The 41,441-nt window shown below is 60.3% G+C and carries 36 protein-coding genes and 1 pseudogene; 15 read left to right on the top strand and 22 right to left on the bottom strand.

The window, feature by feature from the left end; genetic code table 11:
* Together ACGHJ7_RS13295 and ACGHJ7_RS13290 are read left to right on the top strand one after the other, a co-directional pair.
* On the top strand, positions 1-1,764 hold a 1,764-nt coding region (locus tag ACGHJ7_RS13295; RefSeq protein WP_390478581.1), incomplete at its 5' end, for a TonB-dependent receptor domain-containing protein.
* Positions 1,764-2,879 carry a PepSY-associated TM helix domain-containing protein gene (locus ACGHJ7_RS13290; protein WP_390478578.1) on the top strand — a complete coding sequence of 372 codons (1,116 nt, stop codon included), beginning with the start codon at positions 1,764-1,766 and terminating at the stop codon, positions 2,877-2,879. The genes ACGHJ7_RS13295 and ACGHJ7_RS13290, both read left to right, overlap by 1 nt.
* A gap of 137 nt (positions 2,880-3,016) precedes the next feature.
* Here ACGHJ7_RS13290 and ACGHJ7_RS13285 read toward each other — a convergent pair whose 3' ends face one another.
* The gene (locus ACGHJ7_RS13285; protein WP_390478576.1) at positions 3,017-4,264 is read right to left on the bottom strand and encodes a class I SAM-dependent methyltransferase; all 1,248 of its coding nucleotides are present in this window, start codon (positions 4,262-4,264) and stop codon (positions 3,017-3,019) included.
* Here ACGHJ7_RS13285 and ACGHJ7_RS13280 point away from each other — a divergent pair.
* Entirely contained in the window at positions 4,245-5,162 is a 918-nt protein-coding gene (locus ACGHJ7_RS13280; protein WP_390478572.1) for a vitamin K epoxide reductase family protein, read from the top strand. The two genes, ACGHJ7_RS13285 and ACGHJ7_RS13280, sit on opposite strands and share 20 nt — an antisense overlap.
* A 62-nt stretch (positions 5,163-5,224) precedes the next feature.
* Entirely contained in the window at positions 5,225-5,683 is a 459-nt protein-coding gene (locus tag ACGHJ7_RS13275) for a hypothetical protein (RefSeq protein WP_390478569.1), read from the top strand.
* Between the two features lie 282 nt (positions 5,684-5,965).
* Here the strand turns inward: ACGHJ7_RS13275 and ACGHJ7_RS13270 are convergent, their stop codons facing one another.
* Complete coding sequence (locus ACGHJ7_RS13270; protein ID WP_390478587.1) at positions 5,966-6,559, bottom strand: cation transporter; 594 nt, start codon at positions 6,557-6,559, stop codon at positions 5,966-5,968.
* 100 nt (positions 6,560-6,659) lie between these two features.
* Between ACGHJ7_RS13270 and ACGHJ7_RS13265 the strand changes: the two genes are divergently transcribed.
* A complete protein-coding gene (locus tag ACGHJ7_RS13265; RefSeq protein ID WP_390478567.1) occupies positions 6,660-7,058 on the top strand; it encodes a helix-turn-helix domain-containing protein in 399 nt (132 codons plus the stop codon).
* Positions 7,055-7,380, top strand: a pseudogene (locus tag ACGHJ7_RS13260) (YnfA family protein). Before ACGHJ7_RS13265 ends, ACGHJ7_RS13260 begins: the two are co-directional and overlap by 4 nt.
* Before the next feature lie 259 nt (positions 7,381-7,639).
* Here the strand turns inward: ACGHJ7_RS13260 and ACGHJ7_RS13255 are convergent.
* The 11 genes from ACGHJ7_RS13255 to ACGHJ7_RS13205 all read right to left on the bottom strand — a co-directional run bounded on the left by ACGHJ7_RS13255 (position 7,640) and on the right by ACGHJ7_RS13205 (position 21,702).
* The gene (locus ACGHJ7_RS13255) at positions 7,640-9,892 is read right to left on the bottom strand and encodes a TonB-dependent receptor domain-containing protein (RefSeq protein ID WP_063512548.1); all 2,253 of its coding nucleotides are present in this window, start codon (positions 9,890-9,892) and stop codon (positions 7,640-7,642) included.
* Between the two features lie 442 nt (positions 9,893-10,334).
* A complete protein-coding gene (locus ACGHJ7_RS13250; RefSeq protein WP_063512547.1) occupies positions 10,335-11,294 on the bottom strand; it encodes a cation diffusion facilitator family transporter in 960 nt (319 codons plus the stop codon).
* A gap of 24 nt (positions 11,295-11,318) precedes the next feature.
* Positions 11,319-12,182 carry a hypothetical protein gene (locus tag ACGHJ7_RS13245; RefSeq protein WP_390478564.1) on the bottom strand — a complete coding sequence of 288 codons (864 nt, stop codon included), beginning with the start codon at positions 12,180-12,182 and terminating at the stop codon, positions 11,319-11,321.
* 175 nt (positions 12,183-12,357) lie between these two features.
* Positions 12,358-13,380 (bottom strand): sodium:calcium antiporter, encoded by a 1,023-nt coding sequence (locus ACGHJ7_RS13240; RefSeq protein ID WP_063512545.1) that lies wholly within the window; start codon positions 13,378-13,380, stop codon positions 12,358-12,360.
* The gene (locus ACGHJ7_RS13235) at positions 13,377-14,006 is read right to left on the bottom strand and encodes a cation diffusion facilitator family transporter (protein ID WP_050600440.1); all 630 of its coding nucleotides are present in this window, start codon (positions 14,004-14,006) and stop codon (positions 13,377-13,379) included. Before ACGHJ7_RS13235 ends, ACGHJ7_RS13240 begins: the two co-directional genes overlap by 4 nt.
* The gene (locus ACGHJ7_RS13230; protein WP_390478560.1) at positions 14,003-14,374 is read right to left on the bottom strand and encodes an STAS/SEC14 domain-containing protein; all 372 of its coding nucleotides are present in this window, start codon (positions 14,372-14,374) and stop codon (positions 14,003-14,005) included. The genes ACGHJ7_RS13235 and ACGHJ7_RS13230 overlap by 4 nt, the downstream gene beginning before the upstream one ends.
* 441 nt (positions 14,375-14,815) lie before the next feature.
* Positions 14,816-18,112, bottom strand: coding sequence for an efflux RND transporter permease subunit (locus tag ACGHJ7_RS13225; RefSeq protein WP_390478584.1), 3,297 nt, complete (start codon positions 18,110-18,112; stop codon positions 14,816-14,818).
* 22 nt (positions 18,113-18,134) lie between these two features.
* Positions 18,135-19,283 carry an efflux RND transporter periplasmic adaptor subunit gene (locus tag ACGHJ7_RS13220; protein WP_390478557.1) on the bottom strand — a complete coding sequence of 383 codons (1,149 nt, stop codon included), beginning with the start codon at positions 19,281-19,283 and terminating at the stop codon, positions 18,135-18,137.
* An 11-nt stretch (positions 19,284-19,294) separates the two neighbouring features.
* Positions 19,295-20,548, bottom strand: a complete 1,254-nt coding sequence (locus ACGHJ7_RS13215; RefSeq protein ID WP_390478554.1) for a TolC family protein — start codon at positions 20,546-20,548, stop codon at positions 19,295-19,297.
* Between the two features lie 63 nt (positions 20,549-20,611).
* Positions 20,612-20,959: a hypothetical protein gene (locus ACGHJ7_RS13210; protein ID WP_390478552.1), complete on the bottom strand. Its 348-nt coding sequence runs from the start codon at positions 20,957-20,959 to the stop codon at positions 20,612-20,614.
* A gap of 329 nt (positions 20,960-21,288) precedes the next feature.
* Positions 21,289-21,702, bottom strand: a complete 414-nt coding sequence (locus tag ACGHJ7_RS13205) for a helix-turn-helix domain-containing protein (RefSeq protein WP_390478549.1) — start codon at positions 21,700-21,702, stop codon at positions 21,289-21,291.
* Between the two features lie 86 nt (positions 21,703-21,788).
* On the opposite strand from ACGHJ7_RS13205, the gene ACGHJ7_RS13200 reads away from it, so the two are divergent.
* The 9 genes from ACGHJ7_RS13200 (at position 21,789) to ACGHJ7_RS13160 (ending at position 32,463) form a co-directional block, all read left to right on the top strand.
* A complete protein-coding gene (locus ACGHJ7_RS13200) occupies positions 21,789-22,451 on the top strand; it encodes a cation transporter (RefSeq protein ID WP_390478546.1) in 663 nt (220 codons plus the stop codon).
* Positions 22,448-24,388, top strand: a complete 1,941-nt coding sequence (locus tag ACGHJ7_RS13195; RefSeq protein ID WP_390478543.1) for an FTR1 family protein — start codon at positions 22,448-22,450, stop codon at positions 24,386-24,388. The genes ACGHJ7_RS13200 and ACGHJ7_RS13195 overlap by 4 nt, the downstream gene beginning before the upstream one ends.
* Positions 24,389-25,004: 616 nt before the next feature.
* Entirely contained in the window at positions 25,005-26,645 is a 1,641-nt protein-coding gene (locus ACGHJ7_RS13190; RefSeq protein WP_390478540.1) for an acetolactate synthase large subunit, read from the top strand.
* On the top strand, positions 26,642-28,036 hold the full coding sequence (locus ACGHJ7_RS13185) for an aldehyde dehydrogenase family protein (RefSeq protein ID WP_390478538.1): 1,395 nt from the start codon (positions 26,642-26,644) through the stop codon (positions 28,034-28,036). The genes ACGHJ7_RS13190 and ACGHJ7_RS13185 overlap by 4 nt, the downstream gene beginning before the upstream one ends.
* 32 nt (positions 28,037-28,068) lie before the next feature.
* Positions 28,069-28,512 (top strand): signal peptidase II, encoded by a 444-nt coding sequence (gene lspA / locus ACGHJ7_RS13180; protein WP_390478535.1) that lies wholly within the window; start codon positions 28,069-28,071, stop codon positions 28,510-28,512.
* Between the two features lie 194 nt (positions 28,513-28,706).
* Positions 28,707-29,342 carry a peroxiredoxin gene (locus ACGHJ7_RS13175; protein ID WP_390478533.1) on the top strand — a complete coding sequence of 212 codons (636 nt, stop codon included), beginning with the start codon at positions 28,707-28,709 and terminating at the stop codon, positions 29,340-29,342.
* A 242-nt stretch (positions 29,343-29,584) separates the two neighbouring features.
* Positions 29,585-30,748: a cytochrome P450 gene (locus ACGHJ7_RS13170; protein ID WP_390478530.1), complete on the top strand. Its 1,164-nt coding sequence runs from the start codon at positions 29,585-29,587 to the stop codon at positions 30,746-30,748.
* A gap of 74 nt (positions 30,749-30,822) precedes the next feature.
* Positions 30,823-31,548 (top strand): AraC family transcriptional regulator, encoded by a 726-nt coding sequence (locus ACGHJ7_RS13165; protein WP_390478527.1) that lies wholly within the window; start codon positions 30,823-30,825, stop codon positions 31,546-31,548.
* A 72-nt stretch (positions 31,549-31,620) separates the two neighbouring features.
* Positions 31,621-32,463, top strand: coding sequence for a sterol desaturase family protein (locus tag ACGHJ7_RS13160; protein WP_390478524.1), 843 nt, complete (start codon positions 31,621-31,623; stop codon positions 32,461-32,463).
* Positions 32,464-32,906: 443 nt separating this feature from the next.
* On the opposite strand, the gene ACGHJ7_RS13155 is transcribed toward ACGHJ7_RS13160, so the two are convergent.
* The 9 genes from ACGHJ7_RS13155 to ACGHJ7_RS13115 form a co-directional block, all read right to left on the bottom strand.
* Positions 32,907-33,404: a hypothetical protein gene (locus ACGHJ7_RS13155; protein ID WP_390478520.1), complete on the bottom strand. Its 498-nt coding sequence runs from the start codon at positions 33,402-33,404 to the stop codon at positions 32,907-32,909.
* Positions 33,371-33,733, bottom strand: a complete 363-nt coding sequence (locus tag ACGHJ7_RS13150; RefSeq protein ID WP_390478519.1) for a hypothetical protein — start codon at positions 33,731-33,733, stop codon at positions 33,371-33,373. Before ACGHJ7_RS13150 ends, ACGHJ7_RS13155 begins: the two co-directional genes overlap by 34 nt.
* A gap of 132 nt (positions 33,734-33,865) precedes the next feature.
* Entirely contained in the window at positions 33,866-34,075 is a 210-nt protein-coding gene (locus ACGHJ7_RS13145) for a hypothetical protein (RefSeq protein ID WP_390478517.1), read from the bottom strand.
* Between the two features lie 5 nt (positions 34,076-34,080).
* The gene (locus ACGHJ7_RS13140; RefSeq protein ID WP_390478514.1) at positions 34,081-34,242 is read right to left on the bottom strand and encodes a hypothetical protein; all 162 of its coding nucleotides are present in this window, start codon (positions 34,240-34,242) and stop codon (positions 34,081-34,083) included.
* Positions 34,239-34,634 (bottom strand): hypothetical protein, encoded by a 396-nt coding sequence (locus ACGHJ7_RS13135; RefSeq protein ID WP_390478512.1) that lies wholly within the window; start codon positions 34,632-34,634, stop codon positions 34,239-34,241. Before ACGHJ7_RS13135 ends, ACGHJ7_RS13140 begins: the two co-directional genes overlap by 4 nt.
* Before the next feature lie 10 nt (positions 34,635-34,644).
* Positions 34,645-37,671 carry a MobF family relaxase gene (mobF, locus tag ACGHJ7_RS13130; protein ID WP_390478509.1) on the bottom strand — a complete coding sequence of 1,009 codons (3,027 nt, stop codon included), beginning with the start codon at positions 37,669-37,671 and terminating at the stop codon, positions 34,645-34,647.
* A 211-nt stretch (positions 37,672-37,882) separates the two neighbouring features.
* Positions 37,883-40,213 (bottom strand): type IV secretion system DNA-binding domain-containing protein, encoded by a 2,331-nt coding sequence (locus ACGHJ7_RS13125; protein WP_390478506.1) that lies wholly within the window; start codon positions 40,211-40,213, stop codon positions 37,883-37,885.
* A gap of 58 nt (positions 40,214-40,271) precedes the next feature.
* Entirely contained in the window at positions 40,272-40,562 is a 291-nt protein-coding gene (locus ACGHJ7_RS13120) for a hypothetical protein (protein WP_390478504.1), read from the bottom strand.
* A 588-nt stretch (positions 40,563-41,150) separates the two neighbouring features.
* On the bottom strand, positions 41,151-41,441 hold a 291-nt coding region (locus tag ACGHJ7_RS13115), incomplete at its 5' end, for a single-stranded DNA-binding protein (protein WP_390478501.1).

The raw sequence follows: 41,441 nt of genomic DNA, 5'->3' as shown, positions 1-41,441 counted from the left end.
GGCTACACCATCGATCCTTTCTTCATCGACCGTGTCGAGGTCATCTACGGCTCCAACGCCCTGCAGGGCATCGGCGCGACCGGCGGTGTGGTGAACCAGGTGACCGTGGGCGCTCCGCGCGAAGACGGCATCGCCGTGCGAGCTCTCGCGCAAATGACCCTGCCGGACGGTTTCGACGGCGACGGGATCGGCGCCAAGACCGGTGCCCTCATCGGCTACCGCGCAGGTGCCATCGATGCGAGTTTCGGAGCAACATTGGAGCGACGCGGAGCCTTCTTCGACGGGGCAGGCAACCGGATCGGAGTCGATGGGACACAAGGCGAAATCCAGGACAGCGACAGCTGGTCGGTGTTCGGGCGATTGGGTTACGAACTGGCGAGCGGTGCCCGGTTCGAACTGGTCGCCAATCGCTATGAGCTCGAAGGCAATGCCAATTTCGTGCTCGTCCCGGGCGATCGTGCCGCCGGTATTCCGGCGACCAGCGAGCGAGGAGTGACGCCCGGTGGTCCGCCATCGAATACCGCCGAACTGCTATCCGCATCGCTCATTGATCCCGATCTCGGCGGAGGCACATTCGTTCTGCAGGGTTTCTACAGCCGGACCGACGATGTGTTCGGTGGCGGCGTGTTTGGCGTGTTCCAGGATCTCGCCATTGCTCCGCCCGGTACTCTGTTCGACCAGTCGGCCAACCAGTCGCGCAAGCTGGGCGGCAAGGTCAGCTACGAACGCGCCATGGCCGGCTTCGAGGATCTTGTTCTGACCGCCGGTTTCGATGCCCTGTTCGACCGGACCGAGCAGTCGCTGGTCCAGACCGATCGGGTGTGGGTGCCGCGCAGCGATTTCCGCAGCCTCGCGCCGTTCGTCCAAAGCAATCTCGCGCTGGCCGACGGACTCGTCCGTCTGGCTGGCGGCCTGCGCTACGAAAACGTTCAACTGTCGGTCGACGACTTCGAGACTCTGGCAAGCTATGGGCCGGTCCAGGTGGAAGGTGGCTCTCCCTCTTTCGACGACCTGCTCTGGAATGCCGGGGTCATCGTCGAACCGATCGACGGGCTTCGGGCTTACGGAAGCTACGCCGAAGGCTTCACCATCGCCGATGTCGGCCGGATCCTTCGCGGCATCACCCAGCCGGGCGTGGACGTGGACGATTTCCTGTCGCTCGAACCGGTCGTTTCGAACAATCGCGAACTGGGCATCGAATGGAATCGTGGCCCATTGAACGCTTCGGCGAGCTACTTCTGGTCATCGAGCGATTTCGGGTCGCTGCTCGTGCTTCGCGGCGGTGTGTTCGAAGTGGAACGCCAGCCGATCGAGATCGAGGGTTTCGAAGCCAGCCTCGATTGGCAGACACCCCTGCCCGGGTTTTCGCTTAGCGGCGGCTATGCCAATCTGTCCGGACAGACCGACGGCGATGCCGACGGCCAGGTCGATGATGATCTCGACGGGGCCAACATTTCGCCTGATCGCGTCAATCTGGCCGCCGATTACACGGCAGGCCCGTTCAGCGCTCGCGCACAGGCCCGCGTCTATCTCTCGCGTCAATTCAACGATACTGCGACGGAGACGGATTTCGAAGGCTACACGCTGCTCGACGCCTTCATTGCATACCGCACCGAAATCGGCGAATTCTCGCTCGCCGCGCAGAACCTCACCGATGAATTCTATATCACTTATGACAGCGACACCGTCCGGGTGACGGACAATAATCGTTTCTTTGCGGGACGCGGACGCACCTTCACGCTGGCATGGCGCGGTGAATTCTGATGGCGCTGCTCTCATGGCTGCATCGCTGGACGGGCGGGCTTGTCGGGCTGCTGCTCGCCATTCTCGGCCTGTCCGGCACGGTGCTGCTGTGGGAAGATAGCTGGATCCTGCTGACCGGAGCGGACGATCCCGTAGTCAACGATCCAGCCATGCTTGGCCGTTCGGTCGCCGCGGCGCTGGACGCGGGGCCCGAGCTATCCCGTATCACGTTCGCAAGCGAGGAGATTGGATTGCACCAGGCTGTCTATGCCGACGGCAGCGGCGCCTATTTCGCGCAGGACGGGGCTCTGGTCGAGCGCTGGGCCAGCTTCTGGGAACGGCCCGAACTGTGGCTGTTCGATCTCCATCACTATCTGCTGATGGGCGAAACCGGGAAGACCGTCACCGGCATTCTCGGCCTCTTGCTCCTGGTATTCTGCATCAGCGGTCTGGCCCTGTGGTGGCGCACCCGAAAGACATTCCGCTTCCGCCTCTGGCCCGCCCGCTTCACTGCGAGTGCCGTGGTCCGCCATCATCGCGACCTGGGAGCCGTCGCATCCCCGCTGCTGATCCTGGTAGCATTCACCGGGGCGATGATGGTCTTCCCTGCCATTTCGGGTTGGCTTCTTTCGCCGCTGGCACATGAGATGCAAGATGTCGTCCTGCCCGACGACCTGACCGACCATTCGGCGCAGACCGACTGGACGCTGGTCATGACGCGGGCGCAAGCCGCCTTCCCGGATGCGGAGCCGCGGAGGCTCATGTTGCCCGCCGAAGCAGGAGCGCCGATAGCTATTCGGTTCCGGCAGAATTTCGAATGGACGCCCAACGGCCGCACCTATGTCTGGCTCGACCCTGGCGGTGCCAGGATCGTGGGCACGAGCGACCCCGCCACGCAGGATATGGCTTCCGCGGTGACCGAAAAGTTTTACCCGGTCCATGCCGGAAAGGTCGGCGGTCTGGTCTGGCGGCTGCTCTTGACCGCAAGCGGATTGGCTCTGGTGCTCCTGGGCGCGCTGGCTACCTGGAGCTTCTGGACAAGACAAGCTACCGATATATCCAGCAAAAGAGCAGGAAGGTGGAGCAGCGAGATTTCAGCACGCACCGCTGATTCCTCAGGGTCGCCGGGTTCCTAAGCGCCGCTAATCCTCCAAGGGTCGCGAACCTTTCGAAGAAGGTCTTCGCGACTCATTGCAAGGAATAGACTGGTTTAATGTCCGCGCGGTTTGGAGTTCGATCGGATCAGGTTTCGCAAGAACCTTGTCGGCTTCTATTACCTGTCTCGCAACGCCCCCTCTGCCTCGTCGATGTATCCGCCTGTCAGGGGCAGGGCCCTGCGATCGCGGCAATACTGAATCTGGTAATTGCACATGCCGCCATGTTCGAAAGCCGCCGTGGCTCCGGCGAGATAGAAGGTCCACATGCGATAGAAGCGCGCATCGAACATTGCCTCGATCCGTTCGCGATTGGCTTCGCAATTGGCATACCAGGCGCGCAGCGTTCTGGCGTAATGCAGCCGCAGCATCTCGACGTCGCTGGCGATGAGACGGTATTTCTCACTCGCCGCGACGGTTTCCGAAAGCGCCGGGATATAGCCGCCGGGGAAGATATATTTGCGCGTGAAAGCATCGGTTGTCCCCGGAGTGCCGATCCGGCCGATCGTGTGGAGCAGCATCACCCCGTCATCCGCGAGCATATTGGCGCAGCAGCGAAAAAATGCTTCGAATTGCGGGCGTCCGACATGTTCGAACATGCCCACCGAGACGATCCGATCAAAGCGCTGGCCACGTGCGGCGAGGTCGCGATAATCGACCAGCTCGAACTTCACGCGGTCGGAGACACCCGCTTGCTCGGCGCGGGTCCGAGCGAGGCTTAGCTGCTCCTCGCTGAGCGTAATGCCCGTGACGCGCAGGTCTATTTTTCGGGCGAGATAGATTGCCATTCCGCCCCAGCCGCAGCCGAGATCAAGGATCTCCTGGCCAGGCGCGATAGCCAGCTTGGCAGCTATATGGGCGAGCTTGGCCTCCTGCGCCTCGGCCAGTGTCTCAACGCCGTCATCCCAGTAAGCGCAGCTATATTGCATGTGCTCGTCATCGAGCATCAGTTGGTAGAACGCGTTCCCGAGATCGTAGTGATGCGCAACATTGCGCTGCGAACCGATTCGGGAATTCACCGACTCCAAAGCGAAAGCTGCACGGTTACGCCATCGCCGCAAGCGGCTCGGCCCGCCGATCGAGCCTCCACGATCCCAAGGCGTGTTGGTTCGCAAAAGTTCGACCAGTTCCATGATCCCGCCGCGCTCGACAAGCAGCCGCTCGTCCATGAACGCCTCCGCCGCGCCCAGCCGCGGGTCGAGGAGTATGTCCCGCGAGACCTTCCGGTCGACAAATCGGATGACAACATCCGGAAAGCCTTCCGCGGGCTTGCCGAAATTCTCGTTCGATCCATCGGCAAAATGCACCATCAAGGTTCCGCGCTCGACGATGCCGGAAAGATAGCGAGTGATCAGACGCTTGCTCATTCGGTCACCCTACGCTGCGCGCATCCTAACCGCATATCAGCTCGGCCATATCGACGGCGTATGGGAGCCCTTCTTCGCTTCTCCAAGCGCGCTCAACGGGACCGAATACATCATTACTTCCGATGTCTCCAAGGCCTGGCCGGTGGCCGACGGCGGCATCGGTGCGATGAGCTACATGTTCGAGATCCTGATGGGCGTCATGGGCGGCCGGGCCCGCTGGCGGACCATGCCCTGGATGGTGACGCTGTTCGGAATCGTCGTGGTGCCGCTCGGCGTGATCAGCATTTACTTCATCATCATCCAGCCGATCATGATCGGCACCTATTGTACGATCTGCCTCATGGCGGCGGCCGCAATGCTGATCATGATACCCTACTCGCTCGACGAGCTGGTCGCGATGGGACAGTTCCTCGTTCTAAACACGCGGCGCGGGCGACCGTTCTGGCGCTCGTTCTTCCGCGGCGATGCGCTGCCGGGCGGTAGCAAGGACTCGCATCCCGGTTTCGACGCATCGCTCGCCGCAATCGGCAAATCTGCGGCGCGCGGCGTGACCATCCCGTGGAATTTGGCCATCAGTGTGCTGATCGGTGCTTTCCTCATGTTCTCGAGGCTCGTTCTTGGGAATGTACCGCCTCTTGCCGACAGCGACCATCTGGTCGGCGCGCTGGTCATCACGGTTTCGGTAATTGCCATGGGGGAGGTTGCAAGGCCATTGCGCTTTCTCAATGTCGCGTTCGGTGCTTGGCTAATTGTGGCTCCATGGCTGATGGATGGAGGCGCCAGTACTGTGGGCAACATAGTCGGTACGATCCTCGGGGCGCTCCTGATTGCTCTGAGCCTGCCAAGAGGGCATCGGAGCGATGAACATTACGGAAGCTGGGACCGGTTCGTTGTTTAGCGGATCGGCATGGCGATGGCGGAGCCAATGGAATAGGATGGAGACCTTTGGAGCCTATAAGTATGAGTAGGCCTGAAGCAGTGTGGCAGGGCGCGCATCCCGCCCTGTGGATCGCCATTTTCGGCGGACTGATTGCCTTCGCCTGGGAAATGTTCCAGCTCCCGCTCTACAGCACTGACGGGCTTGGTCCTGTTGAAGCCGCATACCGATGCGGTCTGGCATCGTTCGGTGACGCGGGTATCATGGTGGCGGCCTATCTGGGCGCCTCGTTGGGAAACCGTCGAACACCTTGGATTGTCGACTGGCCAATATCCCGCTTCCTTATCTATCTCGCCATCGGTCTCGCGATAACATCCGTGGTCGAAATATTGGCCGTTGGGGCTGCCTGGGGCTGGACCTACAGTCCCACTATGCCGCTGGTCCCTGGGACAAAGATCGGACTCGTTCCCATAATCATGTGGGTTCTTGTCCCCACCGTGACCCTTTGGCTCTCACGGAAAATGGGACTTGGGTCAGCTTAAATGAAGCGATCGAAAGTGATTCCTAGTGAGCACCGGTCGCCAAGGATGAGCAGCGCTACGAATTACATCAAGACTGTCTCCACCAGGAGAGAAAATCGTTGCCCCGTCGCCGAGACCATCATCATCTCCCTGAGTCCACCGCGAGGAAGGTTTTGGTGGACCAGCACTTATGCGGTTACTTGCAATAATCAAAAGCGGTCAGCCTTCAATGGGTTTTGAAAGGAAGTCAGCGTAAGCCGGCACAGGTCGTACGATAACGTAACTGCCTCTTGGATTCCCTTCTCAGGTAGAGCGCAGCTCCCCGCGCGCCTGCGCAAACACCTCGATGCTGCCCCAGAGAGCAAGGCCCGCCATGATCGCGGCGACAATCAGGTCGGGCCATGCGCGCCCGGTTCCGAAGACCCCCAGCGCCGCACCCAGAACCGCCACATTGCCGATCGCGTCGTTGCGCGAGCAAACCCACACCGAGCGCATGTTGGCATCACCCATGCGAAACCGGAACAGCATCGCGGCAACCGCGAGATTCACCGCAAGCGCGACGGTTCCGATAATGCCCATGGTCCCGGCGTCCGGCGAGGCACCGACAAAGAAGCCCCAGATCGCGGAGCCAAGCACCCATAGCCCGAACGCCAGCATGGTCGCTGCTTTGGCAATGGCTGCGCGCGCGCGCCACGCAAGGGCCATTCCGGCAACGCCGAGACTTATGGCGTAATTTGCCGCATCGCCCAGAAAATCGAGTGCGTCAGCCTGCAATGCACGCGATTCAGCAGCGAGGCCCGCCACGATTTCGACGCCGAACATAACGGCATTGAGAATGAGCGCGATCCACAGGATACGTCGCCACAGCGGATCATTATTCGCCTCGCGGTCTTCGATAAAACCGCAGCAATTTTTCCCATTCGCTCGACTCCTTGTATCGAATCGCCTTATGCACCTTGTAGTCGCTACAAGGTCAAGCGATCGAGGGAAGGTAGGTATGCGCATCGGTGAACTCGCCCGCGCGGCCGGCGTAAAGGCGGAAACCATCCGTTACTATGAACGCGAGGGCATTCTCGCGTCTCCGCCCCGCACACAGGCCAACTATCGCGACTACTCTCCCGAGCACGCCCGGAGACTTAATTTCATTCGCCGCGCGCGCGACCTGGGGTTTTCCATGACGCGCATTCGCGACCTTCTCGAACTGGCCGACGACCGGTCGCGGTCGTGCCATGCGGTCGACACGCTGGCACGCGCGCACTTGTGCGAAGTCGACCGCAAGATTGCCGATCTGGAGGCCCTCCGAAGGGAACTGCGCCGGATGCTGGAAAACTGCGAGCAAGGAACGGTCGGCACCTGTCTTATCATTGAAGCGCTCGCCGATGGGACTGAAGCGTGAACGCGATATGGATCTATCCCCTTGCCGCGTTCGCCGAGATTGCGGGGTGCTTTGCGTTCTGGGCCTGGTTCAGAATGGACAGGAGGCCTGGTGGCTCCTTCCCGGAGTATTGGCGATCGTGTTGTTCGCCTATCTCCTTGCTCGCATTGAGGCGGATGCTGCAGGGCGAGCCTTCGCCGCCTATGACGGCGTCTACATCACCGCGTCGCTTAGCTGGCTCTGGCTCGTCGAAGATACTCGGCCGGATCGCTGGGATGTGTTGGGAGCATCGATATGTCTCGCCGGCGCTGCGATCATCCTTTTTGCGCCACGCGCGGCTTGAAAGGCTGCGGAGAGTTTCTGGAAAAGAAAGCACCGACCAACCTCTCAAGGCACGCGATTGTACTGCGAGCGCTTAGGCCCGCGGAAGAATTGATGCGCCTCGGCGTTCGCAACAGCCTTGCCGCAGAGTATCTCGCTTTGCCGAATCCCGAGCAGCATTTGCTTTCGAGCTCAATTCACCTTTCAAGTCAGTTCTCGCCTGCAAGCACGCAAAATGAAGGGCTGGCGCGAATATCAGCGCCAAAAGCCTCACGCGGAGTTTAAAAACTGACCCGAGCACCACCCACAATGCGCCGCGGGACCCCCGGACGCAGCCCGAAGGGGCGCCTGCTCACGGCGTATTGATTGTCGAGAACATTGTCGACGCGCGCAAACAGGGAGAACTTGTCAGTAAGCGCGTAACTTCCCGCAATATCGAAGACGATGCGATCATCGATCCTCTCGTTTTCAGCAACGGCTCCGCTTCCTGGATCGTCGCGCAACTCGGAAACGTAGTTGGCGCCAACGGTGGCTGCCGCGCGTCCCATGTTTACCCCCGCTTCGGCATAAAGCTGATGGCGAGCGATGTAAGGCAGGTCATCGCCTTCGTTCACATCGCCAAAGAATTCGCTGTCGAAGCTGCTGTCGAATTCTGCATCCGTAAACGTGTAGGCAAGCGACAGGGGGAATGAGATGGAATTGGAAAGGCGAGGTTCCGCAGCCGCCGACAGTTCCAAGCCTTTGACCGTAACCGCGCCGCCATTGAACTGATCGCCAATGTCACCGACGCTGCAGCCCACGGATTGAGTGCAGTTGCCCAGAAGGTTCGAGTAGTCGTTGTAGAAGCCGATCGCGGAGACCTGGACCTTGTCGCTCCGATAGCGGACCCCGGCTTCGTAGTTCCAGCTTTCCTCGGCCCGCGCATCAGGATTGCCGGGACCGGGAGGCGAGAAACCGCGCGACACACCTGCCAGCAATATGGCATCACCCAACTCGTAGGTGGCGCCAAGACCTGGCAACCACTGATCGATATTGGTCTGACGGACACGTGTAGGCCCATTCGAGCGATCCGGGTCCGACCCGGCATAGTCGAGCCGGGTCAGGTCAATCCCTTCATACCTCAAGCCGGGAGTCAGTGTCAGGGCACCGATCTCGATCCGGTCCTCGATATAGAACGCGATCGCCTTTGCTTTCGCTTCCCGGTTGGCTTGCTGACCAAGATCGGTCTGCCGTTCGAAGACGAGATCACCCCCGATCTGTGAGTAGAATTCCTCGTTTTGCAGCCTGTCTTCCTCATCCTCGTGGTAGCGGACCGATACGGCAAGGTTGTGCCTCGCGCCGCCAATTTCGAAGGGGCGCTCAAGCGAAATCTGAGCGCCTTCGCTGCGATAGACGCGGTTGTTGTTCCGTATGCGAACCGCGCCCTCGAAGCTATCCGCCCCGCGCAAGATGCTAAGCGCCCCGGCATTGTCCTCTGGATTAACGAAAACCGAGTTAATTGAATCGAAGCTGCCATCGCCGTCGAAGTCGATATCCTGGAGCTTGGACCAGCTGCGGGCAAAGTCGTTCCGGTACAGCGTAGCTGTGATCCTCGTTTCGTCAGAAAACGCCAAGCTGCCGGTAACGCGATATTGATCGTGCTCACCGGAAAAAGCGTCGCGCTGGCTTGCCGCATAGCGACGATAGGGCTCCGCCGCGAAATCGGTATCGGCCAGTCCAAGGTACGTCTCGTTGGCTTCAAGGTCCGATCGGCCATAGACGAATTCCAGTCGTGCCTCGACAGGCGCGTCCGGTGCTGTGTGAACAGCCAGGCGTCCACGGTAATCCTGTCGCTCGAAGCCGGTGTCGGCGTCGGAACGCCCGTCGATCGTCTTGAAGCCGTCGCTTCCCTGCTGGTAGGTTTCGAGCAACGCGCCGACGTAGTCCGTGTCTCCACCGACCCAGGCCTGTCCCTGATAATAGTCGCGCGACCCGTATTGCCCGGAGGCGAAGCCAGACAGCCCGTCGGTCGGAATGTCGGTCGACCGAAGATTGACCGCCCCGCCAATCGTACGGGGCCCATAGCGAATGGCTGCAGCGCCTTTTGTGACCTCGACCGCCTGCATGCGTCCGATGGCCGGGAAATAATACGCTGCCGGCGCGGCATAGGGAGCAGGCGCGATCAGCACGCCGTCTTCCATGAGCGTGATGTTGCTCGAACGTTCGACCGGACTGCCGCGCAGACCAATATTCGGGAACAAGCCGAACCCGTCTTCCTCCTGCGTATTGACGCCGGGGATTTGGCGCAGGACGCGATTTACATCCCCGTGATCGAACCGGCGCAGATCCTCGCTATCGATAATATCGGCCGATCCCGCGATACGATAGGGATCGATCCGGCCGCCGACCACAATGATCGATTCCACCGGATTCTCCCGGCGCTCGTCTGCAATCTGTTCGGCGCGCACCTCTCCGTTATCAGGCCCGGTAGCCTCTTGTGCCACGGCCGGTGCGGACAGAGCGATTGCGAGGGACGAGACGGCAGTACGATACATAAAAACTTCCTGTTCTCCGAGTGTAGAAATCGGGGCCCTAACCTTCTTGCGATTGCCTCGCAAGAGCAAAAAGGCTCAAGGAAGTTTGGCGGTGGCGCTAATGCGCATAGTCTTGAGATGCCGGACGCGGGATCTTGCGGCTACTATCTAGCGAGAATGAAGGCGCCTCACCTGAATTTGGAAGAACAAGTCTGACGGTCGGCGATCTCTCTTTTTATTCGGCCCGCCACATTGCATTTGCCACCACGCGTGGCGTCGGTCCCTCGAGCGTGATCATTGCCAGGCCCATGGCATGGCCGCACATTATCGCCGGTCTGACTTAGTTTTGTTTTTCATGCACTTATACACACCCGGACCTTGCAGCTGAACTTTGGCAAATCGGGTTTCGACTTTTCCAGCAAATTTCCAAGATCTGCCGCAGCCATCGGAACGAGCATACGGATTAGTGCTGATGGGGTCCGCCAACTTCATGCGGATGTGCGGTTTGATGCCCGGGAACGAGATCAGCTTCGCAGTCCGTTTCAAAGCACGCTTCGAATGTCGCATGCTCAATCTGAAACTCTTCTTTCAACATGGACCTAGCCCGGCCCTTCACTTTCTCGAATTGCTCAAGTGAAGCGCCTTCAGGGGTTACATGCGTTTCCAGCGCCCGGTGATGCTCGCCGATCGACCAGACATGAACATGATGTACTCCGTCGATCCCATCCAAATTTTCGAGTGCCGAAACGATCCGATCAAACTCCAGCTCGTCGGGAACCGCGCCCATCAAGAGCCGTACGGTCCTCGGCATCAGGGTCACCCCCTGCCAGATGACATAACCGGCGATGATCAGGGTGATGATCAGATCCGCGATGTAGAGATCGTATAGCAGGATCAGCGCGCCAGCGACGATCACACCGACCGACGCGAGAGCATCGGAGACGTTGTGCAGAAAGGCCGCCTTCATGTTGATGCTGTCATGCGAACCGCGATAGACGATGAAGGCAGTCACCAGATCGATGACCAGCGCTATGCCCGCCACGCCAATGACGGTCCAGCCCTCGACCGGCTGCGGATCGGCGAACCGGTTGATTGCCTCGACCAGCAGGTAGAAGCCGATGATGAGCAAGGTCGTGAGGTTGATGAGCGCGGCGACGACTTCGCCCTGCGCATAGCCAAAGGTCATCAGTTTATCGGCGGGACGCCGCCCGATCTTGCGCGCGAACCAGGCCAGGCCAAGCGCGGCCGCATCGCTGAAATTGTGCAAGGCATCAGCGATCAGCGCGAGCGAGCCCGACACGATCCCGCCGATGATCTGCGCTACCGTAAGCAGGACATTGATCGCTACTGCGAAGATTAGCTGGCGATCGCTCAGGTTCTCTTCGCCGTGATTATGTCCGGCGTGACCGTGGGAATGCCCCATTATTCGTGTCCCGTTGTTAGTGGTTCATTTGCTAAATGTGGCTGCCGCCGACTCTACGGGATGCTCCAAACCCGAGTTCGAAATATTCACCACGTCGGATAATTCGGCGAGCCCGGCAAAAATGAGTGCGAGAAGGGCGAACCCGACGAGAAAAGCAAGAAGCGATTTGAAGTGCCTCGTTGTGTGTGCCGCTTGATGAAGAAGCAAAGCTCTTACCGCCGCAGCCAGAAGCAACCCTGCAAAAACCGTGAGGAGCCAAGGCAAGCCGAAACTATCGACGCTGTGTACCATCCAGAATGCCAACAGCGCAGAACCGATGAAGGCCAGAGCGAGACCGACCTGTAGCGCGATGCGGTCCATTCGGCTTGAGTTGGCGGCTATGAGCCTGGAGCCAATCTGGCGACTAACCAAGATATTCGCCATGGCTAACCCTGCCGCGGTGACTTTTGCTAAAGTCACGGAAGCGGCTGCTGTAATACCAAGCACCAAACCATAGCCGATCAGATCGACGATTGAAAAAATGGACGATACAGCCATGTTGGACAAATCCTCGTCACGATCATGCTGTTTTCTTTTGCCATCCGCGAAACGATGCTTGAGATAACCGGCTGCCCTGCACAGAAGAACATAGGCTATTCCGCCGAGCAAAAAGAGCACAGGGATGGCCCAGCGATCGACTGTCGATTGTACGAACGGCGTGATCGCCAGCGCAACGGTTGCAAACAGAACGCCCGCAGCACCAGGATACAACAGATCGGACCGGCGCAATCCCGCCCCCACCCGTTCGACCCACAACGTCCCTACGACCAAGCCGGTGCTTGCGAATATCGCAAGAAGCAAAACATGCGATCGGCCTTGGGTCTCAAAGATAGTGTCGAAAAGGCTCATTAGCTTTTCAAACCCCGTACCGCCGGAAGTTCGTCTGCGACTTTATTCCGCGCGACAGGCAAATCTCCATCAAAATCTTTTCGGGGAGATGTCCTCATAAGCAAGGGCTGATCGTCATGATCCTCTTCGCGATGGCTATGGCCGCTCCGTTCACCCTGATCTTGGTTTTCATTGCTCATCCGGCTCCTCCGGAGACTTGCAAAGGCTGCACCCACAGGAATATTACGGCAATAAAAGCCGCATTTGCCGCCCAGAACGCGAAGATGTGCCATCGACCAAAGCCTCTTTTCTCTTCGTCTCCCAACGAAAGAAAGAGAGCGTATAGCGCGGCCATCAGCACGACGAACGCGAGACTGACCCAGAAGAGTTGAAAATTCTTGATCGGCGTTCCGATGATGGTGAGCGGGATGAAGGCGAGCGTCATGGTCACGACATGGTCGCCGATCACGCTTGTGCTGGCGGAGGTCACCTGACCGGAGCGCGCGACGCTCCAGGTAGTGAACACCTCGGGCAGCGATGCGACGGCGGCAGTGATGAAAAGACCGCCGACGATATTCGGGATGCCGAGTGCGCTCACGATCCTTTCGGTCGAGAATACGGTGAAGTAGGCCCCGACCGCCAGGGCGCCGACGCCCGCTATGGCCATCCATTTCTCCTTTCGGCTCCACTCTACCTGCTCTCCCTTCTCCCGGCCCCGAACGAGAGCCTGTACGAGATAGGCGAGATACGCGATGAGCAGCAGCCATCCATCGATCGGCTGCAACCCGCGCCAGGCGGCGGGAAGCGTCAGTAGAGCGAAGACCCCGAGGATCGCCAGGTAAGGCAGCGCCTGGACGGTAAGAGCTCCCTTATCGACCGCGACGTAATGATCGCGCCGATGCTTCTTGTGCTCCTTGTCAGCACCTTCAAGCGCCGCTTTACGGGTCGCCAGATAAGCGGTCGTCACGATCACCGGAATCACCAGAACGGTCGAACCCAGCATGGCGCCAAGGCCGATATCGGACACATCACGAGCAGCGCTCGTCACATTGATGCCCATCTCTGGCGAAGCGGCGGCTAGACCTAAAAAGGAGCCCCCCGCCGCGACGGAGAACCCCCATTGCTTGCGCAGTTTCTTGAGCGGTGCGGACAGGCGTTCCGCGCCCCAATGAGCGGCCCAGACGGCGGCGAGGAGAACCGCTGCCCAGACCGCGATCACTTGCGCCAGCCCTCGTGCTCTGTGCCCTCTTCCTCATGGATGTCCATATGCGCATCGCGCAGGATCTCGATGCCGCCGTAGATCGCTATGCAGGCCACACCGATCCCGACGACGAGATCGGGCCAGTTCGATCCGGTGAAAAACACTACGATACCCGCTATGATAATCCCGCCGTTCGAAACGAAATCATTCAAACTGAACGTGGTGGCTGCGCGTAAATTGACGTCCTTATTCTGCAAACGTTTCAGCAGGTAAAGGCACCAGAGGTTCACCGCACCGGCAACCAGCGCCATCACCATCATGACGCCGCCGATCGGATCCGAACCCTCCATGAAGCGCCGGATGGCATCGAGAATCACCCCGCCTGCGAACACAAGCAACATGACCCCGGAAAAACGCGCGGCTCCGCGCTTCCAGACCCGGGAGCGGGTGAGCGCAAGCAGGCTCAATGCATAGACAATCGCGTCCGACGAATTGTCGAGCCCATTGGCAATCAGCGCGTTGGAATCGCCGATTACCCCGGTGATGAAAAACCCTATCGCAATCGCCACATTGAGCCAGAAAACGATCCAGAGAGTGCGGCGCTTTTCGGCCGAATCGAGGTTGAGTTCGCCTTCGCCGCTCATGACGCATTCCTTCCTTCTCTCGCCCAGCTTTCGGCGGCAACCCGCTCGACAGGTGTGAAAAATCTCATCTCCGCGCGGAATAGCGGATCGAAAAGCTTGGTGCCCCACTCTTCCCAACTACTATCGGCGACCATCGCGATCCGGCCGAAGCTGTCCTTGTGCTTCGCATCGAATTTCAGGTCGCGCCAGAGACCGCCCATATCCCAGCCAGAAAAGTCGGGAGCGAGTTCGATAAGCATCGGAACCGTCCCAGGAACTCGCGCCGCGACGCGCTCGAAAAACGGAACGAAGCGGTCATAGTCGCTATCGGAAAGCGTTCCGTCCGCCCTGACGAGCAACAGACCACTATCTTCGATTGCGGTGAGCATATCGATTTCTCCTCTTTAATGTTCCGCGCGACCGTCGAGCGGCTTTGGGGCGTCCTCTGGACAGCGGTAAAAAATGCGCTCGAAACCTCGATCATGGCAGGTGATGAGCCGTCCCGGGCTACAATCTTCGATCGTAAGATGGCGCACTTGCATTGACCGCGCATGCCGTTCGAAGGGCTTATGGTCATGGTATATGCGATGACCTCACCCTCATCGCGCCAGATGCCGACAGCGGACAGATCACCGTCCGAAGGTTGCACCTCTGCGTAGAAGCCATCGGCGAAAAACACCCAGGCCGTGCCCGTATCGCAGCCGGGCGTTCTGCCGAGGCTCCGCGCGCCCGCAATTGAGTGCGATACCGGATCGCTTCGAGACTTGTCAGTCCCGAAGCGATCTGAGGCAGACAAATTGACCTAGCTAACTTCAATTAAGCCCTCCCCTTCAAGTAACATCCCGAAGTTCTTTACGTTCCTCAGGCGTGACGTTGCGACGCAGGCGGTCCCACCATCTTTGGCGCCAGCTTCGCTTCTCCTTGCCATCATCGAGTACCAGGCGAGCGATCGCTGGCAAAACGAACAGCGTGAGCGCAGTGGCTGTGATCAGCCCGCCGATCACTACCGTAGCCAGAGGGCGCTGCACCTCCGCGCCGGTGCCGGTTGCAATCGCCATCGGCACAAAACCCAGCGACGCCACCAACGCGGTCATGAGCACCGGTCGCAGTCGCGCCAGCGCGCCATCGGCAATCGCCTCATCGAGCGGCATCCCGCTGTCGAGCCGCTGCCGGATCGCGGTCATCATGACGAGCCCGTTGAGTACCGCCACGCCCGAAAGTGCGATAAAGCCGACCGCTGCAGACACCGAGAATGGCAAGCCTCGCAGCGCGAGCGCGAACACGCCCCCGGCCAGGGCCATCGGAATGGCGCTGAACACCGCCAGGGCCGGAACCCATCCGCCGAGCGCCATGAACAGCAACAACAGGACCAGCGCGAAGCACACGGGCACCACGATTGCCAGACGTGCCTGCGCCGCTTGGAGGTTCTGATACTGCCCGCCCCATTCGATGAAGGACGCTGGCGGCATATCGACCTGAGCCGAGACACCTTCCTGCGCTTCCTCGACAAAGGAGCCGAGATCGCGTTCGCGCACATTGGCCGATACGATCACGAGTCGGCGTCCCTGTTCACGTCGGACCTCGGCAAGGCCATCGACCACCTGGAAATCAGCCAGAGTTCGCAGGGGAACCGTGACACCGTTTTCAAGCACGATCGGGAGCGCGCCGAGCTGGTCGAAATCGTCGCGCGTCGCATCTTCGAGACGCACGACGACATCGAACCGGCGATCGCCTTCGAACACGAGCCCTGCCGGACGTCCACCAAGTGCGATGGCGACCGACTGGGCCACGTCTTCGACGGTCAGACCATAGCGCGCGATGGTCGGGCGGTCGAAGGCGATATCCATCGTCGGAAAGCCGGTCACCTGCTGCACCTTCACGTCCGCGGCGCCTTCGACACCTCGGAGCACGCTCGCGACCTGGCCCGCCGATTCAGTCAAGGCAGTGAGGTCATCGCCGTAGAGCTTGACGGCGACATCGCCGCGCACGCCTGCGATCAGCTCGTTAAAGCGCAATTCAATTGGTTGGCTGAATTCGTAGAGATTGCCAATCAAACCGCCGAGCGCAGTCTCCATCTCCTCTACCAGCTCATCCTTCGACAAATCCGGATCAGGCCATTCATCGCGAGGCTTCAGGATAACATAGGCGTCCGAAGCATTTGGCGGCATTGGATCGCTGGCGACTTCCGCCGTGCCGGTCCGCGAGAACACTAGATCCACTTGGGGAAACTCTTCGAGCCGGTCTTCGACCCGCCGCTGCATCGCCAGCGAGCGTTCGAGCGATGTCGAGGGGATGCGCAAGGATTGCACCGCGATGTCGCGTTCATCGAGCTGCGGCGTAAACTCGCTGCCCAGAAAGCCGAATACGAATACCGCTACTGTGAAGATACCAACCCCGGCACCAATCATCGGCCAGGGCCGCGCAATGGCCTTGCGCACGGCGGGACCGTAGCGCTCTTTGGTCCAGCGAATGGGCTTCACCTCCTTTTCGGTAAGCTTCTTGTTGAGCAGCACCGCGATCATCGCCGGGACGAAGGTCAGCGACAGCACAAAGGCCGAAGCCAGCGCGAGCATCATTGTGATCGCCATGGGCGAGAAGGTCTTGCCCTCGACCCCGGTAAAGGTGAGCAGCGGCGCGAAGACGAGGAAGATAATCGCCTGACCGTAGACGGTCGGTTTGATCATTTCTTGCGCTGCGAGACGCGTTTCGGTCAGTCGCTCGCCCAGAGTGAGCAAGCGGCCCTCGCGGTGCTGTCGGGCTGCAAGCCGCGCGACGCTGTTCTCGACAATGATGACCGCACCATCGACGATCAGGCCAAAGTCGAGCGCCCCCAAGCTCATCAGATTGCCCGAGACACCGAGCCGGTTCATGCCGACCGCTGCCATGAGCATCGATACGGGAATGACCAGCGCGGTGATGATCGCTGCACGAATGTTGCCCAGCAAAAGGAACAACACTGCAATTACCAGCAATGCGCCTTCGAGAAGATTTTTCTCAACCGTCGAAATCGTCGCATCGACCAGCGAGGACCGGTTATAAACGATCTCGGCCACAACGCCGTCGGGGAGCGATGCACGGACCTCGTCGAGCCGTTCGGCAGCACCGGCTGCGACGGTGCGGCTATTCTCGCCAGCGCGCATCAGCACGGTTCCCACCACCGCCTCTTCACCGTTCAGTGAAGCAGCACCGGTTCGCAGGTCGCCGCCGATCTCCACATCGGCCACATCGCCGATGCGGATGGGCACGTCCTCGCGGGTCGCAATGACGGCTTCTTCTATGTCGGCAATGCTGCCCAGCCTCGCATCGACGCGGACGAGCAGCGCTTCATCGGCACGGTCCACGAAGTTGGCACCGGCCGCGAGGTTGGCGGCCTCGAGCGCATCGATCAACGAATCGAACGACAGGCCATAGCCGGTCAAGCGCGCGGGATCGGGCTGAACCAGAAACTGCTTTTCGAACCCACCGATCGAATCCACGCCGGCCACGCCGTCGATAGAGCGCATCAGCGGTGCGACGACCCAATCCTGCACAGTGCGCAGATAGGCCGCCTTCGCCACTTCGCTTTCGAGGCGGTCACCACGTTCGGTGATGAAGCTGCCGTCGGACTGCCAGCCTGTGCGGCCACCAGTGGTCGCACCCTTGCCACCAGGGTGCTCATATTCGATCGTATACATCAGCACTTCGCCAAGGCCGGTGGAAATCGGACCCATGGTGGGCTCCGCCCCCTCTGGCAGCGAGGCTCCAATCGGTGCGAGCCGCTCGTTTACCTGCTGGCGGGCGAAGTATAGATCGGTGCCTTCCTCGAAGATCGCGGTCACCTGGCTGAAGCCGTTGCGCGAAATCGATCGTGTCATCTCCAGACCTTCGATTCCGGCGAGGCCGGTCTCGATCGGAAAGGTCACCTGCGTCTCCACTTGCGAAGGTGAGAGCGCAGCAGCGCTGGTGTTGATCTGGACCTGCGTGTTGGTGATGTCGGGAACCGCGTCGATCGGCAGGCGCACCAGATTGAACGCTCCGTAGATCGCTGCGAACACGGTCAGGACGATGATCGCCCAGCGGAAACGAACGGCGACATCGAGGATGACTCCGATCGGGCCGTGACGGTGGCTACCTTCGTCCGAAGACATGGGAGAAGATGCCGTGGTTCGATCAATGGCCATGTTCTGCGCCCTCCTTTTCGAGCTCGGACTTCAACAGGAAGGCATTGGCAGTCGCGATCCGCTGACCGGGCTCGAGCCCGGAGAGGATCGTCACCATTCCGGCAGACCGGCTGCCGGTCTCGACCTCCCGAGCCTGAAATCCGCGTCGTGTCCGCACGAAGACAACGTCGCGTCCTTCGAGCACCTGCACAGCATCTTCGGGTACCGCGATACGGCTCTGGTCCAATTCGCCCGAGGGGCGAATACGCGCCTGAAGGAACGAGCCGGGCTGCAGACCGGGAACGGCGCGCGTCAAGGTAAGAACCGCTGTCGCGCTACGGCTTTCGGCATCGAGCGAAGGCGTTACCGACCGGACGCGAGCGCCGATCTCCCTTCCATCGCCGAGGATTAACGCAGCCTCGTCGCCAGGCTGGATGCGTGAAGCATCTTCGGAAGGCAGCGCAACCTCGATCTGCAAGCCGCTGGGATTGACCACGCTGTAAAGCTCCTCCCCGGCGTCGACGAACGAGCCGAGCACGATTGGAGCGGCGGTCACACGGCCCGAAAGCGGACTGGTAACAGCGAGCGAGCGTCCATCGCCGCTCACGCCTGCCGCGGCGACGGCAGCCTGGGACCGGTTCAGTTCGGAACGGGCAACGTCAAGATTGGCGCGCGCCGCTTCGAGATCCTGGCGTGCGGTCACGTTGGCTTCGAATAGCCGGCGCTCCCGTTCATAGGCCGCCGAAAGCTCGGTCACGCGGGCGCGGGCGGCACTAAGCTGGGAAGCGAGTGCAGCCGCATCGGCGCTTTCGATCCGAGCGACGGTCTCGCCCTGCCGGACATAATCGCCAAGCGTCTTGCCAACGCTGCGCACGACACCGGAAGCCCGTGCATCGATGCGTGCGCTGGCGGTCGGACTTGCCGCAACCGTTGCAGGAAATACGAGTTCGACAGCGGCACCCGTCTGCACCGCTGCGACCTCAATCTCGGCGGTACGGATCTGCTCTTGCTCGATTAGCACGAGCCCCTCGGGCAGTTCTGTCTCCGCGACCTCTTCGTCCGCGTGGGTGTCGACCTGGCTGTCAGGCCAGAACATCAGCATCAAGGCCGAAAGGAGTATGACAATTCCGGCGATTATCGCCAGTCTTTTGCGATTCATTTGGATATTCCTCATTGTGCGGCCAGCCTGATGAGTTCGGCGGCAGCTTGTCCCCGGTCTTCTTGCGCAGCAATCAACGCCTCGCGGATGGCATCGCGCGCTTCGGCAGCGCTCAACACTTCGATCAACGGGAAACGGCCATTGCGATAGCCGATGCGGACCAACCGCAACGCCTCTTCGGCTTGGGGGAGCGATGTCGTGGAAAGCGTCTCGACGCGCGCTTCGGCGGCAAGATATTGCGATCGTGCGCGCGTCACGGCTTGCTCGAAATCGGCCAACGCTACAGCCTCGCGAGCATTGGCGGCGCGCAGCCTTGCTTCGGCTGCAGCGATATTGCCCTGATTACGATTCCAGAAGGGAAGCGGGATCGAGACACCGACCAGAAATGCGTTGTCATTGCTTTCTTCGAAGCGCCGGACACCCGCCGAAACGACCGGATCGGGGACGCGCAAGCTGCGCTCACGATCGATCTCGGCGGCGGCGGCGGTGCTTTCAGCACGCGCCACTCGCAATTGCAGACCGCTTGCTGTCGCCATTACAGCACCAGGCGGTTCGATCCCGGGGAACCTGCTCGGAACAAGCGGCGGCGCCCCCTGATCGCCCCATAGCGAGGCGAGGGCTGTTCGAGCTGCAAGACTTGTCGCTTCGGCGGCCTGAAGTTCGGCTTGCGCTTCCGCCAAGGCCGCTTCGGCCCGAAGAGCACGAAGCGGGGGCTCGCGCCCGACTTCTACGAGGAGTCCAGCAATGCGGGCGAGCTCTTCGTTTCGCTCAACCACATCGAGGGCAAGTTCGACGCGCGACGCTGCCGCAGCCGCTGCTACGTAGCGTTCACGGACAAGAAAGCCGAGTTCGGCCCCCGCCAGGTCAGCCCGCAGATCCGCCAGCTGCGCCTGCGCCCGGGCAGCCTCCACGCGTGTGCCGCGTTTACCTCCAAGTTCGAGCCGCTGTCCGACAGCAAGCGTATATTCGGTGGCGCTTAGCCCGGAGAAGGCCCCACTCCCGGCGATGTTCTCGACCTCGAGCGATATTTCAGGGTTGGGCCGCAACCGCGCCTGTCCGACAAGAGCCTGCGCCGCCTCGGCTTCCGCTTGAGGACCGACGATGCGCGGGTTTAACTCGGTGTTAGCGGGTTCGGCAACCACGCCTGTCCGGCCCAACGCCTCGTCGAGCGTCAGAAGCTCGCGCTCCTGCGCTGCCACAGGCGTGGCAACTGCGGCGAGGGTTAGCCCTGCAATCAGGACCCCTCGCCATTTGATGGCTGGCATTTTTCAAAACTCTCTCTGCTGACAATTCGAAATGCGCTGCGTCAAGCAGCGCAGTGAAGGTCGTCAGGAGCGAGGAGGGCGTTTGGGTAAATTGCTCGCATCGCCGAATAATTCTTCGGCCATATGCGACCCAACCGTGATGTTAAGCCGGTCGGGCATGTCGTTTAAAAGCTTCGATTTCAGTGCTGCGGCGACGTGATGGCAATGCCCGTGGGCGCATTCCTGCAGCTCCGGGCTTTCGTTTTGCGGGCTCTCGTCCGCATCAATGTCGAACATCTGGACCGAATAGGCTATTTCTGACAGCTCGTCCGCACATTGCGCTGCTTCGACCGCCGGAGACGCCATCAGCGCTGCGACCGCCAAAAGGGCGGCGACAATCCTGACGGGAATCAAGGCGTTCAGATCGAACATCCTGTGGCCCCTAACAAGGTGAAACGAAAGTTGAAACAAAAATCTTCTCGGTTGCTGTAATGTGATATTGTCACGAAGCGTCCGGACAATGAATATTGTTCGAGTAGTTTCTTTTTCGACCAAATTCCGTGGATTAGATGCAGCCTTCTTATAAGGCGAAAGCTGATTAATATTCAAATTGCCCAAGTTCCGTCATAATCAGCCATCCAATCCTAGATCACGACATCAGAATCTTGATTATCACGATGATAACGCTTCCAGCGACTGGAGGTGCAAGCACTTTTTTGCTGTCTGGGTTCGGTGCCCATAGTCCCATTATAGTTTTCGCGTCAGCGACCCGCGGAAGAGGCAGCTGGGTTTCGAGAAAGCGTTTCGATGATTTTGCATTCGGAAACCTCGCCGCCCGTGCAGGCCGCGACCACACTTCTCAGTTCGGAACGAAGCGCTTGTAGCCGACTGATGCGCTCGTCCACGGCTCGAAGGTGCCGCAAAGCGATGTCACCCGCCTCGTCACAGCTCTGATCCGGTCTCGCCTTCACGCTTAAAAGCGAGCGTGTTTCATCGATCGAAAACCCCAATTTTCGAGCATGCCGAATAAAGGAAAGGCGCTCGACGTCCTGCTCTTTGTAGGTTCGCTGCCCCGCTGCCGTACGCGCGGCTTCGGGCATCAGTCCGATATCCTCATAAAACCTGATCGTGTTGACCTTCGTGCCCGTGGCTTTCGCGATACCTCCGATAAGCATGAACTCATTCCTCTAATCCTGAAACCGCGAACCATTCGCAATTTCGGCTTGCCTCTACAGCAACTGTAGGTGTTATCTAACGCGTAATGTTGGAAAATGAAACATCGGGCTGTGGCTGCACCGGCGATACGCAAAGAGCAGGCGCAGACCCGGCCTATCGTCGCGCGCTTTGGATAGTAGTCGTACTCAATCTGGGGTTCGGTATTGTCGAGGCCTTCGGGGGGTTTCTGGCGGACAGCCAGGCGCTCAAGGCCGACGCTCTCGACTTTATCGGCGATGGATCGATCACGCTGATCGGCATCCTGGCGCTTGCATGGACCGCCCGCACACGCGCACGGGTCGCGCTGACACAGGGCCTGTTTCTCGGCGTGCTGGGTCTTGGAGTGATCGGTCTCGCAGTATGGCGCTCGCTTAATGCGGTCGCGCCGGAAGCCGGCTTGATGGGCGGGATCGCCGTCGCGGCCTTGATAGTCAACATCGCGGCTGCGCTTGTGCTCATGCGGTTTCGCGAAGGCGACGCACATGTATCCGCGATCTGGCTGTTCAGCCGCAATGACGCGATCGCCAATGTCGGAGTGATCATCGCTGCTGCCCTGGTCGCCTGGACCGGGCAAGCTTGGCCCGATCTGCTGGTCGCAGCGGTGATCGCCCTGATCTTCCTTCATTCGGCTTACCTCATTGTAAAACGCGCGACCGAAGAACTTCGCGCGCAACATGCTTCGGCTCTCGGAAAGGCCGCCTCCAAATGACGCTACGTGCTTTCGCGGTCCAATTGATCGCTTTCCTGTCCATCGCAGTCGCAATGCCCGCTGCTGCAGGCACGCATGACGCGGTTCAGACGACTTGGCGCCTGCTCGATTACATCGCCGTGGATTACACCGAAGCCGTTAGCGGCGGTGAAGTCACGAACGAGCTGGAATATACCGAAATGCAGGAATTTTCTGCCTCGGTAGCCGAACGCATGGCTGCCCTGCCCACGAACGCGCAACGTGCCCAGCTGGTTGCGGATGCAGAGGCTCTCGTCGAGTCAATCTCGGCGAAGGTGGAGCCTGCTGTCGTCGCGCGAGACGCGCGCAGATTGGCAAGCGAGCTGATCGCGGCGTTTCCCGTTCCGCTTGCGCCCGAGGCGGCACCCGACCTCGCGCGAGGTGCCGCACTGTACGCCCAGAACTGCGCAAGCTGTCATGGCCCAAGCGGTGGCGGCGACGGCCCTGCCGCAGAGGGACTCGATCCCCCGCCAATCGCTTTTGACGACGTCATCCGTGCCCGCGAGCGCAGCGCTTTCGCGCTCTATCAGGTCATCGGACAAGGGCTGGAAGGAACGGCCATGCCGGGCTTTTCCGATCTCCCGGCGGAAGATCGCTGGAGCCTTGCCTATTATTCAGGGTCGATCGCATTTGAGAATGTAGAGCGTGGCAGACGGATCTGGAACGACGATCCGAAAATCCGGGCGCGTATTCCTGACCTCGCCGCTCTATCCGGCCTTACCCCGGCAGCCCTTGGCGAGGCGATCGGCACCGAGCGTGCCGATGCCGTTATGGCCTATTTGCGGGCTCATCCCGAAGCCGTGGCCAGCGATACGACCGGCTCACTCGCTTTGGCACGCGAACGCTTGCAGCAAAGTCTTGCCGCTTACGAAGCGGGTAATAAGGCCGAAGCGCGCGAACTCGCGCTCTCGGCCTATCTCGATGGCTTCGAACCTTTGGAAGCCGTTTTAAGCACGCGCGATGCAGACCTGCTCGCATCTGTCGAAACCGGCATGGCCGAGCTTCGAGCGGCAATAGGTCGCGGGGATCCGGTGACCGCCGTCGCCCAAAGGGTGAATGCGCTCGACGTTCTTTTCTACCACGCCGAGACGGTTCTCGCCCCGGACAATGCCAGTGAGGCCTCGGCATTCGCAGGAGCCTTTGCGATCCTGTTGCGCGAAGGGCTCGAGGCGTTGCTGATCGTGATCGCGATGATCGCGTTCCTGCGCAAGGCCGAGAGAACCGAAGTTCTGCCCTTCGTCCATGGCGGATGGCTGTCGGCCCTTGTCGCCGGTGGCCTGACTTGGGTGGCAGCGACTTACCTGATCGGCATAAGTGGGGCAGGTCGCGAGCTGGTAGAGGGGTTCGGGTCGCTTTTTGCCGCTCTCGTACTGTTGTCGGTTGGCATTTGGATGCACGGCAAATCGCAGGCCGGCGAATGGCAACGCTATATCCAGAAGACCATGCAGCACGCTCTGTCGCGCAGGTCCGCATGGTTTCTGTTCGGGCTGGCGTTCCTCGTGGTTTACCGGGAGGTCTTCGAGACGATCCTGTTCTTCGCAGCGCTCTGGACCCAGGGTCATGCCGACGCGATTCTTGCTGGCGCTGCCGCCGCAATCGTGTTACTGGCGCTGATTGCCTGGGTGATGCTGCGCTACAGCCGTCGACTGCCGTTCGGAACCTTCTTCGCGTATAGTTCGGTCCTTATCGGCATTCTCGCCGTTGTTCTGGCCGGGAAGGGCATATCGGGCCTTCAGGAAGCCGGATTGCTGGGCATCACCCCGCTTCCGGGACTGCCCCGAATACCAATCCTTGGTGTGGCACCGGCGCTGGAGCCGGTGGTCGCGCAAATTCTCACGCTCGCCCTCATTGCGCTGGGATATTGGCGCAACAAAAGGAAGGGCATGCAAGTCCGGACACTGCATGCCGAAACCGGTTGATTGCGCCATGGGCGCAGGGAAGCGATATAATCGATAGACATTCTATCTTTGGGGCTGCGGTGCTTGGCGCCGATGCTTTGGGAACAGCCGCGTACGGCGGACGTGACCTGTTAACATGCAGGAGTGCGACGCTCGCTTCGGTAACGGAGCGCTGGCAACTTCGCATTCCTACACTCTGTTTAGACGAACGAGAAAGTGGCGAGCGGGTTTTTAATTTCAATCTGCGCGACGGTGTCTCGCAATTCTTCGAAGGCATCGAGAAGCCGACGATACGGGTCTGATGAATGCAAGCCGCACTTTTTCTGAACGGGCGATCAACCGATCGAACCGGGAAGCAGCTTGACCGTGCGATTCGCGGGGCAGCTCTTTGTTCTATCCCACAACGACCAGTGCCTGAAGTCTCGGAACAGGGGCTAGATGGAACGGTTGTCCTATATTCAGGCGAGGCCTTGCGGCTTCTTTTGCGGTTCGAGGACTACACCGACTTGAATTTGCCTTGCATGTACCGCTGATACACCTTCGAGCAAGGAGGCGGCGGAATGAGGCGGCAGTTTACCGGCACATCCTGAATCAGACGCAGAGCAAAGACTTGTCACACCAACGCGAGAACCATTCCATGAAAGCATCCGATCTTCTTGTCGCCGCGTTGGAAGCCGAGGGCGTCGAATATGTCTTCGCGGTGCCGGGCGAGGAAAACCTCGATCTCCTGGAGTCGCTGCGCACCTCGTCGATCCGTCTGATCGTTACCCGGCACGAGCAAGGGGCGGGTTTCATGGCGGCTACCTACGGTCGCCTTACCGGTAAAGCCGGCGTATGCCTTGCCACGCTTGGTCCCGGGGCAACAAACCTCACGACGCCCGCAGCTTATGCCGCTCTGGGCGCATTCCCGCTTGTCATGATAACCGGGCAAAAACCCATCAAGGTCTCGAAGCAGGCGCAGTTCCAGATCGTCGATGTCGTCTCGCTTTTTACTCCCTTGTGCAAGATGGCGAAGCAGATCGTGAACGGCGAACGCATTCCCTCGCTGGTGCGAGAAGGTTTCAGGAGGGCACAGGAAGAGCGTCCCGGTGCAGTTCTGCTGGAGCTGCCCGAAGACATTGCCGAGGAAGAAACCTCCGAACCGGTCGTGGCGCCCCACCCCCGCCAATATGCGGTGGCGGGAGATGCCGCGCTAGACGAAGCCGCCGAGCGTATTCTGGCCGCCGATCGCCCGCTGCTGCTGGTTGGTGCCGGGGCCAACCGACGTAGCGCCTGCAAGGCGCTCCGAAAGTTCGTCGACGATACACAATTTCCGTTTTTCAATACGCAAATGGGCAAGGGAGTGCTCGATGAGGCAAGTCCCCTATATCTTGGGACGGCGGCTCTATCGTCGGATGACTATGTTCATTGTGCCATCGATCGCGCAGACCTGATCGTCAATATCGGCCATGACGTGGTCGAGAAACCGCCCTTTTTCATGGAGCCTGACGGACGCACCGTTATCCATATAAATTACAAGGCCGCAGAGGTCGACCAGGTCTATTTTCCGCAGCTGGAAGTCATTGGCGATATTGCCGGATCTGTCGAGCGACTAGGAAACCGGCTGCGCGGCAAACACCCTAGTGACCCGTCCGCCTATGCTAATGTCCATGAGGACATCGCGGCGCACATCCGCCAAGGCAGCGACGATGGCCGCTTTCCGATGGTGCCCCAGCGCATCGTTGCAGATGTACGGGCGGTCATGGGCCGCGACGACATCGTCGCACTCGACAACGGCATCTACAAGATCTGGTTCGCCCGCAACTATATCGCGCATGAGCCGAACACGATTCTGCTCGACAACGCGCTGGCGACGATGGGAGCGGGTCTCCCCTCGGCGATGATGGCAGCGATGCTGTCGCCCGAGCGCCGCGTGCTCGCCGTATGCGGCGATGGCGGGTTCATGATGAATTCGCAGGAGGTGGAAACCGCGGTCAGGCTCGGCCTCAACCTCGTCGTACTCATCCTCAATGATTCCGCTTACGGTATGATCCGGTGGAAGCAGGAAGAACTTGGCTTTCCCGATTACGGTCTGAGCTTCGCCAACCCCGACTTCGTTACCTATGCGAAGAGTTATGGTGCGACGGGCCACCGGATCGAAAGCAGCGAAGCACTGGTACCGACCTTGAATGAAGCGTTTGAAAGCGGCGGCGTTCACCTCGTCGACTTGCCGGTGGATTACTCCGAGAACCGCAAAGTTCTGATCGATGAACTCAAGGCGATGGAGTGTCCCCAATGACGTGGCAGGTCCTCAATCCCTACGACCAGGAATGCATTGGCAGCGTTGAGCTGGTCGACTGGCCGCAAGTCGATCGTTGGCTCGACGAGGCGCGCGCGCTGCACGAAGACCGACAAGCGCGGCTCCCCGCGCATGAACGCATCGCCATCCTGCAGCGCGCCAGCGGGCTGATGCGCGAGCGCGCGGAGACACTGGCAATGCAGATTGCGCTCGAGGGCGGTAAACCCATCGTCGACGCGCGCGTGGAGACCAGTCGCGCCATTCAGAGCGTCGAATTGTGCATACACGAATTGTTTGCCAGCGGCGGGCGTGAAATCCCGATGGACCTGACGCAGGCGGGGGCAGGACGCAAAGCTTGTACTTTCCGTGAGCCGATCGGGCCGGTCGTGGCGATCTCCGCTTTCAATCACCCTCTGAACCTGATCGCCCATCAGGTGGGACCGGCGGTTGCAAGCGGATGCCCTGTATTGGTGAAACCGGCCAAGGACACGCCGCTTTCCTGCAAGAGCTTCGTCGAAATCCTTTATGAAGCCGGACTCGATGAAAGTTGGTGCCGTTTCGTGCCGTGCTCGGACGGGGTCGCCGAAAAAATGGTCACCGATCCGCGAACTGCATTCTTCTCCTTCATCGGTTCGGCCAGAGTTGGCTGGATGCTCCGCTCCAAACTGGCCCCTGGCACGCGCTTGGCGCTTGAACATGGGGGCGCGGCCCCGGTCATCGTCGATGACAGCGTTGCGCACGCCAAGGTAATTCCTCCTCTCCTGAAAGGCGGCTTTTATCATTCTGGTCAGGTCTGCGTCTCGGTGCAGCGGGTGTTCGTTCCGCGCGCCGAATTGCCGGACTTCGCTGCCGAGCTCGCTGCGGGAGCAGAGGCACTGACTGTGGGCGATCCGACCAAAGCGGAAACCCAATGCGGTCCGCTCATTCGTCCTGCCGAAGTCGACCGCGTCGCATCCTGGGTCGATGCAGCCGTTCAGGGCGGCGCCAGGCTCGCCGCAGGGGGTAAGCGCATGGGTTCCACCCTTTACCAGCCCACGGTCCTTGTCGATCCGCCGTGCGACGCCGATGTATCGCAGAAGGAAGTGTTCGGCCCTGTGGTCTGCATTTACGGATACGACGACGTCGATGCTGCGATCGGCCAAGCGAACGCGCTTCCCTACGCCTTTCAGGCGGCTGTGTTTACCGACCGAATGTCCTGGGCCGATTACTGCGTCGAAACGCTGGCCGCGTCAGCCGTAATGGTCAACGATCATACCGCATTTCGCGTCGACTGGATGCCGTTCGCAGGACGTCGGCAGTCGGGCCTCGGAACAGGCGGTATAGGTTACACGATGGCCGATATGAGCGAAGAAAAGATGGTGGTCGTGAATGCACCATCCAGCGTCCTATGACCTTGAGGGCGGTAAAACGGCTCGCGCCCCTCTTGATACTGGCCGCCTTCAGCCTCGATCAATTGTCGAAAACCTGGGCGCATTCTTTCGTTGGTTCGGGTAACGTGATCGCAGTATTCCCGGGCTTCAATCTAGTCGCCATCGCCAATAGCGGCGTGGCTTTCGGACTGGCCGGTGGAGCAGCCCCCGTGATCCTTATCGCGATCGGCGTTCTGCTTTCGGGCATGCTCGGGATTTGGCTAATCCGAACGCGATCCCCCATCCATGCGCTCGGCTTGAGCCTGGCGATTGGCGGAGCGCTCGGCAACGTTGCAGACAGGCTGATGTTCGGCGCCGTCAGGGATTTTATCGATCTGTACTGGGGCAATTTTCATTGGCCATCATTCAATCTGGCCGACGTCGCGATCGTAGTGGGACTGGGGCTTTTGGTCCTGGTGGGCGAAGACCAGCCTGAAACCAGCGCGAATACGAGCTGATTAAGAAGGGACGCAATGAGAAAAGACGAACGCTTCCGCATAGTGCGGAAGGTCGGGACGCCAGCGTGCTCGCAATGTCGTCCATCGCGCCATAACGCCGCTTCGTCTCGATCCCGCTTGCACCTACAGTAGCTGTAGCACCCATCTGCTCGTGTAGTTCGCGCTGCATTGGCGCTCACCACAGGAGATTTTCGATGACACTGCAACTTGGCGACACCGCACCCGATTTCGAGGCCGACACAACCGATGGCACAATTAAATTCCATGAATGGATGGGTGACGACTGGGCGGTGCTCTTCTCGCACCCTGCGGATTTCACTCCTGTTTGCACGACGGAACTCGGCGAGGTTGCCCGCCTCAAGCCCGAATTCGACAAACGCGGCGTCAAAGTGATCGGTCTCAGCGTCGATCCGCTCGAAGATCACCGAGCTTGGGCGGGCGACATTGCCGAAACCCAAGGCCATGCTCTCAACTTTCCGCTGGTCGCGGACCCGGATCGTAAAATCGCCGATCTCTACGGAATGATCCATCCGCAGGCCGACGACACTCTTACCGTGCGCTCGGTCTTCGTAGTCGGGTCCGACAAGAAAGTGAAACTTACGCTCACCTATCCCGCGAGCACGGGCCGCAATTTCGAAGAAATTTTGCGGGTCATCGATTCGCTGCAACTGACAGCGGATCACAGCGTAGCCACACCGGTGAACTGGCAGCAGGGCGAGGACGTCATCATCGTGCCATCGCTCAGCGATGAAGAAGCGCGTGAGAAATTTCCCAAAGGCTGGGAAACGGTAAAGCCTTATCTGCGCGTCACACCGCAGCCGCAGTATTGATCGCAACGTAAAGGGCAATGCGAGACCGATCGGCGGGAGCATAGTCTAAAGCGCGCCGGTTGGTTTTGCTGTGCCTAGCTTGGCACTGATGTGCCAAATCGAAAGGACGGTGTTGGGCAATGAATCGTTCCATAAAACAGAGCGGAAAGCCGATGCCGAAAGGGCCCATCGACAGCACGCTTCATTTCCTGCGCCGACCCTATGATTTCGTAAGCGCAGTCTGTTCGAGAAGCGGAAGCGATATGTTCGAAACGCGCCTGCTGCTCCGCCGAACCGTGTGCCTGCGCGGCGAAGCTGCTGCCGAGATGTTCTACGATAAAACGCGAATGTCGCGCGACGGCGCGATGCCGGAACCGGTTCGCGCGACCTTGACCGGCAAGGGCGGCGTCCAGGGTCTGGATGGCGAGCGGCATCTGCGGCGCAAGGAGATGTTCGTGTCGTTGCTGACGCAGGAGCGTGTCGAGGCTCTGGGACAGAAATTCGAAGAAGCGTGGTTGGCCCAGCTGCCGGAATGGACCCGGGCATCGCAGATAGTCTTCTACCAAGCGCTGCATCCCCTATTGGCCGAAGCAGTGTGCGACTGGGCCGGAGTGCCATTACCGGCCGAAGAGCGCATCAAGCGAACGCGTGACCTCGTTCTACTCTTCGACCGCGCCGCAGCGCTCGGCTTCGGCCATTTTAAGGCCCGGCGCGCGCGCAGCCGTTCCGAATCCTGGCTCGCTCGCGTCATCAGGGATGTGCGTGACCGCCGTCTGGACCCGTCTGCTGATTCAGCGCTCGCTGTCATTGCTGCGCACCGGGATGAGGATGGCGCGCTGCTAAGTCCCAGGATCGCCGCCGTGGAACTGCTGAACGTTCTGCGCCCAACCGTCGCGGCGTCCGTCTATATCACTCTCCTGGCGCATGCTCTCCATTCGTTTCCCGATGTGGCCCCGGCCCCTGCATCCGATCGCTCCGTATTGCGCCGTTTCGTGCAGGAAGTGCGCCGGTTCTACCCGTTCTTCCCCGCGGTCGCTGCCAGAAGCCGAAAGGACTTTCGCTGGCGAAACATCCGGTTTCCCGCCGGGCGACGTTTCCTGCTCGACTTGCACGCAACCAACACTGATCCTCACCTCTGGAAGGAGCCGGAAACCTTCGACCCGGAGCGCTTTCGCAAGGAAGACTTTTCCGCGTTCGCATTGATCCCTCAGGGCGGCGGCGATGTCTCCGCAAATCATCGCTGTCCCGGCGAGACAGTCGTACTCGAAGTCATGGAGCGCGCGTTGCGAATACTTCTTTGCGAAATGGAATGCCGGCTCCCCGCCCAGGACCTGCGCATTGATCGCTCCCGGATGCCGGCGCTGCCAGGCAGCAAGATCATTCTCGCGGATATCCGGCGCAGTGAGCGGTCTGTGAAAGAGACTTGAAGAGAACCGGGAACGCGTTGAGACCTGTCAGAAATGAACGTCCGATTGCACAACAGCTGAGGCGCAATCGCTCCTTGGGAAGCAACGACTCCTCATGGTCGGGCAGCATGATGCTCGGATTTGGCTGGGCACTTCTCGACGCCCGAACAGGAGAGAACCGGCCGCACAGTCATTTGGCACACCAGATCAGTCTTTCGCTGGGCGACTCTTGCAGCATCAGCGCTGACCGAGATCTTCGTTTGTCGCCCGGTGAAGCTGTTCTCATCCCTGCCACCACGGTTCACCGCTTGACGCCATCCGGTGCCATCCTGCGAAATTTGTATGTCGATCCGTTTTTCATGGGAACCCGTGACCTCAAAAAGAGTGTTGGGCTGGAACGGCTTTCGAACGCCGAAGCGAATGCATTGGCTCTGATTCGATCCGGGAACGAGGCACGCAAATGGATAGAGGGCTTTCTGAACCGGAAGAGTTCGAGCCAAATCGACCCGCGCCTCCGCTCTACTCTGCAACGGATCGAACCCGGGGCAACACCTTCGGAATTGGCCAAAGCCGTTGGCGTTTCCACCACGCGGCTGCGGGAGATTGCTGTTCGGGATTTTGGAGTGCCGACGGCCAAGCTCCTGCAATGGCTACAGGTTCAGCGTGCCATCGAAGGTTTTCACCAGTCTCACAGTGTCGCTGCCGCCGCGGTCGCAGGTGGGTTTTCCGATCAAGCGCATTTTACCCGTCGTTTGGTCGAATGGTTCGGCGTGACGCCATCACAGGGTCTTGCAAAAATCGAGATTGCCATCGTGCGTTAAGACACCAGCGAAACGTTCAAGACCGGTGGGCGACGGGAGCGTAAATGGATCCATCGTTTGATGGAGGCTCCAGTGGCCGTTTTTCGTTATCTCTATGCCCCGCTCTATTTTTTCGGCTTTGTCGGGGGAGCTACAGCGCTCGTGTCCTCGGGTAGTTCGCCAGCCTGGCTGTTCGTTCTGATCATCGCCGCGATTGGGACCTCGCTCGCCGCCGAGCGTATCGCGCCTTTTGAAAATCAGTGGAATTCGAGCCATGGGGATGGCCGACGGGACGTTTTGCATGCCCTTGTAAACGAAGGGTCTCTTGTGGCTATGGTGCTGCTTCTTCCGCTCATCGCAAGCCTTGTCCCCTGGGGATCGGCCTGGCCAACGACGCTGCCCTTATGGGCCGATGTGGCCATCGCGATCGTGCTTCTCGACGTAGGGATAACCCTTGCCCATTTCGCCAGTCACAGGGTTTCGTTTCTCTGGCGTTTTCATGCCGTGCATCATTCGGTACGCCGCATGTACGGCTTCAACGGTTTACTGAAGCATCCATTCCACCAGTTTATCGAGGTTTCCGCAGGTGCATTGCCCTGGCTTCTTCTGGGAATTCCTCTCGACGTCGCCACCGTGGCTTCCTTCGCTGTGCTGATCCAGCTCCAGTTGCAGCATTCGAATGTCGACATGCGGGTCGGGCCCTTGGCATATGTCTGGGCCGTCGCTCCTGTCCATCGGCACCATCACCTTGCGTCCCAGACGGACGGCGACGTCAATTTCGGCCTCTTCCTGACGCTATGGGACGTTCTGCTCGGCACTGCACGGTTCGGATCGAGCAATCATATCAAAGCCGGGACCATCGGCCTCGCTGGCATCGAAGATTATCCTAATGCGTACCTGGCGCAGTTGGCTGAACCATTTAGAACGCAGGCGTAGACTTGCCGGCGCTTGGCGCCCGAGCGAAGAATGGGCATGACGGACCAGCAACCATCCTTCGCATTACCGACCGGCTGCCGTGCCCTCGCTCCGCTCTTCGGCATGCCGGAAAAATCCAATATGTCGCCCAATGGCCGGACAGCGACGACGCAACCCAAAATTACCGTGGCAAGCGAACTGCTCATATAAGGCCTTCTCCCCACTGCGGAAGCATTGAGCGCTCAAGTTCCGCCACCGATTTCATGTGCCAAAGCCGTTGAGATCTGATCGCTCAATGTTGCGGTTCCGAGCAGCGTAATTCGCGATCGGCCTGGAAGGCCATCGGAGTGGAACTGGTTGGTTAGGGAAGTCGCCGGCATAAACGGGCACTCATGCGCCCCATACGCTCACACCGCTCCGTGCTCGCTGTAAACTCATCTAGCTGCGATCGTCAGGGGTCATCTTCACCCTCCCATCAGCAGGCCGATCGCGCCCAGCACCATCGAGGCCGATCCGAAGATGGTCTTTGCGAGGGACATCTTCCGAGCGACGGCACCTCGACAAATCCGCTTTCTGACCTTGTCCAGGCCGGTTCTGAGGCCTGCCGTTCCGTCCCAGACATCGATCATTCCCCAGGTGAGGAGAGCGCCGGCGACGAGACAGGCGTAGCTGTCGATCTCGAGACGACGCATGGCGAACGATATGGTCGCGCCTACCATCACGGGCAGCATAATGATCTTGGCGACGTCTATCGCGCTCAGAACCGACCGATAATATCGCGAGGAGATGAAAGGGAGCAGGAAAAGGGGCCGCGCGCAAAGCGTGCAGGTTTTGCCGAAATAGCGCGACATCCATCCCGGCATAAGACCCCTGCAGAAGGGGCATCGGACCTGCGGCTCGTCGATGATCACGGCCCATCCTCCCAAGCTCATGCCATCTTTTGGCATTTCGCTTTCCGGCAATCATTCCGAACGTCGCATTTCGCCTGATCGCCGCAGTCCTGCTTTTCCTGCTTGCAGTCGTGACATTTGACGATTTCATTCAGCGACATATGGCGCTTCTTGCGCTCGACACTGCCCTCGAGCATCGCTTTCGCCCTCGCTTCCCGGGCGACAAGATCGAGCATCTGCCGGGCAACATTGCCGGTGGTCGGATCCACCCCATCGGCGATCGTCTTCGTGGCGGCAGCGTATTCGTGCATTTCATCCGCCGGTGCGGCGTCCTGTGCTGCTGCCGGTACGGCCATGAAAACTCCTGCCAGTGCGACGGCGGCCATCATTTTCTTCAACATTGCCAGTTCCTTCTTTTTTCCGGTTGCCCGGACTGGTTGATGCGCCGGTGGCGCGTGATGCTCCTTTCGGAGCGGTTTCGCGGAAGGTGAATTCCTCCCGGACCTGTCTGGCGCTCGCGCGCCCTCATGGCGTCATCGCCAGAAGCCGTCGCGCCTCTCGCCGCTGCGGTTGTCGTACTTTTCCCTGTCGTCGTATCCGCTCTTGCGAATGCCGACCTCGACGCGATCGTCTCCGGCATTGCGAATGTGGAGATCGCGCAGGTCCACCTTGTTGCGGTGCGCCCAGTCCTCGGCGGCTCGCTTGCTGCCGAATGTGCCTACGTCTTCGTAATCGAACGCCATCGTGATCATCCTTCAGGTTTGAGGAGCTTCCCAGGGTAATTGGGTTCGGTGGGCTGAGCCGATCCGGGCGCGTTCTCGATGTGGCGCTCGAGGCTCGTCCGGATCGGCCGCTCTCCAGCGGGAAGACGCAAATTGATCTGAATCCCGCCCGGGAGCGCATCGATCATGTCGCCTTCTCCCGCCGGACTTCGTTCAGCCGACGCGGGACAATCGCGTAAACACGGTTCACGCCGAGCGGCGCTGCGAACGTCGTCACGAGATTGACGAAAGCCACGGCAATCGATCCCACCATCACCGCGGCGAAAATCGCGAGGCCGATGGCGACACATTCGGCCATCATCTGCTGGTTCGCGACCATCTCGCGCATGTCGGCGCATCCCTGGACGCCGTGAAGCTCCAGGTCGCACACCACAAAATTATCCCCCTCCACCATATTCGCCACTTCCTGCAGCCCCGCCTGCTTCACGAAACTGGTAAGGGTCGGCTGTTGCGACAGGACCCCCATGAGACTGTCGCTCTGCGGGTTTCCAGCATCCAGACTGGCTTGATATTCGGGCATGATCCGTCTCCTATCGGGTGCGTTCGATATTGCGTTCGGGCAGGTCGATCTGCGGCACCGCGCGCAGACTCTCCCGATCGACCGAAGGCAGTCGGCCAGCGCTCGCCTCCCCGACCTTGAGGTGCTCCGGGATCCTCGGATTGAAGCGATCCGCCGCCGGCTCTCTGCGGCTGCTCTCGATCTTCTTCTCGCCGAGCGTCTCGAGCGCGCTGGTCTTGTCTCCGGGGTTGCGACCGATCTGGGCGAGCAACCGGTCCTTATCGTTCGTGACGATGGTGATGTCGTCGCGCACGCGCGTCATCATCACGAGCGCGAGGCGCTGGTTGGAGAGATGGCGGGCGGAGGAGTGCATCTCGCCGATCGCCATGTCGCGCGTATCGCCCTGCGCCTGATGCATGTTGATCGCGTAGGCGAGGCCCATGCGCTCGAGCATCTTGTCGTTCGGCTTGAGTTCGACCGTTTCGCCATGCCGGTTCTCGACCGAGACGACGCCGTCCTTGATCCCGAGGATCTTCGCTTCCTCGGATTTCATCAGCTTGCGGGCATCGTCCTTCTCGGTCCAACGGACCTTGTCGCCTTCGTGGATCGTCTCGCTGGTCCTTTCCGAGAGGCGCAGCGCGTCGCGCTTGTCGGCCGGATCGATGCGCGAGGGATCGAAACGCTTCAGTCTGCCGTTCTCGTCGCGCAAGAGCACCCTGCCCTTCTCGTCGACGCCCTCGACGTCGTAGCGGCCGCGTGAGAGGCCTCCCGGAGCCTTTTGACGCATGACCTCGAGCAGCTGACCCCTGGCATAGGTCCCGGCGAACCGAAGCTCCTCGCGCGTCGCATGGGCCGGTCTGAGGGTATCGACCTCGAGCCCCTCGCCTTTGATCGCCCCTTCGGCGCGCAGGCCGTCCTGGATCATTCGATTGAGGGTGGCACGCGCGTCGCGGCCGGAGGAATAGATCGCGGTCCGCTCCCGGTCTTCCGGCGAGAGATCGAGCCATGTCTTCGCCGCGACCTCGAGATGATCCTTCCCCGCCTCGACCAGCTTGTCGCCGAGCGATGCGAAACTCTCGCGGAACCTGCCCGCGCGGGCGAGGCCAGCGGCTTCCTTCATATGATCGGTGCGCTGCCGCAGGCTCGTATCGAGCCGCGCGAGAGCGGGATTGTCCGCCTGGATCAGCGCGAAGCTCTTGCCCGCCTCGATCGGCTGCAGCTGGGCCTTGTCACCGATCAGCACCAGCTTCTCGACGCCCAGGCGATTGGCGATCGTGAGGAGGTCGTTCATCGGCTTGTTCGCGACCAGCGAGGATTCGTCGAGAACGAGGATCTTGCCCTGCAGCGCCGCGCGCGAGGCTTCGAAGGTCGGTCCTCGCCCGTGGAGCGCGCCCTTCAAATGCTGGTTGACGAACGAGGAGACGGTCTTCGCCTCGATTTCGCCTTTCGCCTGCTCGCCGTTGGATGTGCGCAGTTCGGTCTCGTTGCGAAGGTCGTTGACCATCTTGTTCGCGAAGGCGAGGCCGATCACCGCCCTTCCCTCTTCGCGCGCGACGCTCGCAATCGCGGAAATGAGAGTTGTCTTGCCGGCGCCCGCGACGCCCTGGATGACGACGGTCCGGTCGTCGCTCGACAGCGCCAGCGTACCGGCGGCGATCTGTTCGGCATTGAGGTCGTGTTCGCCGGCCACGGCGCGCAAGCGACCAGGAGCATCGCCTGCCGCGATCATCGCGGCGCTTGCGCCCCTGCCCGCCGCTACGTTGGCGAGAGTGGCGCGTTCGATCGCCGCATGTTCGGGCGTTGTGTATTTCTCGATCGCACCGTCGAGCCGTCCGCTCTTGCCCGGGAGCATCTGGCGCTTATCGAGAAGTGCTTCCATGCGCGCCTCGACGCCCTCGGCCGTCACGCCCTCGATGCCGAGGTCGAGCGCGGTCTTAACCAGCTCGCCCTTCGTCCAGGACGTCTCCCGCTCCCCGAGGACACGCACGGCGGACGCCGTCGCAAGTTCGGATCGCAGCTGCGTCGGCGTCAGCGCCGCGCGCTGGAGGCCGTTCGTGGTGAGTTCGTCCGCCGGGCGGGTGTAGAGCTTCGCCGTCTCCTGGATCGATGCGATCACCGTGCGGACCCGTTCGACATTGCCCAAGGGCGCTTCGCGTCCGTCGACCGCACGCAACCGCGCCTGCTCGACCATCGCCTTCGCGTCGAAACCCAGCCCTTCGGCGCGCTTCGCCCATTCGAGGCGAAGCGCCTGTTTGTCGTCCGGATTGAGTTTGGGGTCGCGGGTGTTCCTGGTGACACCGCGCAGGAACTCGGCATCGCGGGCACTCCGGCCAAGCTTCTCGGCGGTTGCCAGTATGTCCAGACGGCGCTGGCTGAAGGCTTCGATGACCTCGCGCGAGACACCCTTGATCTCGAACTGCCCGTGCTTGCCGGTGAGTTCCGTCCGGTAGCCCAGCTTCTCAAGATTGGTGCGCAGAGCCGCGTTGTAGATCGAGCCAAGAACCGAATTGTTCTTCCAGATTTCGCCGTTCCAGAGCGCTTTCCAGTTGCCCGCCTTGTCCTGCGTCATCGCGGCGATGACGGCGTGGGTGTGGTTCTGGGGATCGAGCTTGCGGCTCGTATCGTGCTGGAACAGGGCGTAGAGCAACTTGCCGGTCCGGACGGCTTCGCCGTTCGGGTTGCGGGAATAGTCGCGCGCCTCGGCGAAATGCTTCTCGAGATAGGCCATCGTCGCCTTCACCGCATGGTCCTGCGCAAGCAGGACCCGCTTGTCCCCGCCGAGCTGCGCCATGAGGCTCGCGGACTTCGGCATCGAGAATGTCAGGTCGATTCCGGCTCTACGGTTCTCGTTTCCGTTGACCACAGTGCCATCCGGCAGCTTCCCATCCAGAACCCTCTCGAAGTCCTCCTTCGTCACCGGTCCGCTCAGGCCCAGCGCCTCGGCACCCTTGCCGCCCCATTCGCTGAGCTCGGCCGGTCCATCGCCGACGTAATAGTCGTCCTTGGCGAAGTAGTTCGCAGCGCCCCCTGCGGACGAAACGGATGCCACCGACAACATCAGGCCGGCCCGATCCTAAACGGAGCGGGGGTTCGCTTTTCGAAGAACATCGACCGATCTCCAGCTCCCGCAAGGAGGCCGAGCCCGTATTCACCGCAAACGCGCGCAATATCGCCCCGCGTCCTGCCGGATGCGGTCCGCACACAGCACAGCCGCTGGCCGATCGCCGGGCGGCGGCCGTCCCGACAGAAAAGGATGCAACGCGAGACGGTCATCGGCCCAGCTCCTGATCCTCGTCGATCGAGACGTCCGCGCGCTCGTCCCTCTCGCGGCCGAACCCCTGGCGGTTCTCGCGCTCCAGGACGCTCTCCTGCCCGTCTTCGCGCCCCCTCGACTGGCGCACCTGTGCGAGGGCGTTGCGATTGGTCGCGTCGCGCTCTTCAACGTCGCGTTGTGCCAGGCGCTGGCGCTCGCGCTCGTCGCGCTTGCCGGTGTGCTTGAACTTCGACAGGTCGTCATGATCGCGCTGGTCGCTGGTTCCGTCGACTACGTCCCTGGCATCCGTCCTGTGCTGCAGTTCGGCCGTGGTCTGCTCCACCGAACGGTCGAGCGAACCCTCCACCTCCTCGCGCAACCTTTCCGCTTCGAGTTCCGCCTGGCTGAGCACGACATCGACTCCACCGCGGCTGTCCTTCGGCAGATTGTCCGGCCCCTCCCCCTCGCGCCCATCGACACCCATTTCCGCGGCTTCTTCATCAGTCGGCACGTATTGCGCCGCGCGCATGTCGGTAACGCGTTGGAAGCCCTCGGCACGCTCGGGATAATCCTTCCAGCTCAGCCGGATTCTGGCCGCGGGGAAACCATCCGGAAATTTGATGAAGCCACTGAGGCTCGGAAGGTTGCCGATATCGTCGGGCATGACGAGTTCCTTGACGTCCGTGCGCGGCGTGATCGTCGAGGCATCGCGGCTGTTGTTGTAGCCGTAGGAATAGGCTTCATCCATCTGGCGAACCTCGCGGCTGCCGATGAATTCTGAGCATCGCCGCGAAGTTTCCGGATCCGCCGTCTTGAGGATCAGCTTGGTGCCGGCGAGCGAAGCGAGATTGGTCGCGCCGTGCTCGCCGTAGGTCTCTTCAAGCTTATCGAAGGAATGCATTCCGAGGACGAAGGCACCGCCAAATGCGCGGGCGGTCTGAAGACCGTGATCGATCGCGGGAAGACGATGGAGCGCATGAACCTCGTCGATGAGGAACCAAGTGCGCAGGTTGCGGCTGCGGCCCATCCTGAACACCGCGTTCACCGCCAGGTCCATCCACAGCGTCAGCAGCGGGCGATTGAGAACGAGATCGGGGTGGGTGGAGGTGATGAAGAGGATCGAGCCTTCCTTCACATCCTCGGTCATCCATTTCCTGATCGAAAAGCTGTCCTCGCCGGGTTTTGGTTCAGGAAGAAAGCGGAAGGCATTGGCGTTGGCGATGAAGGTAGTGCGGATCGATTCCGCCATCTTCGCGGCGGAAGGCGACATCATCGGACCGGCGACCGTGCCCTCGAGCTGCGCGTGGATCGCTTTGAGGTTCGACATCATGAGAAAGTACGCGAGACCGCCATTCGACCGGACGCCCATCCCGAGCATCTTCACGCACATTTCGACCATCAGCGTGCGGGCCGACTTCTGCCAGAAATCGTCTTCGACGCTTTGACCGCTGGGAACCAGCGCCGTGGCAGCGCTCATGAACTCGGCATAGTTGTCGCAGTCGTTGAAAATGGACCAGGGCTTGCAGCGCTTGTCCATCGGGTTGAGGATCACGTCGGTGTCCTCGTCGTAGAAGCTTTCGACGAACGTTCCGGTGAGGTCGAAGATGACGCAGCGATGGCCGCGCTCGCGCGCCTGCATGACCAGTTTTTTCAGTTCGGTGGTCTTGCCCGCGCCGGTCGTGCCGATGAACATGGCGTGGCTCTGTTCGAGGCGCCATGGATAGGGCAGTCCGGCAAGACGATACGGGTGATGCAGACCACGCCGGATGCGATCCTTCAGCGGCTCCTTCAGAACGGCTTTCGGATCCTCGGGCGGATTGCGGGACAGGCATTCCTTCCGATGCTCGCACCAATTGTGAGCGAGGATCGAATTTTTGAGTGTCGGACGCTCGACGAGGACCGCGCCGCGCTCATGCCGTTCGGTCAGGATATCGGATCCCCGCTTGCGCGAAAAGTCGATGAACCAGACCGTGAGCGGAACGCAGATGAATGCCGCTCCGAGCATCGATGAAACGGTGACCTGAACAGCGCGCGACCACGCCGCTTCGACGGCGGGATGGTGAGGAACCATCGCCATCGTTCCCTGCACGATCCGGCCCGAGGGAAGCGTCAGGTTGATCGCTTTCATTGGGTCCAGCGACATCCATTCCCAGACCGATGAAAGGAGCTTCATCAAAACGAGATGAACCTCGTGATTTTCGAACGTGAAATAGCCGAGCACGACGAGGAGCAGAGTGGTGGTCCCGATCCACGTATAGAGCGGAATCCTGATACCCGCCCATGTCATCAGGATCTCGTGATGGAAGAGCTGCGATCCGCGGGTGAAATTGCCTGCGTTTCGCTTCACTTTTCCGCGCGCCGAAGCGTGCGTCAGAGTGATCGCTTGCTTGTTGTATCGGATATCCTCACGCATGGTGCTCTCGCACATTGCGCATGGCCGCGCGGATCAGTTCGTCGCTGTCTTCCGGATATTGCCGTTCGACCAGTAGCGAGAGAGCAAGCTGGGTATGCTCGAGGATGGTAAGGGCGCGTTGCCCATTGAGCGCAATGCCCAGCTTGAGCATGGGGAGCCCAATGCTAACGGCAGTGCGGATCGCCTCTGCGCGGGTTATGCCTTGAGCATCCGCGTAAGCGTCGAGGGCTTCGAGAGCATCGGGGGAAAAACCCACTCCGATGCCTTTGTAAGTACTGGCCATGCAAACCTCTGACGGGTTGTGCATGGTTTCTCTATCGCGAGACCGTTATAGGCGCGCCGAAATCGAAAGGGAAGCGGCATTGCATCCGAAAGATATTTCGGCGGTAAGGTTTTGATTTATCAGCCAAACGATCCGCGACCGACCCAATGGGTCTTTTCCCGAAATATCTTTCGGCGCACGGATATCCTTCCAAGCCATTGCTTTTACGTCTCTCTTGGCCAGAAAGCACCTACGGCGCAGCCGTGTTCGGTGTGCTTAGTCAATAGGGACTAGCATTCATTTGAACGATGCCGCCACGAACCACCCCAGTCGGCTGATTCTTAGAGATTTAGTTGGTTAAAACAAGGCCGCGCGGCCGTGAGCAAATAGCTATCACTGCGTCGCCTTTTCTTGCTTTGTTCCGAAATGGGGACCAAATAGCCATCAGCAGCTATCAAACTGTCCCGGTGCTTGAAGCAGGCGAAGATTGCGGGCGAAGACAAAAGCGAGAGAATCAGAATTGCGCTCAATCTGGTCGCGGATTGCAAAGGAAAAGGCCCCGTCGCAGTGCGACGAGGCCTCACAAGAGTTGGCAATATTTGAGCTCGCTCAGTCTTCGCCTGAGCCCCTCCCGCGCGATAGGAAGTCGACCTTGTCAGCGAGGATTTCGGTGCCGTAGCGGGTGACGCCATCGGCATCGTCCCACTGCGTGTAATGAATGCGGCCCTGAACCGAAACGAGCTGGCCTTTGGAGCAATGATCCGCAACGGTTTTGGACAGGCCGTTGAAGCAAGTCACACGGTGAAACTCGCTTTCCTTGGCGGTGTATCCGTTCTCATCTTTGTAGGTCTTGCCCTCGGCGTTTCGGGCCGGGCGATCGGTGACGACGGTGATCGCGGT

This window comes from Altererythrobacter sp. MTPC7 (genome assembly GCF_042851395.1).
In the GTDB taxonomy this organism is placed as follows: Bacteria; Pseudomonadota; Alphaproteobacteria; order Sphingomonadales; family Sphingomonadaceae; genus CAJXSN01.
This window is presented reverse-complemented; position numbering and strand designations above follow the sequence as displayed.

Excerpts from the sequence above, each read along its gene's own strand:
- ACGHJ7_RS13290 (WP_390478578.1), top strand. The coding sequence starts at position 1,764 with ATGGCGCTGCTCTCATGGCTGCATCGCTGGACGGGCGGGCTTGTCGGG.
- ACGHJ7_RS13285 (WP_390478576.1), bottom strand. The coding sequence starts at position 4,264 with ATGAGCAAGCGTCTGATCACTCGCTATCTTTCCGGCATCGTCGAGCGC.
- ACGHJ7_RS13275 (WP_390478569.1), top strand. The coding sequence starts at position 5,225 with ATGAGTAGGCCTGAAGCAGTGTGGCAGGGCGCGCATCCCGCCCTGTGG.
- ACGHJ7_RS13265 (WP_390478567.1), top strand. The coding sequence starts at position 6,660 with ATGCGCATCGGTGAACTCGCCCGCGCGGCCGGCGTAAAGGCGGAAACC.
- ACGHJ7_RS13255 (WP_063512548.1), bottom strand. The coding sequence starts at position 9,892 with ATGTATCGTACTGCCGTCTCGTCCCTCGCAATCGCTCTGTCCGCACCG.
- ACGHJ7_RS13250 (WP_063512547.1), bottom strand. The coding sequence starts at position 11,294 with ATGGGGCATTCCCACGGTCACGCCGGACATAATCACGGCGAAGAGAAC.
- ACGHJ7_RS13245 (WP_390478564.1), bottom strand. The coding sequence starts at position 12,182 with ATGAGCCTTTTCGACACTATCTTTGAGACCCAAGGCCGATCGCATGTT.
- ACGHJ7_RS13235 (WP_050600440.1), bottom strand. The coding sequence starts at position 14,006 with ATGAGCGGCGAAGGCGAACTCAACCTCGATTCGGCCGAAAAGCGCCGC.
- ACGHJ7_RS13230 (WP_390478560.1), bottom strand. The coding sequence starts at position 14,374 with ATGCTCACCGCAATCGAAGATAGTGGTCTGTTGCTCGTCAGGGCGGAC.
- ACGHJ7_RS13225 (WP_390478584.1), bottom strand. The coding sequence starts at position 18,112 with ATGTCTTCGGACGAAGGTAGCCACCGTCACGGCCCGATCGGAGTCATC.
- ACGHJ7_RS13220 (WP_390478557.1), bottom strand. The coding sequence starts at position 19,283 with ATGAATCGCAAAAGACTGGCGATAATCGCCGGAATTGTCATACTCCTT.
- ACGHJ7_RS13215 (WP_390478554.1), bottom strand. The coding sequence starts at position 20,548 with ATGCCAGCCATCAAATGGCGAGGGGTCCTGATTGCAGGGCTAACCCTC.
- ACGHJ7_RS13210 (WP_390478552.1), bottom strand. The coding sequence starts at position 20,959 with ATGTTCGATCTGAACGCCTTGATTCCCGTCAGGATTGTCGCCGCCCTT.
- ACGHJ7_RS13205 (WP_390478549.1), bottom strand. The coding sequence starts at position 21,702 with ATGCTTATCGGAGGTATCGCGAAAGCCACGGGCACGAAGGTCAACACG.
- ACGHJ7_RS13200 (WP_390478546.1), top strand. The coding sequence starts at position 21,789 with ATGTTGGAAAATGAAACATCGGGCTGTGGCTGCACCGGCGATACGCAA.
- ACGHJ7_RS13195 (WP_390478543.1), top strand. The coding sequence starts at position 22,448 with ATGACGCTACGTGCTTTCGCGGTCCAATTGATCGCTTTCCTGTCCATC.
- ACGHJ7_RS13190 (WP_390478540.1), top strand. The coding sequence starts at position 25,005 with ATGAAAGCATCCGATCTTCTTGTCGCCGCGTTGGAAGCCGAGGGCGTC.
- ACGHJ7_RS13185 (WP_390478538.1), top strand. The coding sequence starts at position 26,642 with ATGACGTGGCAGGTCCTCAATCCCTACGACCAGGAATGCATTGGCAGC.
- ACGHJ7_RS13175 (WP_390478533.1), top strand. The coding sequence starts at position 28,707 with ATGACACTGCAACTTGGCGACACCGCACCCGATTTCGAGGCCGACACA.
- ACGHJ7_RS13170 (WP_390478530.1), top strand. The coding sequence starts at position 29,585 with ATGTTCGAAACGCGCCTGCTGCTCCGCCGAACCGTGTGCCTGCGCGGC.
- ACGHJ7_RS13150 (WP_390478519.1), bottom strand. The coding sequence starts at position 33,733 with ATGTTGAAGAAAATGATGGCCGCCGTCGCACTGGCAGGAGTTTTCATG.
- ACGHJ7_RS13145 (WP_390478517.1), bottom strand. The coding sequence starts at position 34,075 with ATGGCGTTCGATTACGAAGACGTAGGCACATTCGGCAGCAAGCGAGCC.
- ACGHJ7_RS13140 (WP_390478514.1), bottom strand. The coding sequence starts at position 34,242 with ATGATCGATGCGCTCCCGGGCGGGATTCAGATCAATTTGCGTCTTCCC.
- ACGHJ7_RS13135 (WP_390478512.1), bottom strand. The coding sequence starts at position 34,634 with ATGCCCGAATATCAAGCCAGTCTGGATGCTGGAAACCCGCAGAGCGAC.
- mobF (WP_390478509.1), bottom strand. The coding sequence starts at position 37,671 with ATGTTGTCGGTGGCATCCGTTTCGTCCGCAGGGGGCGCTGCGAACTAC.
- ACGHJ7_RS13120 (WP_390478504.1), bottom strand. The coding sequence starts at position 40,562 with ATGGCCAGTACTTACAAAGGCATCGGAGTGGGTTTTTCCCCCGATGCT.